This window comes from Mesorhizobium sp. M6A.T.Ce.TU.016.01.1.1 (genome assembly GCF_003997065.1).
Taxonomy (GTDB): Bacteria; Pseudomonadota; Alphaproteobacteria; order Rhizobiales; family Rhizobiaceae; genus Mesorhizobium; species Mesorhizobium mediterraneum.
Genome location: NZ_RZTJ01000023.1, coordinates 1 through 55009, shown reverse-complemented (window position 1 = coordinate 55009; position 55009 = coordinate 1). Strand labels below are relative to the sequence as shown.

General features: G+C 62.5%; 59 protein-coding genes (1 of these 59 cut by a window edge). 39 read left to right on the top strand and 20 right to left on the bottom strand.

The window, feature by feature from the left end:
* Window positions 1–42: the 3' portion of an extensin family protein gene (locus EOC94_RS28225; RefSeq protein WP_126105310.1), read on the top strand. 759 nt of this gene lie to the left of the window's left edge; only the last 42 of its 801 coding nucleotides appear in the window; its start codon lies off the left edge, out of view; it ends in the stop codon at window positions 40–42.
* A 149-nt stretch (window positions 43–191) separates the two neighbouring features.
* Window positions 192–899 (top strand): LssY C-terminal domain-containing protein, encoded by a 708-nt coding sequence (locus tag EOC94_RS28220; RefSeq protein WP_095488887.1) that lies wholly within the window; start codon window positions 192–194, stop codon window positions 897–899.
* A gap of 31 nt (window positions 900–930) precedes the next feature.
* Here the strand turns inward: EOC94_RS28220 and EOC94_RS28215 are convergent, their stop codons facing one another.
* Window positions 931–2043, bottom strand: a complete 1113-nt coding sequence (locus tag EOC94_RS28215) for a Gfo/Idh/MocA family oxidoreductase (RefSeq protein WP_127294727.1) — start codon at window positions 2041–2043, stop codon at window positions 931–933.
* 281 nt (window positions 2044–2324) lie between these two features.
* Between EOC94_RS28215 and EOC94_RS28210 the strand changes: the two genes are divergently transcribed.
* Window positions 2325–3239, top strand: a complete 915-nt coding sequence (locus tag EOC94_RS28210) for a LysR family transcriptional regulator (protein WP_127294725.1) — start codon at window positions 2325–2327, stop codon at window positions 3237–3239.
* Window positions 3240–3314: 75 nt separating this feature from the next.
* Window positions 3315–4625, top strand: coding sequence for a hemolysin family protein (locus EOC94_RS28205; RefSeq protein WP_127294723.1), 1311 nt, complete (start codon window positions 3315–3317; stop codon window positions 4623–4625).
* A 289-nt stretch (window positions 4626–4914) separates the two neighbouring features.
* On the opposite strand, the gene EOC94_RS28200 is transcribed toward EOC94_RS28205, so the two are convergent.
* Window positions 4915–6036: an aldo/keto reductase gene (locus EOC94_RS28200; RefSeq protein WP_245465669.1), complete on the bottom strand. Its 1122-nt coding sequence runs from the start codon at window positions 6034–6036 to the stop codon at window positions 4915–4917.
* Between EOC94_RS28200 and EOC94_RS28195 the strand changes: the two genes are divergently transcribed.
* The gene (locus EOC94_RS28195; RefSeq protein ID WP_127294721.1) at window positions 6035–6934 is read left to right on the top strand and encodes an AraC family transcriptional regulator; all 900 of its coding nucleotides are present in this window, start codon (window positions 6035–6037) and stop codon (window positions 6932–6934) included. The genes EOC94_RS28200 and EOC94_RS28195 overlap by 2 nt on opposite strands.
* A 79-nt stretch (window positions 6935–7013) precedes the next feature.
* On the opposite strand, the gene EOC94_RS28190 is transcribed toward EOC94_RS28195, so the two are convergent.
* Window positions 7014–7994: a zinc-binding dehydrogenase gene (locus EOC94_RS28190; RefSeq protein ID WP_127294719.1), complete on the bottom strand. Its 981-nt coding sequence runs from the start codon at window positions 7992–7994 to the stop codon at window positions 7014–7016.
* A 97-nt stretch (window positions 7995–8091) separates the two neighbouring features.
* Between EOC94_RS28190 and EOC94_RS28185 the strand changes: the two genes are divergently transcribed.
* A complete protein-coding gene (locus tag EOC94_RS28185) occupies window positions 8092–8475 on the top strand; it encodes a helix-turn-helix domain-containing protein (protein ID WP_127294717.1) in 384 nt (127 codons plus the stop codon).
* 86 nt (window positions 8476–8561) lie between these two features.
* Here the strand turns inward: EOC94_RS28185 and EOC94_RS28180 are convergent, their stop codons facing one another.
* Entirely contained in the window at window positions 8562–9167 is a 606-nt protein-coding gene (locus tag EOC94_RS28180; protein WP_127294715.1) for an NADPH-dependent FMN reductase, read from the bottom strand.
* A 92-nt stretch (window positions 9168–9259) separates the two neighbouring features.
* On the opposite strand from EOC94_RS28180, the gene EOC94_RS28175 reads away from it, so the two are divergent.
* Complete coding sequence (locus EOC94_RS28175; protein WP_029350030.1) at window positions 9260–9628, top strand: helix-turn-helix domain-containing protein; 369 nt, start codon at window positions 9260–9262, stop codon at window positions 9626–9628.
* A 485-nt stretch (window positions 9629–10113) separates the two neighbouring features.
* On the opposite strand, the gene EOC94_RS28165 is transcribed toward EOC94_RS28175, so the two are convergent.
* The gene (locus tag EOC94_RS28165; RefSeq protein ID WP_127294713.1) at window positions 10114–10509 is read right to left on the bottom strand and encodes an acyl-CoA thioesterase; all 396 of its coding nucleotides are present in this window, start codon (window positions 10507–10509) and stop codon (window positions 10114–10116) included.
* Between EOC94_RS28165 and EOC94_RS28160 the strand changes: the two genes are divergently transcribed.
* The 4 genes from EOC94_RS28160 (at window position 10508) to EOC94_RS28145 (ending at window position 14946) form a co-directional block, all read left to right on the top strand.
* Window positions 10508–11269 (top strand): nuclear transport factor 2 family protein, encoded by a 762-nt coding sequence (locus EOC94_RS28160; protein WP_127294711.1) that lies wholly within the window; start codon window positions 10508–10510, stop codon window positions 11267–11269. The two genes, EOC94_RS28165 and EOC94_RS28160, sit on opposite strands and share 2 nt — an antisense overlap.
* A 205-nt stretch (window positions 11270–11474) precedes the next feature.
* Window positions 11475–11945: a GNAT family N-acetyltransferase gene (locus EOC94_RS28155; RefSeq protein ID WP_127294780.1), complete on the top strand. Its 471-nt coding sequence runs from the start codon at window positions 11475–11477 to the stop codon at window positions 11943–11945.
* Between the two features lie 176 nt (window positions 11946–12121).
* A complete protein-coding gene (locus tag EOC94_RS28150) occupies window positions 12122–13738 on the top strand; it encodes a GMC family oxidoreductase N-terminal domain-containing protein (RefSeq protein ID WP_127294778.1) in 1617 nt (538 codons plus the stop codon).
* Window positions 13735–14946, top strand: a complete 1212-nt coding sequence (locus EOC94_RS28145) for a mandelate racemase/muconate lactonizing enzyme family protein (protein ID WP_127294709.1) — start codon at window positions 13735–13737, stop codon at window positions 14944–14946. The genes EOC94_RS28150 and EOC94_RS28145 overlap by 4 nt, the downstream gene beginning before the upstream one ends.
* A 149-nt stretch (window positions 14947–15095) precedes the next feature.
* Here the strand turns inward: EOC94_RS28145 and EOC94_RS28140 are convergent, their stop codons facing one another.
* Window positions 15096–16034 carry a diacylglycerol kinase family protein gene (locus EOC94_RS28140; protein WP_095488871.1) on the bottom strand — a complete coding sequence of 313 codons (939 nt, stop codon included), beginning with the start codon at window positions 16032–16034 and terminating at the stop codon, window positions 15096–15098.
* 890 nt (window positions 16035–16924) lie between these two features.
* Here EOC94_RS28140 and EOC94_RS28135 point away from each other — a divergent pair.
* On the top strand, window positions 16925–17434 hold the full coding sequence (locus tag EOC94_RS28135) for a hypothetical protein (RefSeq protein ID WP_127294707.1): 510 nt from the start codon (window positions 16925–16927) through the stop codon (window positions 17432–17434).
* On the opposite strand, the gene EOC94_RS28130 is transcribed toward EOC94_RS28135, so the two are convergent.
* Entirely contained in the window at window positions 17431–18402 is a 972-nt protein-coding gene (locus tag EOC94_RS28130) for a DUF3137 domain-containing protein (RefSeq protein ID WP_127294705.1), read from the bottom strand. The genes EOC94_RS28135 and EOC94_RS28130 overlap by 4 nt on opposite strands.
* Before the next feature lie 126 nt (window positions 18403–18528).
* Window positions 18529–19569: a CapA family protein gene (locus tag EOC94_RS28125; protein ID WP_127294703.1), complete on the bottom strand. Its 1041-nt coding sequence runs from the start codon at window positions 19567–19569 to the stop codon at window positions 18529–18531.
* A gap of 150 nt (window positions 19570–19719) precedes the next feature.
* On the opposite strand from EOC94_RS28125, the gene EOC94_RS28120 reads away from it, so the two are divergent.
* From EOC94_RS28120 to EOC94_RS28100, 6 genes are all read left to right on the top strand, one after another.
* Window positions 19720–20973 carry a hypothetical protein gene (locus EOC94_RS28120; RefSeq protein WP_127294701.1) on the top strand — a complete coding sequence of 418 codons (1254 nt, stop codon included), beginning with the start codon at window positions 19720–19722 and terminating at the stop codon, window positions 20971–20973.
* Between the two features lie 112 nt (window positions 20974–21085).
* On the top strand, window positions 21086–24334 hold the full coding sequence (gene uvrB / locus EOC94_RS28115) for an excinuclease ABC subunit UvrB (RefSeq protein ID WP_127294699.1): 3249 nt from the start codon (window positions 21086–21088) through the stop codon (window positions 24332–24334).
* A 464-nt stretch (window positions 24335–24798) separates the two neighbouring features.
* The gene (locus EOC94_RS28110; RefSeq protein WP_127294697.1) at window positions 24799–26328 is read left to right on the top strand and encodes an ABC-F family ATP-binding cassette domain-containing protein; all 1530 of its coding nucleotides are present in this window, start codon (window positions 24799–24801) and stop codon (window positions 26326–26328) included.
* A gap of 104 nt (window positions 26329–26432) precedes the next feature.
* Window positions 26433–26606: a hypothetical protein gene (locus tag EOC94_RS34210; protein ID WP_164547136.1), complete on the top strand. Its 174-nt coding sequence runs from the start codon at window positions 26433–26435 to the stop codon at window positions 26604–26606.
* A gap of 143 nt (window positions 26607–26749) precedes the next feature.
* A complete protein-coding gene (locus tag EOC94_RS28105; protein WP_095488864.1) occupies window positions 26750–27178 on the top strand; it encodes a glyoxalase/bleomycin resistance/extradiol dioxygenase family protein in 429 nt (142 codons plus the stop codon).
* 64 nt (window positions 27179–27242) lie between these two features.
* Complete coding sequence (locus tag EOC94_RS28100) at window positions 27243–27596, top strand: DUF1428 family protein (RefSeq protein WP_095488863.1); 354 nt, start codon at window positions 27243–27245, stop codon at window positions 27594–27596.
* A 12-nt stretch (window positions 27597–27608) separates the two neighbouring features.
* Here EOC94_RS28100 and EOC94_RS28095 read toward each other — a convergent pair whose 3' ends face one another.
* From EOC94_RS28095 to EOC94_RS28085, 3 genes are all read right to left on the bottom strand, one after another.
* Window positions 27609–29192: a sulfotransferase gene (locus tag EOC94_RS28095; protein ID WP_245465668.1), complete on the bottom strand. Its 1584-nt coding sequence runs from the start codon at window positions 29190–29192 to the stop codon at window positions 27609–27611.
* A gap of 212 nt (window positions 29193–29404) precedes the next feature.
* Window positions 29405–29668 carry a DUF1488 domain-containing protein gene (locus EOC94_RS28090; RefSeq protein WP_095488861.1) on the bottom strand — a complete coding sequence of 88 codons (264 nt, stop codon included), beginning with the start codon at window positions 29666–29668 and terminating at the stop codon, window positions 29405–29407.
* 36 nt (window positions 29669–29704) lie between these two features.
* Window positions 29705–29887: a hypothetical protein gene (locus EOC94_RS28085; RefSeq protein WP_095488860.1), complete on the bottom strand. Its 183-nt coding sequence runs from the start codon at window positions 29885–29887 to the stop codon at window positions 29705–29707.
* Between the two features lie 377 nt (window positions 29888–30264).
* Here EOC94_RS28085 and EOC94_RS28080 point away from each other — a divergent pair, with 377 nt between their 5' ends.
* From EOC94_RS28080 to EOC94_RS28065, 5 genes are all read left to right on the top strand, one after another.
* Complete coding sequence (locus tag EOC94_RS28080) at window positions 30265–30531, top strand: hypothetical protein (protein WP_126105286.1); 267 nt, start codon at window positions 30265–30267, stop codon at window positions 30529–30531.
* Window positions 30528–30776 (top strand): hypothetical protein, encoded by a 249-nt coding sequence (locus EOC94_RS28075; protein WP_095488858.1) that lies wholly within the window; start codon window positions 30528–30530, stop codon window positions 30774–30776. Before EOC94_RS28080 ends, EOC94_RS28075 begins: the two co-directional genes overlap by 4 nt.
* 49 nt (window positions 30777–30825) lie before the next feature.
* Window positions 30826–30963: a hypothetical protein gene (locus EOC94_RS34205; protein ID WP_164547135.1), complete on the top strand. Its 138-nt coding sequence runs from the start codon at window positions 30826–30828 to the stop codon at window positions 30961–30963.
* Between the two features lie 94 nt (window positions 30964–31057).
* The gene (locus tag EOC94_RS28070; RefSeq protein WP_126105285.1) at window positions 31058–31282 is read left to right on the top strand and encodes a hypothetical protein; all 225 of its coding nucleotides are present in this window, start codon (window positions 31058–31060) and stop codon (window positions 31280–31282) included.
* A gap of 282 nt (window positions 31283–31564) precedes the next feature.
* A complete protein-coding gene (locus tag EOC94_RS28065; RefSeq protein WP_127294693.1) occupies window positions 31565–33118 on the top strand; it encodes an EAL domain-containing protein in 1554 nt (517 codons plus the stop codon).
* 89 nt (window positions 33119–33207) lie between these two features.
* Here the strand turns inward: EOC94_RS28065 and EOC94_RS28060 are convergent, their stop codons facing one another.
* Entirely contained in the window at window positions 33208–33612 is a 405-nt protein-coding gene (locus tag EOC94_RS28060) for a Kazal-type serine protease inhibitor (RefSeq protein ID WP_126105283.1), read from the bottom strand.
* A gap of 515 nt (window positions 33613–34127) precedes the next feature.
* Between EOC94_RS28060 and EOC94_RS28055 the strand changes: the two genes are divergently transcribed.
* The 3 genes from EOC94_RS28055 (at window position 34128) to EOC94_RS28045 (ending at window position 35448) form a co-directional block, all read left to right on the top strand.
* Window positions 34128–34340, top strand: a complete 213-nt coding sequence (locus EOC94_RS28055) for a cold-shock protein (RefSeq protein ID WP_023799871.1) — start codon at window positions 34128–34130, stop codon at window positions 34338–34340.
* A gap of 255 nt (window positions 34341–34595) precedes the next feature.
* The gene (locus tag EOC94_RS28050; RefSeq protein ID WP_006202521.1) at window positions 34596–34808 is read left to right on the top strand and encodes a cold-shock protein; all 213 of its coding nucleotides are present in this window, start codon (window positions 34596–34598) and stop codon (window positions 34806–34808) included.
* A gap of 217 nt (window positions 34809–35025) precedes the next feature.
* Window positions 35026–35448, top strand: coding sequence for a BA14K family protein (locus EOC94_RS28045; protein ID WP_095488854.1), 423 nt, complete (start codon window positions 35026–35028; stop codon window positions 35446–35448).
* 204 nt (window positions 35449–35652) lie between these two features.
* Here EOC94_RS28045 and EOC94_RS28040 read toward each other — a convergent pair whose 3' ends face one another.
* From EOC94_RS28040 to EOC94_RS28030, 3 genes are all read right to left on the bottom strand, one after another.
* Window positions 35653–36294: an MBL fold metallo-hydrolase gene (locus EOC94_RS28040; protein WP_095488853.1), complete on the bottom strand. Its 642-nt coding sequence runs from the start codon at window positions 36292–36294 to the stop codon at window positions 35653–35655.
* A gap of 123 nt (window positions 36295–36417) precedes the next feature.
* Window positions 36418–36735 (bottom strand): hypothetical protein, encoded by a 318-nt coding sequence (locus EOC94_RS28035; protein WP_095488852.1) that lies wholly within the window; start codon window positions 36733–36735, stop codon window positions 36418–36420.
* A gap of 145 nt (window positions 36736–36880) precedes the next feature.
* Window positions 36881–37774, bottom strand: coding sequence for a branched-chain amino acid aminotransferase (locus tag EOC94_RS28030; RefSeq protein ID WP_127294691.1), 894 nt, complete (start codon window positions 37772–37774; stop codon window positions 36881–36883).
* Window positions 37775–38022: 248 nt separating this feature from the next.
* Here EOC94_RS28030 and EOC94_RS28025 point away from each other — a divergent pair, with 248 nt between their 5' ends.
* The 4 genes from EOC94_RS28025 to EOC94_RS28010 all read left to right on the top strand — a co-directional run bounded on the left by EOC94_RS28025 (window position 38023) and on the right by EOC94_RS28010 (window position 42173).
* Entirely contained in the window at window positions 38023–38556 is a 534-nt protein-coding gene (locus EOC94_RS28025; protein ID WP_164547134.1) for a MarR family transcriptional regulator, read from the top strand.
* Entirely contained in the window at window positions 38543–39262 is a 720-nt protein-coding gene (locus EOC94_RS28020) for a response regulator transcription factor (protein ID WP_036261013.1), read from the top strand. Before EOC94_RS28025 ends, EOC94_RS28020 begins: the two co-directional genes overlap by 14 nt.
* 131 nt (window positions 39263–39393) lie before the next feature.
* A complete protein-coding gene (locus EOC94_RS28015) occupies window positions 39394–40806 on the top strand; it encodes an ATP-binding protein (protein ID WP_127294689.1) in 1413 nt (470 codons plus the stop codon).
* Between the two features lie 281 nt (window positions 40807–41087).
* Window positions 41088–42173 carry a glycosyltransferase family 1 protein gene (locus EOC94_RS28010; RefSeq protein WP_245465667.1) on the top strand — a complete coding sequence of 362 codons (1086 nt, stop codon included), beginning with the start codon at window positions 41088–41090 and terminating at the stop codon, window positions 42171–42173.
* Window positions 42174–42341: 168 nt separating this feature from the next.
* On the opposite strand, the gene EOC94_RS28005 is transcribed toward EOC94_RS28010, so the two are convergent.
* The 3 genes from EOC94_RS28005 to EOC94_RS27995 all read right to left on the bottom strand — a co-directional run bounded on the left by EOC94_RS28005 (window position 42342) and on the right by EOC94_RS27995 (window position 43941).
* Window positions 42342–42701: a tRNA-binding protein gene (locus tag EOC94_RS28005; RefSeq protein WP_095488848.1), complete on the bottom strand. Its 360-nt coding sequence runs from the start codon at window positions 42699–42701 to the stop codon at window positions 42342–42344.
* Between the two features lie 18 nt (window positions 42702–42719).
* A complete protein-coding gene (locus EOC94_RS28000; RefSeq protein ID WP_095488847.1) occupies window positions 42720–43220 on the bottom strand; it encodes a YbjN domain-containing protein in 501 nt (166 codons plus the stop codon).
* Between the two features lie 418 nt (window positions 43221–43638).
* On the bottom strand, window positions 43639–43941 hold the full coding sequence (locus tag EOC94_RS27995; protein WP_095488846.1) for an accessory factor UbiK family protein: 303 nt from the start codon (window positions 43939–43941) through the stop codon (window positions 43639–43641).
* A 132-nt stretch (window positions 43942–44073) separates the two neighbouring features.
* Between EOC94_RS27995 and lgt the strand changes: the two genes are divergently transcribed.
* The 6 genes from lgt to EOC94_RS27965 all read left to right on the top strand — a co-directional run bounded on the left by lgt (window position 44074) and on the right by EOC94_RS27965 (window position 49823).
* A complete protein-coding gene (gene lgt, locus EOC94_RS27990) occupies window positions 44074–44928 on the top strand; it encodes a prolipoprotein diacylglyceryl transferase (protein WP_127294687.1) in 855 nt (284 codons plus the stop codon).
* Entirely contained in the window at window positions 44925–46013 is a 1089-nt protein-coding gene (locus EOC94_RS27985) for a class I SAM-dependent methyltransferase (protein WP_126105279.1), read from the top strand. The genes lgt and EOC94_RS27985 overlap by 4 nt, the downstream gene beginning before the upstream one ends.
* 116 nt (window positions 46014–46129) lie before the next feature.
* The gene (gene pgeF, locus EOC94_RS27980; RefSeq protein WP_127294685.1) at window positions 46130–46924 is read left to right on the top strand and encodes a peptidoglycan editing factor PgeF; all 795 of its coding nucleotides are present in this window, start codon (window positions 46130–46132) and stop codon (window positions 46922–46924) included.
* A complete protein-coding gene (locus EOC94_RS27975; protein WP_095488843.1) occupies window positions 46924–48075 on the top strand; it encodes a Xaa-Pro peptidase family protein in 1152 nt (383 codons plus the stop codon). Before pgeF ends, EOC94_RS27975 begins: the two co-directional genes overlap by 1 nt.
* Window positions 48076–48129: 54 nt before the next feature.
* On the top strand, window positions 48130–48732 hold the full coding sequence (locus EOC94_RS27970) for a hypothetical protein (protein WP_095488842.1): 603 nt from the start codon (window positions 48130–48132) through the stop codon (window positions 48730–48732).
* A 155-nt stretch (window positions 48733–48887) separates the two neighbouring features.
* Complete coding sequence (locus EOC94_RS27965) at window positions 48888–49823, top strand: ribose-phosphate pyrophosphokinase (protein ID WP_127294683.1); 936 nt, start codon at window positions 48888–48890, stop codon at window positions 49821–49823.
* A gap of 187 nt (window positions 49824–50010) precedes the next feature.
* On the opposite strand, the gene EOC94_RS27960 is transcribed toward EOC94_RS27965, so the two are convergent.
* Window positions 50011–50883, bottom strand: coding sequence for a helix-turn-helix transcriptional regulator (locus EOC94_RS27960; protein WP_127294681.1), 873 nt, complete (start codon window positions 50881–50883; stop codon window positions 50011–50013).
* A gap of 123 nt (window positions 50884–51006) precedes the next feature.
* On the opposite strand from EOC94_RS27960, the gene EOC94_RS27955 reads away from it, so the two are divergent.
* Together EOC94_RS27955 and EOC94_RS27950 are read left to right on the top strand one after the other, a co-directional pair.
* Window positions 51007–52257: an MFS transporter gene (locus EOC94_RS27955; RefSeq protein ID WP_167391104.1), complete on the top strand. Its 1251-nt coding sequence runs from the start codon at window positions 51007–51009 to the stop codon at window positions 52255–52257.
* Window positions 52258–52398: 141 nt separating this feature from the next.
* Window positions 52399–53574: an FAD-dependent monooxygenase gene (locus tag EOC94_RS27950; protein WP_348627408.1), complete on the top strand. Its 1176-nt coding sequence runs from the start codon at window positions 52399–52401 to the stop codon at window positions 53572–53574.
* 82 nt (window positions 53575–53656) lie between these two features.
* Here EOC94_RS27950 and EOC94_RS27945 read toward each other — a convergent pair whose 3' ends face one another.
* Window positions 53657–54256, bottom strand: coding sequence for a TetR/AcrR family transcriptional regulator (locus EOC94_RS27945; protein WP_095488838.1), 600 nt, complete (start codon window positions 54254–54256; stop codon window positions 53657–53659).
* Between the two features lie 50 nt (window positions 54257–54306).
* Between EOC94_RS27945 and EOC94_RS27940 the strand changes: the two genes are divergently transcribed.
* Window positions 54307–54867 carry an anthrone oxygenase family protein gene (locus EOC94_RS27940; protein ID WP_348627407.1) on the top strand — a complete coding sequence of 187 codons (561 nt, stop codon included), beginning with the start codon at window positions 54307–54309 and terminating at the stop codon, window positions 54865–54867.
* Window positions 54868–55009: the final 142 nt, after the last annotated feature.

Sequence of the window (55009 nt, the reverse complement as noted above, 5' to 3'; positions counted from 1 at the left end):
GACATCAAAAACCGCAAGAACGGCTACCGCGCCTGCCGCTAGAGCATCGGACCCAAAAGTGGATACCGGTTTTGGGATAACCCGATGCTCCAAACAACATGACAGCGAGCGCATGCCCACTGCCCAAGGTCTGCGCCGCCGCGTAGAATGACGCCACATAAAGTGATGCCTTATCACCGGGGTGGTACCTCGTGAGCCGACGAAGCCTTCGACGACGCGCAACGACCTGGCTGGTGGCGTTCTGTGCCGGCTATCTCGTGCTCGCCTATTTCGCCGCGCCGGAATTCTGGACCCTGCGGGACCGCAACTTCCGCACACAGCGCTTCGAGATGGTGACGCACACGCCGCAAGGCATTGCGGGCGATCCGATCAATGTCGGCCTCGTCGGTACCAAAAAAGAGCTGGTCCATGCCTTCGCGGTCGCCGGATGGGACACGGCCGACGCCATCACGCTGAAGACCGCGATCGAGATCGGCGAAAGCGTGCTGTTCGATCGGCCCTATCCCGACGCGCCGGTCAGCCGGTTGTTATTCGAAGGCCGTGCACAGGATCTGGCCTTCGAGAAGCCGGTCGGCGACAGTGCCGACCGCCGTCATCACGTCCGCTTCTGGCAGACCGACGCGACCGGAGACGATGGCCGGCCGCTCTGGCTGGGTTCGGCAAGCTTCGATCGCGGCGTTGGGCTCAGCCACGACACCGGCGCGATCACTCACCATATCGGTCCCGACATCGACGCCGAGCGCGATTTCCTGATCCGCGACCTGTCTGCCGCAGGCATGCTGATCTCGACCAGCGAGATACCAGGCATCGGTGCGACAAAGGCTGGGCGCAATGGCGGTGGCGACCCTTACTTCACCGACGGCAAGGCGGTGGTGGGCGTGCTCAGGCAGCTGCCGTAGGCGCGTCGCTGGCGATCCTTGGCCGGCCCGATCACGTCAGCGCGGTGCGGCTTCCGCTTTCGGCTGCTCTCTCGATCGCGGCGATGATGCGATGCACTGCGACCGCATCCTCGAAGCTCGGCGCCGAGCGGGTACCCTCGCGCAGATCCTGGGCCATCCTGGCATAAACGCGGGCGACGTTCCCCGGCTCCACATCCTCCGGCCAGCCGGAACGGTATGAGGCGGGGACCTCCAGCGGCCGGAACACCTTCTCCCCGTTCCGCGCGCCTTTGAGGGAAAGCTGCACCATCTGCGTGTGGCCGGAAGGACCCGATATCAGGATATCGCCTTCCGTGCCGTTGATCTCCCAGACCAGGCCGTCGTCATATCGAGCTGCCCCGCCTCGATAATGGATGGACAGGGGCGCGCCGCTGGCGAGGACCCCGCTGACCAGCACCTGGTCAGGGGCGGACACGGGCAGCATTTCCCCGGTATCGACGGCGAGCGCCGTGGGCCGCCGCGTGGCCAGCACCGCGGATACCTCCGCGACTTCGCCGAGCACATCCCTGAGCGCCGCCAGCGTGTGCCCCACCGGGATCGTCAGCATGGTGGCGCCGTTGGCGCGATCCAGCAGATAGGCGTAGATCTTCTTTTCGGAGATGGAGCCTCCCCAGCCGCCGCCCCGCGCTACCAAGGTGGTCGACAGCACCTCGCCGACGAACCCGTCGGCGATCAGATGTCGCAGATACTCAATTTCGGGAGCAACGCGCGCTTGGGTTCCGACCACGCCCAGGACGCCCTTGGCCCGGGCAAGCGCGGCGAGTTCCTCAGCCTCGGCCAACCCGTTGCCAAGCGGCCATTCGCAGTAGACGTGTTTGCCCGCGCCGATCGCCGCTTTCACGATCTCCAGGTGAGGAGGCACCTTCACCGTAACAGTGACGATGTCGATCTCCGGCGCCGCGATCAACTCGGCAACGCTGGCGAAGGCCCGCGGCAGTCCGGTCGCGCCGGCCGCCTTCTCGGTGCTGGCCAAGTTGGTGTTGGCGACGCCGACGATCTCGAAGCTCTCCGATAGTGCATTGAGCGCAGGAATATGGGCCCGTGCCGCCCAACTCCTGCCCGGTTGCAATCCGACGATACCGACCCTGAAGCGTTGTCCTGGCATGGTGTTCTCCTTCACGCAGCTTTGGCTTTGCCGTTAGGATCGCGAGACCGGCCGTTCCGGAATCCTGCCCCGGACAGGCTTCGACCTGGACAGTCCGAATTCGCCCGTCTGCCAGGATCTGTTGATGCCGGACCTGCTGATATCGAGGCTCATCTCGTTCCGTGCTCCGCGTTTGGTGACTACGCCGGATATTTATGCGGTTTCTCTATGGAATAAAACTCTCCGGTAGTGCATATTTGGAAACAGATTGACGAGAAAAAATATACAAACGGAGAGCGGCGTTGGAACCAGCCAGCCTGCAAGGCATTCTCGCATTCGTTCAGGTGGTCGAGGCCGGCAGCTTCACCGATGCCGGCAGACGGCTGCATGTGACGAAATCGGCGGTCGGAAAATCGATCGCGCAATTGGAACAGCGACTGGGTGTTCGCCTGCTCAACCGCACGACCCGCAGCCTGAGCCCGACCAGTGAAGGCTTGGGCTATTACGAAGCCTGCGTCAGGGCACTGTCCGAAATCGAAGCCGCCCAGTCATTGCTAGCCGCACGTCGGCTGGTGCCTTCCGGCCGGCTTCGTGTTGACGTTCCCTTGGCCTTCGGCCGTAGATGCGTGGCACCCGTGCTCTTCGAAATCTCCAGGCAATTTCCGGATCTGACGATCGAAATCTCGTTCAACGACCGGCGCGTCGATCTGATCGAGGAAGGCATCGATCTGGCGGTCCGCATGGGCGATCTCGATGACAGCCTGTCGCTCGCCGCACGCCGCATCTACGCCCAGCGCTCGGCCATCTGCGCGGCCCCCTCCTATCTCGAAAAACACGGCAGACCGCGATCGGTTGAGGATCTCGCCAACCACAGCGTCATCGGCTACGGCCGCGACGGCGTTGTCCGGCCCTGGACTGTAAAGCATGCCGACGGCCATGTTGGAAAATTCGTACCAAGGGCGCGGCTTGTCCTGGGGCACGGCGAACCGATGCTGGATGCAGCCCTTGCCGGCTGCGGCATCGTCTTTCTGCCGACCTGGCTGGCGGCCGACAGCCTCAGGAGCGGCGAACTCGAGACGGTTCTGTCGGACTGTCTCGTCGAAGACATCGTCGTGCATGCCGTCTGGCCGGTGACGCGCAGCCTGACGCCAAAGGTCCGTGTCGTCGTCGACGCCCTGATCGAGCATTTTTCGTCGCCGCCATGGGACGCCGCATGAGATGGTGCCTCCGCCGCCATGAAAAATGACGTCCACCTATTTTCGAAGACCTCGCCGCAATGCTATTGACCCCTCATGCTTTACGCTGAAATCGCTATCGTGGTCGTCCTCATCTGCGTGAACGGCCTTCTGGCAATGTCCGAGCTTGCCATCGTCTCGTCACGGCCTGCCCGCCTCAAGGCAATGATCGACCGCAACGTCACGGGTGCCGGACGCGCTTTGGCGCTCGGCTCCAATCCAGGCAAATTCCTGTCGTCGGTGCAGATCGGCATCACCCTGGTCGGTGTTTTATCAGGCGCCTTTTCCGGCGCCACGCTCGGCGAGCGGCTGTCGGTGTTCCTGGCATCGACCGGCGTCCGCGAAAGCCTTGCCGACCCGATCGGCGTTGGCATCGTCGTCGCCCTCATCACCTACTTCTCGCTGATCATCGGCGAACTGGTGCCCAAGCAGATCGCGCTGCGCGATCCGGAACGCGTCGCCGCCAGGGTTGCTCCGGCCATGACCATCGTTGCCACCGTTTCGGCGCCGCTGGTGTTCCTGCTCGACATCTCCGGCCGCGCCATGCTGTGGCTGCTTGGCCAGCGCGGTGAAAGCGAGGAGAAGGTCACCGACGAGGAGATCAAGATGCTGGTTGCAGAGGCCGAGCATCACGGCACCATCGAATCGGACGAACGGCGCATGATCGCCGGCGTCATGCGGCTCGGCGACCGCGCCGTCCGCGCGGTGATGACGCCGCGCACCGAGGTCGACTGGATCAACCTGCAGGCCGATGACGCGGCGACCCGCAAGCTCCTGATGGAAACCCAGCATTCGCGCCTGCCGGCCGGCGATGGCAGCGTCGACGCCATGATCGGCGTCGTCCAGACCCGCGACGTGCTGGCCGCGATGCTTGGCGGTCGCGCGCTCGACCCGCGCCGGCACGTGCGCGCCGCTCCCATCGTCCATGACCAGGCCGACGCGCTGGATGTCCTTTCGACACTCAAGGAATCCAACGTGCCGATGGCCCTGGTCCATGACGAATATGGCCATTTCGAAGGCATCGTCACCCCGGCGGACATACTGGAAGCCATCACCGGCGTCTTCCGGGCCGATCTCGATGTCGGCGATGAGGAAAACGCCGTCAAGCGCGAGGACGGCTCATGGCTGCTCGCCGGCTACATGCAGGCCGACGAGATGGCGGACGTTCTCGGCATCGACCTGCCGGAGAACCGCGACTACGAGACCGTTGCCGGCTATGTGCTGTCGCACATGCACCATCTGCCGGCGACCGGCGAATGCGTGGATGCGCAGGGCTGGCGCTTCGAGGTCGTCGACCTCGACGGCCGCCGCATCGACAAGCTCATCGCCACGCGCCTGCCCGGCGGTCACCGGGAGATCGTGCGGTGACAATCAACACGGTGTGTAGACCGGTTCGGATGCCAGTTCTTGACCGAAGGCGACTCCCGGCATTCGATTTGCAACGACCGCTTCGCGCCGCTTTCGGGTCGTTGGGCAGGCGGCAGGCCGATCCCGAAAGCGGTCATCGGCGTCAGCGCGACTAGGCGCCTACACGTTCTGGAGCACTTGCACAATCAGGTGGAGGCAACCGGCAAGCTGCTCGGTCACAGGCGATCATCCCGCAGAACGAGATGATCGCCTGCCGTATAGCTCGGAGCGGCGGTCCGAGGACTTAGACTTACATCTCTTGTTCCCAGAAGCCGCGGGTGTTCACGTTAGCGGCGTCGGCAAGAGCTTCCAATTCCGCGATGTCGTCGCTGGCGAGCGTGATGCTGCTGGCTCGGACCAGACCATCGATGTAATGGGGCTTGGTGACGCCGATGATCGGCGTCGTGCCCTTGGCGATGGCCCACGCAGTCGCGACGTCGGGCGCAGCTGCACCATGGCTCTGGCCGATCGAGGCGAGCTTGTCGGTCAGCGCCTTCAGCTGAGGCAGCATGCCGTTGTAGATCTTCGCCCGGCTGCTGCCTTCCGGCAGCGGGTTCTCCGGGCTGTACTTGCCGGTCAAGGCGCCCTGTTCGAGCACCATATAGGCGAAGAACGCGATGCCTTGGTTGCGGCAATAGTCCAGGATGCCAGCGTGCTCAGAGCTGCGGTAGAGGAGGCTATAGTGGTTCTGGATGGCTTCGACCCGGAACCCGGCTTCGCCCAGGATCTGGTCGGCGAGCTTGATTTCGCTCAGGTTGTGATTCGAGACGCCGACATGTTTGACCTTCCCGCTCTTCAGCAGCGGTATCAGTTGCGGAGTCCACCGCGCCACATCGGCTGGATTGTGAATCCAGTAGAGGTCGATGTAGTCGGTGCCGAGGTTGGCCAGGCTCTGCTCCAGCATGTCCGCCACCGGATCGTCGCTGGTTCCCGCGATCCGCGGGTTGAACTTTGTGGAAAGCTGGTAGTCGCTGCGGGCGTAGCGCTTCAGTACCTCCCCGAGTACGGTCTCTGAACGGCCCATGCCGTACACAATGGCGGTATCCCAGAGAGTAAACCCGGCCGCATGTGCCTTGTCCGCGACCTCTTCCAGGCCAGCCCGAGTCAGGTGGCTGCCGAAGTAGCCGTCGCCAGTCTCGCCGCTGTCGCCCCAAGCCCAGGTGCCCAGTGCGACCGTGGGGGTCTTCAGATTATCGATTGTCATGTTTGCTCCATACTTGTTCTGCGGCCAGGTTTGCTGTGGCGCCGCTGACACTGTGGTGCGCGGCGACGTCGAACCGTTAGCCTGATGCGCCGGAATTACTGCCCAATCCTCCAGAAGCCGCGGGTTCGCATTGCCGCCCTTCCGCGCGCGTGCGATGGTCAGATTCATGGAAGCACTGACCGAAATCGCGGCCGTGATTGCCCGGCACGTCTCGAAGGATGGCTTCCACGCCACCCCCATCGAACGCGTGACGCTTGTTCGATCCTCCACGATGACGATGCCGATGCCGAATGTTTACCGGCCGCAGCTGTGCCTCGTCGCGCAGGGGCACAAGGAGGTCACACTGGGCGACCGTGTGTTCAGATATGCACCGGGGCGCTATGGGGTCGTGACCTGCGACCTGCCGGTGATAGGCCATGTGGTCGAGGCGACGCCTGACAAACCTTATCTCTGCCTGTACCTCGATTTCGATCCGGTCATGCTGGGGGAGTTGGCGTTGCGCGTGCCGCCGCCGCCGAGAGCGCCCTCTCCGCCCATAGGCAAGACGGTGTCCGACGCCGGCGCCGCTCTGCTCGACGCTGCGCTACGCCTGCTGCGCCTGCTCGACGATCCGGCAGCGCTGCCCGTGCTCGGGCCGCTTGCCGAGCAGGAAATTCTCTATCGCCTGCTCGCCGGCCCGGACGGCGCCAGGATGCGCCACATCACCTCCAGCCAGGGTCGGGTGGCCCAAGTCGGCCGCGCCATCGCCTGGATCGGGAAGAACTTCCGGGAACGGTTCAGCATCGAGCGGCTTGCCGCGGAAGTAGGCATGAGTCCGTCGAGCCTGCACGAGCATTTTCGCGCCGTGACGGCGATGACGCCGCTGCAATTCCAGAAGCAACTCAGGCTGCAGGACGCGCGCAGCCTGATGCTGGTCCAGGACATCGACGCCACGACTGCCGCCTTCTGTGTGGGTTACGAAAGCCCGTCGCAGTTCAGTCGCGAATATCGCCGCCACTTTGGAGAACCGCCGGCGCGCGACATAGCCCGCTTGCGCGCTTCGCCGGCCTTGGCAGTGGTAGCTTGAGTTAAGCTTACCGACGTCGGCGCATTGAATCCAAAGGCAAGGATCTCCAGGCCTGTGCACAATTAATCGGCCACACCACTCAAGGCACCAGCACGACCTTGCCGGTAGAGCGGCGTTCCTCCAGCGAGCGATGCGCTTCGTTGGCCTTGTCGAGCGGGTAGCGCCCGCCTTGCGGCACGGCAAGCTGGCCGCTGGCGGCCAGGTGGAAAAGCTCCGACAGGTTGGCCCTGAGGCCATCGGCGGAGAGTAGCGGGAGCAGCGCGAAACCTCGCAATGACTGGTTCCGCGTGATCATCGCTTCCAGTTCCGACGCACCGATCGCGTATCTGCCCAGCGCGGCAAAGACCAGCTCTCCGCAAGGCGCGAGAGCTTGCAGCGACGCCGCCGTCATCGAGCCGCCGACAATGTCGTAGACGATATCGACGCCGGCGCCGCCTGCCGCTTCGCGGACACGCGCGGGCCAATCCGGCGTGCTGTAGTCGACCGCGGCATCGGCTCCAAGCGATAGGGCAAGGTCGAGCTTGGCTCTGCTGCCCGCGACGGCGATCACGGCGCTGGCGCCCTGGCGTTTGGCTAGCTGAACAAGCAGGGATCCGACACCGCCCGCAGCTGCGGTGACCAGCACCGACTTGCCGGCCGGCGGGCTTTGCCGCAGCAGATGGAAGGCCGTCAGTCCCTGCACCATCAAGGCCGTCGCGGCTTCGAATGAGAGCGTGTCCGGCAGAGGCACGGCCAGCTTTGCGTCGATCGTCACATAGTCGGCATAGCCGCCAAAGGGACGCGTTGAAGCGAACAGCGGCGCCGCGACGCGTCTCCCGGTCAGCGACGTGTCCACTCCTTGCCCGACCGCCTCCACGATCCCGGCAGCCTCGACGCCGAGGACCATCGGCAAGTCCGGTGTCACCGCGTAGCGATCCGCGCGCATCAGCACTTCGAAGAAATTCACGCCGGCTGCATGAACGCGGATCAGCACCTCGCCTGGTTGCGGCTCAGGCTTCGGCATTTCGACGACGTCGAGGACGTCGGGAGCGCCGAAACGATTCAGTTGAATGGCTCTCATGGCATGCACCCATCGCTATGGCATCGGCTGCTGTTTGCCACTATCTGCCTGATCGCGACTACACACTCATTTGTCCGCTGCTGACCAGAAGGTGACCATGGCCAAGCTGACCAAGAAGCTGCCAACCAAAAGACTGCCGATGCTGCCGGCGGAACGCGCCCTGAAAGTGATCTCGGGTCGATGGAAGGCTGTCATTCTCTACCATCTCTTCGACAGCCCCAGGCGACTGTCGGTGCTGAAGACGCTGGTGCCCAACATCACGCAGAAGGTGCTGATCCAGCAGCTTCGCGAAATGGAAGAACATGGACTTGTCAGACGCGAGATCTTTGCCGAGATTCCCTCACGCGTCGAATATTCGGCGACGAGCCTCGGCCTCAGTCTCGAGCCTATCCTTCTAGCGCTCTGTGAGTGGGGCCAGCACCATGCAGATGAGCTAAATGAGGTAGACCGCCTTGCCGACTGCATCATCAGGCCACGGTAGACACAGCAGCCGGCCATCGCCTGAATCAAAAGGGGCGACGCAAGCGCCGCCCCGGAATCCTTGGGAGGATTGTTCTGGTCTGCGGTTCAGGCCGCCTTGACTTCCTCGGCCACGGCATCGGCCTGGCGCGCCGCCTTCAGTACCTTGGCCCACCATGCGACGTCGTTGACCAGCGCGGTGGCCGCCTGATTCAGGTGCTCTAGTTCCTCGAGCTTCTTTTCACCTTGCCTGACGGCAAGGAAATCGCCCCACGCAATGTGGACGGCGGACTTGACCGGCGCCATCTGCAACTCCACGGCATACAATCTGAGCTGCTCGACTGCGCGCGAGCCACCGACGCTGCCATAACCGACGAAACCGGCAGGCTTCTTGTTCCATTCATTGGCAGCGTAGTCGATGGCGTTCTTCAGCACGGCAGTCGGGCCATGATTGTATTCGGCGGCGGTGAAGATGAAACCGTCGAATTCCGCAACCTTCTTCTGCCAGCGCTGCGCCACTTCATTCTGCGACGGCGCCCAGGCGGACGATGCGACCTCGTCGAAGAACGGCAGCGGGAAGTCGCGCAGGTCGACTACTTCCACGTCGATGTCGGCATGCGACTTGGCGATCTTGGCGATCCACTGGGTCGGAACGTCGGCAAATCGTGCGGCGCGGGTCGAACCGACGACAATGGCGATTTTGGGCTTGGACATAGAGGGGCTCTCCTTTAGGCAAATTTCTGGTATCGTTTAGATACCTGAGCTATATGAGTGACCGAGCTGATGACGCGCAAGGAGGCACCTTTTTGTTACCAAGGCACCCGCACCGCACCGAGGACTGCCGCGCCATCTCGGAAATCCTGCAGCGCGTAGGCGACAAATGGACCGTGCTGGTCGTCGGCAAGCTCGGTGACGGGCCGCTGCGCTTCAACGAGCTGCGCAGCGCCGTTGGCGGTATTTCGCAGAAGATGCTGACCACCACCTTGCGCGGGCTGGAGCGCGACGGCTTCGTCACCCGGACCGTGTTTCCGACCATTCCGCCGCGCGTCGATTATGAGCTGACCGATCTTGGCTACGAGCTTCTTGTGCCGGTCGGGGCGCTCGGCGAATGGGCGCGCAAGAACACCGAGCGCGTCAAGGCCGCGCGGGCGAGGTTCGATGGGATTCATGCCTGAAACTCTTGCGCTGCAAGGGTTTGCGCGCGGCGCGTAGCGCAGACGAATTCTTCGGCTGCATCTGCATTCCGGCCCGCAGACGGCTTTCGGTCGGTTTCGATTTCGGGGTCCGATTGATCACCCTAAATGGCGCAGGCCGCCTCTTTGCCGTCACCGCGCCGGTGTCCCACGTCGTTGCAACGCGGATTCCGCTCCTGATCACTTGCCGCTTGAGAATGTGGTTTTCGGAGGCGCCACTGGCTTCGGCCTCGTCTCGTTTGATCTCGGTTTAGGCGGTTGCGGCGAACAGGCCGAACAAGGCTGCAAGCGCCTGCCAATGCGCCGTTCAGCAATCGTTGACGCATTGTCTTTTCCCCCATGCCCTGCCGGACATGGTCACGGAAACGTGCGAACGCGAAGCATCACACAGCATCGCTATTCGCATCTCTTTGCGGGAGGCTGGCAGCGGCGGTGCCGTTGACTTCCAGCTGACTACATCCAGCCGATCAGCCTTCCGCCGGAACCGTCTTCGGCTTGCCTTCGCCGTCCAGCGCCACCATGACGAAATCGGCATGGGTGACCTTCTCCATCAGGTCGGAGAGGTAGCGCTGCGCCCATGCCTCGACCTTGAGCGTCATCGAGGTACGGCCGACGCGCTCGACATGCGTATAGATGCACAGCGTGTCGCCGATCTTCATCGCTTTGGCGAACGACATTTCCTTCACCGCTGCCGTCACCACGCGGCCCTTGGCGCGCTCGGCGGCGCGGATGCCGCAGGCAAGGTCCATCTGCGCCATCACCCAGCCGCCGAAGATATCGCCCGCCGCATTGGCGTCCGAAGGCATGGCCAACGTCCTGAGCGTCAGATCGCCGATCGGCCGTCCATCCGCATAATGCACCATGCGCCAAATTTCCCTCGATATCGATCTTCTCCCGATCCCGTATCGGGATGGCAACGGTGCGTCAACGCGCCGCCAGCCGGCAATGTCGCAGTTTGAAGCTCGGCTATTGGCGTCCGTTGCCAATGAGCGCGTAGCGGATGGAGCCGACCGCGGGAGGTCTCGGCGCTTGTGCCACCGGATTCGCGCGTCGCCCGCCAGGATGATTTCCGTGATTGTTTCAAGTGGTGAACGCTGGTTGTCGGGGAGCACCATCGGTGGTTACCTTGATGGCAATTTGGGAGGACAGCCTCATGCCCGGCAAGCGGGCGAAACGATGAGATTGGAGGAGACGATGCCAGGCGTTGAAACCGCGATTAGGGAACTGCTGGAGAGTCGATCGGCCGCCATGGGCGCCAAAGACATCGAGTGGCTTATGTCCCTTTACTCCAACGACATAGTCTACTTCGACCTCGTACCGCCGCTTCGCTATGTAGGATCCAACGCCCTTCGCGAGCGGTTCTTAGATTGGTTTCCCCGCTGGTCTGGTCCGATTGGCCAGGAGCTTGGCCAACTGGATGTTGCGGCCGGCGACGCGGTTGCCGCCGCATGGATGCTTATCCGAGCGCATGGCGCCCTGAAAACAGGCGCGAAAGTCGACTACTGGGTGCGCGTGAGCAATGCATTTCGTCGATCTGGAGACAGATGGACGATCACGCACGAGCACGTTTCCCTCCCCGTTGACATGCGGAGCAGGACAGCAGTCTTGGACTTGACCCCATAGTATCGCTGGGAAGCCCGGTGACGCCGGACGCATGCGCCGTCTAGGATAGAGCCTGAATTCCGAAGCCCGCCCGCGTCCATCATGCAGACCTGTGGTTTCATCGTGAAGCACCTGACATGAAGCTTACCTTTCACCCTCTGACGCCTGATCTATGGCCCGCGCTCGAGGACCTGTTCGGTGAGAGCGCCGTCTGCAGTCGCTGTTGGTGTATGTACGGCGTATCGGCAGTTCTTATCGAAAGCGACCAGGCGAGGAAAACAAGGCCGCGTTCCGGCAAGCCGTCAAGCATGGTCCCTCCCCGGGCATACTTGCTTTCGACGGTGATACTGCTGTCGGCTGGTGCCAGGTGACACCGCGAGATGCCGTGCCCTGGCTCGATCGGCTGTGGCAGCTGAAGCGTGTGGATGATGCGCCGGTCTGGTCCTTGTCCTGCCTCTACGTGCGAAAAAGATACCGCCGGCAGGGCGTCACGTCCCACCTGATCGCAGCGGCGCTGGAAGTTGTAAGGCGCACAAATGCCCCTGCGCTCGAAGCCTATCCTTTTGATGCCGATGTATCGCCCAGCGCCTCCGGCTGTGGATACGCCTCCACCTTCGCTCGCGCCGGGTTCAGGGTCGTCGCCCGCAGGGTGCCAGCCCGCCCGATCATGCGTTATGATCTCAAGCAAAATGCTTGATGATGGCGTGCGATGCTTGGACCGCTTGCCCACGAGGCAAAGGCCGCTTCGGCCAGGACCCCGAAGGCAAACGATGTGCCGGTCGCTTTTTTCACAAGCGATGCCGGAAGCTCCGGTGATCGCGGCGGCTTGCGGCGTCTAGGTTGAGCAAAAATTCGGAGCCGGCCGCATCCATCATGCAGACCTATGATTTCATCGTCGTTGGCTCCGGCTCGGCCGGCTCGGTTCTGGCCGAAAGACTATCGGCCTCGGGCCGCTTCTCGGTTCTGGTGCTCGAGGCCGGCGGCACCGACCGGCGCTTCTACGTGCAAATGCCGCTCGGCTACGGCAAGACCTTCTTCGACCCGGCCGTCAACTGGAACTACAAGGCCGAGCCGGACCCCGGTCTCAACAATAATGTCGATCACTGGCCGCGCGGCAGGCTGCTCGGCGGCTCGAGCTCGATCAACGCCATGGTCTGGATCCGGGGCGCGCGCGAGGATTTCGACGCTTGGGCAGCGGCCGGCAATCCCGGCTGGGGCTTCGACGACCTGCTGCCTGCCTTCAAGGCGCTCGAGGACAATCAGGCCGGCGCCAACCAGTGGCGGGGTGTCGGCGGTCCGTTGCACATCACCGATTGCTCTAAGGCTGTCCATCCGCTGACCAAGCGCTACCTCGCGGCTGCCAGCCAAGCCGGCCTGCCGTTCAACCCGGATTTCAACGGCGCGTCACAGGAAGGCGTCGGCATTTATCAGATCACCACCAAAAACGGCCGCCGCATGTCGGCCGCTCGTGCCTTCCTACGCCCGGCGATGAAGCGAAAAAATGTCCGCATCGAGATGAATGCGCTGGCGACCAAAATCCTGTTCGAGGGCAAGCGCGCCGTTGGTATCGAGTACCTGCAGAACGGTGAAACGAAGACCGCCCGCGCCGGCCGCGAGGTCATCCTGTCGGGTGGCTCGATCAACTCGCCTCAATTGCTGCAGCTTTCCGGGGTCGGCCCGTCGGCCCTGCTCGGTGCTGTCGGCATTCCCGTCGTCCATGCCAATGAGAATGTCGGGGCGAACCTGCAGGACCATGTCGGCATCAACTACACCTTCAAGGGCAGGCTGCCGACGCTCAACCAGATCCTGCGCCCTTGGTGGGGCAAGCTCATGGTCGGCATGCGATACATCCTCATGCGCTCCGGCCCGCTGTCGCTGTCGATGAACAATGCCGGCGGCTTCTTCCGCACCGACCCGGCGGCGGCACGGCCCAACATGCAGCTCTACTTCCAGGCGTTCTCGACCGTCATCCCGAAGAGCGGTGAGCGCCCTATCCTGACGCCCGACCCGTGGCCGGGCTTTTCCATCGGCCTGTCCAACTGCCGACCGTCGAGCCGTGGCGAGATCATGATCCGCTCCAGCAATCCGCGTGACTATCCGAAGATCGTCGCCAACGCCTATTCGACCGAGGCGGACGTGGCCGAAATGCTAGCGGCAGTGAAGTTCGTGAGGAAGATCGCCTCCATGCCGGCGATGGCCGACATCATCAAGGAAGAGGTGTTGCCGGGCCCGTCAATTACCTCCGACGCGGATTTGATCGAGGATTTCAGGAAGCGCTCCGGCACCGTCTACCACCCGGTCTCGACCTGCCGCATGGGGCCGGACGCTGCCCAAGCCGTCGTCGACCCGCGCCTGCGGGTTCACGGCCTCGCTGGCTTGCGCGTCGTCGACGCCTCGATCTTTCCCGATAACATCACCGGCAACACCAACGCCGCCTCGATCATGACCGGATGGAAGGGCGCCGAATTGGTTCTGGAGGATCAAAAATGAAAATCACCGACGTCAAAACCTGGGTCGTCGGCAATCCGCCGCCCGGCATCGGCGGCAAGTATTTCATCTTCGTCAAGCTCACCACCGACGGCGGCGTCGTCGGCTATGGCGAGGCCTACAACGCCACTTTCTCCGCGCATGTCACCGCCAGGATGGTCGAGGATATGGCCGAGCGCTATCTCGTCGGCCGCGATCCGCACGACATCGAGAACTTTTTCCGCCGTGCCTATTCCTCCGGCTTCACCCAGCGTCCGGACGTTTCCGGCATGGGCTGTTTCTCGGCGCTCGAAATGGCCTGCTGGGACATTATCGGCAAGGAAGCCGGCAAGCCGGTCTACAAGCTGCTCGGCGGGCAGGTGCACGAGACGCTGCGTTCCTACACCTATCTCTACCCGCACACCGGCAGCGTCCATTCGGAGGATGCGCGCGGCAAGAACGTCTACAACGATCCCGACCTGGCGGCCGAATGCGCGCTCGAATATGTCGAGCAGGGCTTCAATGCCGTCAAGCTCGACCCGGCTGGCCCCTACACCGCCTTTGACGGTCATCAGCCGCGCCTCGTCGACATCGATCTCTCCGCCCGCATGGTCAAAGCGATCCGTAAGGCGGTCGGCACAAGGGCCGACATCCTGTTTGGCACGCACGGCCAGTTCACCGCATCGGGCGCGCTGCGCATGGCCCGCGCCATCGAACCCTACGACCCCCTGTGGTTCGAGGAGCCGGTGCCGCCCGATATGCCGGAAGTGATGGCGCAGGTGGCGCGCGGCACGTCGATCCCGATCGCCACCGGCGAGCGGCTGACGACCAAGTTCGAATTTGCCCGTGTCATCGAGAACCGCGCCGCGAGCATTTTGCAGCCGGATCTCGGCCGCTCCGGCGGCATTCTCGAAACCAAGAAGATCGCCGCCATGGCCGAGGCCTATCACATCCAAATCGCGCCGCACTGCTATTGCGGGCCGATCGTCGGTGCAGCCAACATCCAGCTTGCCGTGACCTTGCCCAACTTCCTCATCTTGGAATCGCTGAAGCAGTGGGACGGTTTTCACGAAAAGCTGCTGAAGAAGAAGATCGAATGGCAGGACGGCAACGTCATTCCGTCGAAGGAGCCAGGCCTTGGCGTCGAGCTCGACGAGGCCGTCTGCGAGGCGCATCCCTGGACCGGCACGGACCTGCATTTGCAGATGATGCAGACGCCGTTGATGCCGTGATCGCGCGAGAGCTATGCCTTCATCGCACGCCGGGTTTCCGGCTAAGATCGAGTTCTGCCATCAGGTAATTGCCACGCAATTCCAGCATGTTGGCCGGGTCGCCGGAATCACGCCCGAAAGGACTTGAATCAGTCTCTCAACAGGTTGATTCAATATCTGAGCGTCAGCGTGCCGGGCAGGATCTCGAAGGTCGCTGGTATGCGCCCCGGCGATTCACCGTCTATGTCGACGAGCGCGGCGTTCTTTTGCACATCGCCGAGCGGTTCGACAACCACTTTCTTGCCGCGCAAAATGGTGATTGCCGGATGGTCGCGATGCCGTCCGCCATAGAGCAGCCGGATGTCCCAGATCAGTTTCAGCTTGCCCGCCGCGCGCAGGATGACGATGTCGAATAGTCCATCGTCCATTTCGGCATCCGGCGCGATCATCATGCCGCCGCCGAAGAATCTTCCGTTGGCCACCGCCACCAGCGCCACCCGCGCCTCGACCGGGACGCCGTCGTCGACGGTGATCACAACGTCCTGAAACCGGTAGCGCATGAATTCCCACACGGTGCGCCAGTAGAACAGCGCCTTGGCCGACACCCTGCCCTTGCGCTTGTCGGCGTTGACCGCGCGGTCGGTGGCGCCCGAAAGACCGAGGCTGGCGATGTTGATGAAATGGCGGCTGGCCAGCGCGCCATGATCGTCGACATAGGAGATGCGGCCGGCATCGACCTTGCGAGCTTTGGCCTGGGCGATACGCTTCAGCGTCAGGTCGACCTCAGCAGGCAGGCCGAGCCCGCGGGCGAAATCGATGCCGGCGCCGCAAGGCAGCAGGCCGAGCTCGGCCGTCCGGCCGCTTTCTGCGAACGCCTGCAACAGCCCGTCGGCCACTTCGCTGGCGGTGCCGTCGCCGCCCGCCGCGATCACCAGGTCGAAGCCGCTGGCGGCAAGGACGAGCGCCAGCCGTTCAGCGTCGCCGGTCGCCTGTGTTTCGCGCAGCTCGAAATCGCCGAAATGTCTCTTGAGCGAAGCATTGACCTCGGGCCAATGCCGTTTGAGCCAGCCGCCGCCGGCAATCGGATTGAGAATCACCCCGACCTTCAAGAACGTCCTCCCAAAGGCCAGCAACGACACTGCTGTCCTAAAAGCCCTTTGCCGGCATTGAAGCCCGCGCCGCTCTGTGGAGCAAGGGCCGAATGTCTGATCATGCTGCTCGCCGCAGATCAGGGCGTGTCCGGCCCCCCTGCATCTCGTCCAAAAAACGCTGCGCCGCCGGGCTCAGTCCCCGATAATCCCGCTATTCACAGGCTCGTCGCTGTTTCGCCGAACGCTTATCCCCCGTATATTAAACCCATCTCAGGCGGCTACCGATCGCCAAGTCGAAAGGCAAGGCGAAACGGCGGATTTCCTGAGGCCCGTACGGCCCCGAATGAAAGCAGGCTTGCCTGTTTTGAGGAGGGACGCCGAGACCTACGGGGCCGCGGAAAGCGTGCGAACGCCTACGGCGGACCGATGCTGCCATGAAGGACGGCAAAAACCTTCGATGGCGCGCTGGACGAAGCTCGCAAGGGTAGAGACTGGCGAGGTCCCGAACGGACGCTGCCCTCGGGCAGTGGCTGGCAGGACCGTCAACATCAAGGCCGGCATGGCGCGACGTCTTTACGGAAGTTGCTGCCGCGACCGTGTCCTGATCTGACAGGGAGGCGCTGGGAGAAATCCCGGCGCCGACTGTCTTTGGGCTCCTGTCGCTATCCGGCAGCCTGCTTCACTTGAAGCGCGCGTCAAGTTCGAACGCGCCTACAATTGGTGGGACCTTTCGGCCACAGTCGGCGACCGTGAAAAATTGCGTGGCGCCCGTCACGCTCATTCCACAATCGCGGCCAAATCTCGCCTTGATCCACAGCGATTGATGAGCTTTCAGCGTCGCGTGTCCTTTTCGGCCACGCGAACGATCCCAGTGATATTTGGCAGAGCAACTCAAAAGGCATAAAACCGTGATCAAGACCGCCCTTGTCGCGATGACCATCGTCGGTTGCGACTGCGACGCCAAGCTTTGCGAATATATCGGTGAGACGCCGGCCAAGTGGTCGACCATTGCCGATTGCGAAGCGGCCATGAAAAGCCAGATGCTGCACCGGCGTAATTTCAACTATCCGCTCGTCTCCGGCATCTGCCGCACGACGCAGACGCCGTCGTCACAGCTTGCCACGACGGCCTCCATGCCTGAGTTGACGACGGCAATGCAGACCGCCACCGACCTGCTCCCCAGGGAATTGAGCCGTCGGCCCAGCGTTGCGGTCGGGGCGCAGGCAACAGCGACGGAAACGGAGGCTGCCAGGCCGGTTGCCTATGAAGCGGCGGTCGACGGCGGTCGCGCCGTGCTCTATCGTACGAAGACCGGTTACGCCGTGGTCAAGACCGACCTCGGCCGCGCCGCATCCGCAACGATCGGCCTGGCGAAGCGGTCGGCTGACTGGCTGGCGGCCAAGATGCCCAGCGGCTAACTCGCCGCCTCGTCCCTTGCGCCGATCTTGCGCACCAGCGCCGCCGTCGCCAGCATCGTGCCCATGTCTGATATCATCGGCGCGACATGCTTGGCGTAGTCAAGCGGCACGGACATATCAGGCAGTTCGAAGAAGTTCTTCGTCTGCGGCAACAGCAGAAAACCGTCGCTGCCATTGAGCGCAACCCGCGCCGGATCATCAGGCCGTGTCTCGCTGAGCCATGTCAGTGCCTGCGCCAGCCGGCCGCTTACCAGTGGCTGCGCCGCCTCGACATTGTCGGTGCGGAAGTCGTAGGCGGCATCGAGCTCGGGCACGCCGCATGACAACTCCTGCATCTTGCTGGCGAACATGCCGCGGAAGAAGCCGACGGCCATGTTGGCCCGCCGCGCCGCCACCAATATGCCGGGAAACGGCACGACGGTCTCGAAGGCGACGACGACCCCCTTGAATGCTATCGTTCCGCTCTTGCCCGTGCCTTGCCGGAGATCCGCTTCGTAAAGCTCGAACGGAAATCCCTCGTAGCGGCCGGATATGACGTCGTCGAAGCGCTTGCTGTTGAACGTGCCGATCGTCTCGCGCGGCAGCCGATCGAACGAATTCGGTGTCACGTCATGCTCGTAGCGCATATCCCTGATGAAACCGAAGATGATCGGCAGCAGTGTCTTGCGGAACGATTGCTGCAACGTGCTCGTCGGCTTGACCGCCTGGAAATAGAGCAGGATCGCCGCCACGAATCCGACGACATAGAGCAGCACATGCGGCGTCGAGAACCACCGCTCGTAGGGATCGGCGACCATATTGAAGAGCCAGGCCATAAGCGCCACGAACACCAGCACCAGGCCGACGAACAGCGGCACCCGCCAGCGGACTTGCCGGTAGGCAGAAGCCCGCCTGGCCTCATAGGCCTCGAGATTCCTTTTGATGCCGGCGATGTCAGTTTCATCAGGCATGAAATCCGCTGCTTCCATCGCCATCCCCGTCGAAAGACCGATCACCCAGCTCGGACAATAGCTGATTTTGCCGAAAGTCGCGCGACTACAGCGGTGGGATGGTGAGCCCGCACGATTTGTCTGAGCCACCAGTCAACACAGCCATCAATTCCCGTTACCAAAAACCGTATCCAGACGCGCCAAAACCTTTTGCCTTAATGCACCCTCCAGCGCCTCGACTGGAACCAGCCGCTCGTGGTCACCAGCCCGCAGCCGCATGAAGGTATGCAGCCGGTAGGCGACAATGGCGCCACGCGTGCCAGCATCAGCGCTGATATCCACGGTCAGGATGCCCCCGATGCGGCCGGGCCAGGGCTGGCGCGCAAAGGCGGTGCCAAGAAAATCGCCGAGCCCATAGGCGACGAGCGCCTTGCCGATCCGCTCCACCGGCTGCAAGACGTGGGCATGGTGGCCGGCTATCAGCCCGACGCCTTGCGCGGCCAAATGCTGTGCCAGTGCCCGTGTTGCGGCCTGGGGAAAGTGCCGGAACTCCCAATCCCAATGTGGCACCGCGCAGGCGAGGTCAACATCGCTGCCGCGTGGCCATTGTGCCGGGTCGCCTTGCATCGACACACGGCCCGCGAACGCAGCCGCGCCGGCATTGCGCCACAGCGTGAAAGCGGCAAAGCCTATTGTCAGCGGCCCGACCGCAAGGCGCTCGACCGGACCGGCGACGGCGGTGCCGATGCTGCGGATGCCGAGACGGTTCAGCGCCGCCACGGTCTTGTCGAAACCCTCGACGCCCTGGTCGAGCACATGATTGTTGGCGAGCGACAAAACCAGCTTCTCATGCGAGATGCCGGCGGCCGCCAGCGCCTCGGCGAGAAACCGCTCGGTCATGGCATGATGGGTGCCAAGCTTCGTGCCCATCGCCGCGCTCGGTCGCTCCACCACCGGGCTTTCGCAATTGCCGACCACAAGGTCAGCGGAGGCGAGCAGCGCCTTGATAGCCGGGTCGCATTGCGGCGCTGTTCGATTGGCCACCGCCGAGATATCACCGACAAAGGCGAGCCGCACCGTTCGCGCCGGTGGCGGCTCGATCATCGTTCCTGCCGCTGGCGCAAAACCATCGCCGTCGCCACTAAGCGTCGGCTTCAGGAAACGTGGCAGCCAAGACAATTTGTAGGAAAGCGGATAGTTCGACACGCGCAGCCTGCACCGGAATGAACGGCCACGGTAGACGATGAGCCCGATATAGCGAAGCGCTTCCGTTCGGATTCATATGGGCGAGGTGCCTGCGACAGGCGCGACACGCGAAATGCATGTATGGTCGGCATGAAGCCTTGGAGGACCAAGATGACGCGATTTTCGAGCCTGCTGGCATTCGCCCTTATTCTGCTGCTGCCGGTTGCTTCCGCTGATGCCGCATCCCCCGAACCGGCCGCCCTGTTCGAGGCAAAAACCGTAGTGGACCGCAACAGCACGCTTACCGCACTCGAAGCCGCCGCGCCCGGTGATCCCGCGTCGGCTTACGCCGCCGGCGCCGGCCAATTCTTCACCGCGCTGGAGATCCTGGCCGGCGGCCTGCATCGCCACGGTTTCGAGAGTCCGCAATCGTTCATGCTGCCGCTGATGCGGCTGCCGGTGCCCGACAATCCCAATCCCGAACCGCTGACTTACGATGACTTCCGCGCCATCCTGGTCGCCTTCCGCGACCGGCTGCAGAAATCCGCCGCCACACTTGGGTCCGTGCCTGCCGGTGCCGATATCGGCATGGAGGTCGACCTCACGCGTCTCGGCATCGATCTCAACGAGGACGGCCAGATCGCGCCGGACGAAAGTGCCGCCGCGATCATGGCGTCTCTGTCACGCGGCGGCGGTGCGCCAGACGCGGCCGCACCTGCCCTCACCTTCCGCTTCGACCGCGCCGACGGCTACTGGCTGCAGGGCTATGCCGAGTTCCTGATGGCGCAGGCGGACTTCTGGCTGGCGCATGACTTCAGGACCATGTTCGACGGCTCCTTCCACATGCTATTCCCACGCGCCAAGCTGCCGCTGCAGGACACGCTCGTTCCGCCGGACGGCGGCATGGGCGGAAGCATGTTATCGTCCGAATGGCGCTTGGCCGATTTCATCTCGCTGGTGCATCTGGTTAACTGGCCGGTGGTCGAGCCGGAGCGCCGGCAGGCGGCACGCCGCCATCTCATGGAGATGATCCGGCTGTCGCGCGAGGACTGGAAGGCGATCCGCGCCGAGACCGACAACGACCGTGAATGGCTGCCCGGCCCGCAACAGAAAGGTGCCAGCCCGCTCACCGGCCTCGAGGTCGGCGAGGAGCAGGTCCAAGCCTGGCACGCCGCGCTTGATATGGCCGAGGATCTGCTCGAAGGTCGCACCTTGCTGCCGCATTTCCGCATCGCCGACAAAGGCATCAACATGAAGCGCTTCTTCGACGAGCCGAAGCCCTTCGATCTGGTGCTGTCGATCACCGGCCCGGCGATCGCACCCTATCTCGAAAGCGGGAAGATCCTCACCAGCGAGGAATTTGACCAGATCCAGCGCCAGTTCGGCGGCGCCGGGTTTTTGACGTTTGCGCTGTGGTTTAACTGAGGGCGTGTTTCAACATCGCTCCTGACACCCTTGTGTCAGCAGCTTAAGTTCGTCCCGCGCCCCTCGTCACTCCGCTCTTTCCAATTCGGCCGATACCTCCCATATTCGGGGCATGGCCAAACTTCCTGACAAAAAGACGCCGCCGCCGGCGCGTGATGATCGCGCTTCGCCGCCCAAGCGGCGCAGCCCGCTGACCGATTTCCTCGATGCATCGGAGCCGTTGCACAAGGGCGGCTTCGCCGAGGCGCCGCAGGCCGAATTCTCAGGCACGCCGCTGACCGGCTCGATCGCCGATTGGGCCGAGCAGATAGAGCAGGAAGCCGAGCGCCAAATCTCCCCCCTTGAGGGGGAGATGTCGCCGAAGGCGACAGAGGGGGTCGGCAAAGGAAGTGCTCAGCATAAGGAACCGTCGAGCCCGGCCGCACCGACCCCACCCGACGGCTCCGCCGCCACCCTCCCCTCAAGGGGGAGGGAAGGCGCCAAGGCGAAAAAAATCCCCGAGCGCTCCTCCTCCCCCGGCCGCACGGCGCGAGGCACCTCGATGGGCGGCGCGGCTTCGGCCAGGGAGCGCACCGCGGCCGGCCTCAATCCGGTCGCCGGCCTCGATGTTTCGCTGGAGGAAGCCGAGACGATGGCCTCCGGCGGTGTCACCGCCACTGTCGCCGCGCTGTCGGCGCTGATCGAATCCGGCAACCCGCTGCACAAGGACGGCGTGCTGTGGACACCGCACCGCCCGGCCCGGCCCGAAAAATCCGAAGGCGGCATCGCCATCAAGATGGTGTCGGATTTCGAGCCGGCAGGCGACCAGCCGACGGCGATCAAGGATCTTGTCGAAGGCGTCAACGACAATGACCGCACCCAGGTGCTGCTCGGCGTCACCGGCTCGGGAAAAACCTTCACCATGGCCAAGGTGATCGAGGAGACGCAGCGTCCTGCTCTGATCCTCGCCCCCAACAAGACGCTGGCCGCACAGCTCTATTCCGAGTTCAAGAAATTCTTCCCGGAAAACGCCGTCGAGTATTTCGTCTCCTACTACGACTACTACCAGCCGGAAGCCTATGTGCCTCGGACGGATACCTTCATCGAGAAGGAATCGTCGATCAACGAACAGATCGACCGCATGCGCCACTCGGCGACGCGCTCGCTGCTGGAGCGCGACGACGTCATCATCGTCGCCTCGGTGTCCTGCATCTACGGTATCGGCTCGGTCGAGACCTACACGGCGATGACCTTCCAGATGCAGATCGGCGACCGGCTCGACCAACGCGCGCTGCTCGCCGACCTCGTCGCCCAGCAATACAAGCGCCAGGACATCAACTTCGTCCGCGGCTCGTTCCGCGTGCGCGGTGACACGATCGAGATTTTTCCGGCTCACCTTGAGGATCGCGCATGGCGCATTTCGCTGTTCGGCGACGAGATCGAGGCGATCACTGAGTTCGACCCGCTGACCGGCCAGAAGACCGGCGAGTTGAAGAGCGTCAAGATCTACGCCAATTCGCACTATGTCACGCCGCGCCCGACCCTCAATCAGGCCATCAAGTCGATCAAGGAAGAGCTCAAGCACCGGCTGGTCGAACTCGAACGGTCCGGTCGCTTGCTCGAGGCGCAGCGGCTGGAGCAGCGCTGCCGCTTCGATCTGGAGATGCTGGAAGCGACCGGCTCCTGCGCCGGCATCGAGAACTATTCGCGCTATCTCACCGGCCGCCAGCCGGGCGATCCGCCGCCGACCCTGTTCGAATACATTCCTGACAATGCGCTGGTCTTCATCGACGAAAGCCATGTCACCGTGCCGCAGATCGGCGGCATGTATCGCGGCGACTTTCGCCGCAAGGCGACGCTGGCCGAATACGGCTTCCGTCTGCCGTCCTGCATGGACAACCGGCCGCTGCGCTTTGAGGAGTGGGATGCCATGCGCCCGCTTTCCGTCGCGGTTTCGGCGACGCCCGGCGGCTGGGAGATGGAACAGTCCGGCGGCGTCTTTGCCGAGCAGGTCATCCGACCGACCGGCCTGATCGACCCGCCGGTCGAGGTGCGTCCGGCCAAGACCCAGGTCGACGATGTCGTCGGCGAAATCCGCGACACGACCAAGGCCGGCTATCGCACGCTGGTCACCGTGCTGACCAAGCGCATGGCCGAGGACCTGACCGAGTATTTGCACGAGCAAGGCATTCGCGTCCGCTACATGCACTCCGACATCGACACGCTGGAGCGCATCGAGATCCTGCGCGACCTGCGCCTCGGCGCCTTCGACGTGCTGGTCGGCATCAACCTTTTGCGCGAAGGCCTCGACATCCCGGAATGTGGTTTCGTCGCCATTCTCGATGCCGACAAGGAGGGCTTCCTGCGCTCGGAAACCTCGCTGATCCAGACCATCGGCCGCGCCGCCAGAAACGTCGACGGCAAGGTCATCCTCTACGCCGACCAGGTCACCGGCTCGATGGAGCGGGCGATGGCGGAAACCAACCGCCGTCGCGAAAAGCAGATGGAGTGGAACGCGGCCAACGGCATCACCCCGGAATCGGTCAAGTCGCGCATCTCCGACATCCTGGACTCGGTCTACGAGAAGGATCATGTCCGCGCCGACATCTCGCAGTTCACCGACAGCGCCGGCGCGATGATGGGCAACAACCTGAAAGCCCATCTCGACGCGATGGACAAGCAGATGCGCGATGCCGCCGCCAATCTCGACTTCGAGAAGGCGGCCCGCATCCGGGACGAGATCAAGCGGCTGCGCGAGATGGAGCTGTCCATTTCCGACGATCCGCTGGCCAAATATGCCGACATGGAAAGCCCGGTTTCGGGCCGCGAAAAGGGCAAGCACAACAAGGGCGTGGCCAAACATCGTACATCAGAGGAACAAGAGCGTTTCCGCAAACTGGACGCGGCACGTGCCGCCGAAGAGGCGGCCAAGGCTGCCCAGCCCAACCTCTTCCGCAAGCCGGAGCTCGACGAAATGGGCGCTGACGGCGCTGTGCCGGTGAAGAAGCCGTTGTTCGCCAAGCCGTCGCTGGACGATATGGGGCCTGGCACCGACATGCCGAAGCCGTCAGGCGCGGTGTCGCGTTCGCTGTTCAAGAAGCAGTCGGCGCAGGAGGCGCACGGCTCGGATTTCGGTATACCGGGTGAACCGACCAAGCCGCTGTTCAAGAAGAACTCGCTGGACGAGATGACAGTGCGCCGCACCGAAAAGCCGGTCGAGGGAAAAGTGCCGGCCAAGCCACAACCGATCTCCCCCCAAGTGGGGGGCGATTCCGCCAAGCCGATCGTTCGCCAGCGCGCTGGCATCGGTTCCTACGAAGACCCCGCCGACGCCCGCCGCGAAAAACGCCGGCCGGGCAAGACAGGGCGGCCGGGAAAGTAGCGCCTTCCCTTCTCCCCCTGTGGGAGAAGGTGGATCGGCGCGCAGCGCCGAGACGGTTGAGGGGTGTTCCAGCGGAGTGAGACGTTTGCGTTCCCTGGAACACCCCTCATCCGACCTCGCTTTGCGAGGCCACCCTCTCCCACAAGGGGAGAAGGGCAGGACTCCACTGTCATCGCTTGAAGCAGTCCGCTTGCCACCAGCCCCGCCTTTGGTGTAATCGCTCCGCACACTCGAACGTCTTGAAAGGAGGGCTGCGTGTCTTTCGACCACCACCGTCAGCGCGGCCCTGTCCCTGCCCTGCGAGCTTGCTTGCAGGGCTGACCAGGGACGGTCCGGGTTTTCTCCCGCTTCGATTTTTTGGTCCGCCCTTCGTGGTGCCGCAACGCCTGTTCTGATGGCCTGCCTGCGCACCGTCAAAGTGCATCGAACCGGAGCTTTCCTCCGGACAGACCAGAGAAACCAACATGGCCCTGATCAGCCTCAAATCCCTCGGCGTCACGATGAGTGCGCCGCTCTTCTCCAACCTCGACCTCACCATCGGCACCGGCGACCGGCTCGGCATCGTGGCCGCTAACGGCCGCGGCAAGTCCACCCTGCTCAGATGCCTGACCGGCGAAATGGAGCCGACATCAGGCGACATCACCCGCACCCGCGGCCTCCGGGTCGGCTATGTCGAGCAAGCCGTTCCCGCAGCGCTGGCCGAGCGCGGCTTTCAGCAGGTGGTGGCCGACGCCTTGCTGGCCGAGCAGGCCGAAAGCGAGCAATGGCGCGTCGACGTGGTTCTCGACTCGCTCGACGTGCCTGAGCCGATGCGCGAGCGGCCGATGCGGGCGCTGAGCGGCGGCTGGCAAAGGCTGGCGCTGATCGCCCGAGTCTGGGTCACCGATCCCGATGTCCTGCTTCTCGACGAGCCGACCAACCATCTCGATCTCGCCAAGATCAGCCAGCTCGAAACCTGGCTGAACGCGCTGCCGCGTGAGGTGCCGGTGGTGATTGCCAGCCACGACCGCGCCTTCCTCGACGCCACGACCAACCGCACGCTGTTCCTGCGCCCTGAGCAGTCGCCGGTGTTTGCGCTGTCCTATTCCAGGGCGCGCGACGCTTTGAGCGAAGTCGACGCCTCGACGGAGCGCAAGTTCCAGCGCGACATGAAGGTGGCGCAGCAATTGCGCCGGCAGGCGGCCAAGCTCAACAACATCGGCATCAACTCTGGCAGCGACCTGCTGACGGTCAAGACCAAGCAGCTCAACCAGCGCGCCCAGCGCCTCGAGGGGGTCGCGGCACCGGCGCACCGCGAAAGATCGGCGGGCGCGATAAAGCTCGCCAATCGCGGCACCCATGCCAAGGTGCTGATCACGCTGGACGACGTGGTGGTCGAGACGCCTGACGGCACGCTGCTGTTCAGGACCGGCAAGCGCCATATCTGCCAGGGCGACCGCATCGTCCTGCTTGGCCGCAACGGCGTCGGCAAGTCGCGGCTGATCAGCCTGATCAGGAATGCCATCGTCGAGCCGGAGATGGCAGCGCAAGGCGTGAAGGTGACGCCGTCGACGGTGCTCGGCTACAGCGACCAAGCGCTGTCGGACATCAGCGGCGATGACACGCCGCTGGCGATGCTCTCGCGCAGATTCGATGTCGGCGAGCAGCGCGCCCGCTCGCTGCTGGCGGGCGCAGGCGTCAGCATCGACATGCAGGAGCGCAGGATCGGCGTGCTGTCGGGCGGACAGAGGGCGCGGCTGATGATGCTGGCGCTGAGGCTCGCCAATCCCAACTTCTACCTGCTCGACGAGCCGACCAACCATCTCGACATCGACGGCCAGGAGGCGCTGGAAACGGAGCTGCTCACTCATGAAGCAAGCTGCGTGCTGGCCTCGCACGACCGCTCCTTCATCAGGGCGATCGGCAACCGCTTCTGGCTGATCGAGAAGCGGCGGCTGACCGAGGTCGACAGCCCGGAGGATTTCTTCCGGGAGGTCGCCGAGACGGGCGGTTGAAGCCTTGCGGCAAAAAACTCCGGCGGTCTGTCGGATCATCGCCGCGCGCCCCGTCCTTGGGATGCCGACACGGTGATGTCGGCGCCAATCGAGGAGAGAGCATCATGTCCATTCTGTCATCCGTAGGTCGCATAGCGACCCGTTATTCGGCGGCGCGCGCCCGCTACCGCAGCGAGCGTGCCATCCTTTCGTTGCCGATCGAACTGCGCAAGGACATCGGCTGGCCGGAAATCGTCATCGACGCACAGAACAGCCCGCGGATTGGCCTGGCGCCTTGACAAGGGGGCTCCTTGACAAGGGGGCTCCTTGACAAGAGCCGGCCGTCGCACGGTCGGCACCAAAAAAGCGCGTCGGCCATGTAGGATCGCCGCTGCCGCATTCGTCCTGTGGTTCGCAACGCCTAACCAAAGAGGAGCAAGACATGAACGATCAGCCCCAGACCCAGCCTGCCGCGAAAGTCCTCGGTGGATTGACGCCCTACCTTCAGCTGGACGGCGCCTTCAAGGCTTCAGAATTCTATCAGAAGGCCTTCGGCGCCGAGCAGGTCTTCTTCTACCCGCCGGACGAGAAGGGCCGGACGATGCATATCCATCTCCACATCAACGGCTCGACGCTGATGATTTCCGATTTCTATCCCGAGCATGGAATGGCGGCGGTGAAGCCGCAGGGCTTCACAATGCAGCTGCATCTCGGCAGCGACGACATCGACGCCTGGTGGCAGCGCGCCGTCGACGCCGGCTGCACGGTCGGTACGCCGCTGCAGGTGATGTTCTGGGGCGACCGCTGGGGTCAGCTGACTGATCCTTTCGGCGTCGAGTGGGCGATGAACGCGCCGGTGAAGGCAGCGTAGCGCATTCCTTCCTTCTCCCCTTGCTTGTGGGAGAAGGAAAATCCCACAATCAAGGAGAACCACAATGTCCTATGTCGATGGCTTCGTACTCGCCGTGCCGAAGGCAAATCTCGATGCCTACAAGAAGATGGCGCAGCTCGGCGGCACCGTCTGGAAGGAGCATGGCGCGCTCGCCTATGTCGAATGCATAGGCGACGACGTGCCCTATGGCGAGGTCACCTCGTTTCCGCGCGCCGTGCAGGCCAAGGACGACGAGGTCGTCGTCTTCTCATGGGTCGTCTATGAATCGCGGCAGAACCGCGATGCAGTGATGGCCAAGGTAATGGCCGACCCACGCCTGAACGGAGAGCTATCGGCGATGCCCTTCGACAGCAAGCGCATGATCTTTGGCGGCTTTCAGCCCTTCATTGAGCTGTAGGCCCGCAACGCATTACGCTAGCCGGTCAAGCAGCGGCTTGAGCCGATCGCCGTAGCGCTTCCACAGATCGACCGAGCCCTGGTACATCGGCTGGCGCACTTGCGCCGCCGAGGCTGTACGCACGGGACGGTCGGTCTCGTGGAACGACAGCACTCTATCGTCCCACGGCAGGCCGAGATGAGCGATCAGCGCCCGCGTCTGCCCTTCCTGGTCGGCGACGAAATCCTCATAGCGCACATCGTGCACGACACCGGGCAGCACGGCGTGCCAATGCGCCATGATGTCGGTGTAGAGATTGTGGAAGTCGGCGAGCTCGCCGAGATCGTAGCCATAACGGTGAGTGTCGCCGCGGAAATGCACCTTGTAGATCGACAGGCAGGTGGCCGCCGCATCGCGCACGCAATGGATGATCCTGGCCTTCGGCAGCATCAGACGGATAAAGCCGATAAACAGAAAGTTGCCTGGCATTTTGTCGGTGACATGGCGGACATGCGGATAGCGGGCATGCAGCATATCGAGGTAGGCCTGCCCGGCATCGGCAAAATCCGTGTCGGGTACATCGGATACGCCCCAGGGAAAGCCACCTGGCATGGTTGACGGAAACTGCTTGCCGACCACCGTCTTCAAAATACTGAGCTCGCCGGCGCCATAGACCTGGGGATGGCTGGCGATGATCTGTTCGACCAGCGTCGTGCCCGAACGCGGCATGCCGACGATGAAGATCGGCGCATCGTCGGCGGTTGCGCTTGGCTTATGCTTTTCGAAGAAGCTGGCATCGAACACCGATTTCATCGCCTCGAATTCGGCCCGCGTCCTCACCGGATCATAATCGATGCCCTTGCGGCGGATGGCATTGCCTTCGGCGAAATAATCAAAGGCGCGCGGGTAATCTTTCAGGTCGTCATTGGCCTTGCCGAGGCCGAAGGCAAGCTGCATGCGCGCCAGGCTGTCTTGCGGCGCCTTGGCATGCTGCGCCTCCATGCCGGCAAGCTCGGCGTCGCGCTCCTTCTGGCGCTTGACCTGCGTCAGCATCAGCCAGGCCCGCGCCAGGCCGGGATTGACGGTCAGCGCCTGGCGGAACAAGTCAGTCGCTTCGTCGAGCTTGCCCTTTTCCATCAGCCCGACGCCCAGCCCGTGCAGCAGGTCGGCGTCCTTAGGCCGGATCGTCAGCGCTTCCCGAAAGACGGCAAGCGCCTCATCGAGCCGCCCGGCCTCCTGCAGCGTTTCGGCAAGCCCGATGCGGGCGCGAACATGGAACGGGTTGCGACCGAGGGTGCCGCGATAGATCTCCTCTGCGCCCTCGAACTGTCCCATCTGCTTTAGCGACGAGCCGAGATTGTCGCGCGCCGCAAGCTGGTCCGGGCGCAGCGCCACCGCGCCACGGAAGAAATCCACGGCTGCACTGACTCGGCCGAGGTCGCGCATCACCGTGCCGAGGTTGTTGAGGAAATCCGGATTCTTGGGTTGCAGGCGCACCGACTGTTCGAGGAGATCCAGTCCTTCGGCGCTGCGACCGGTCTGGTGCAGCAGAAGCCCTAGAAAATGCGCTGCCGCCGCGTGGTTGGCCTTTTGCGCCAGCACCTGCCGGTAGAGCATCTCGGCTTCCTGCCGGCGCCCCGCCTGATGCAATTGCAGCGCCTGCTGCACACGCTGGTCGAGCCCCAGCGGCGGCTGTCCGCCTGAGCCGAAATTGGCGCCCGCGCCTGCCGGTCTTCTCGGATCTCTGTTGATGGGAAACCTGCCGTGTTTTGTCCGCCTGCCGCGATCTAGGCCATCGGCGCGACAGGTTCAAGGGGTCGCAGGCCAGCTTACCGGAAATCGGCCCGGGTCAATACATACATGTTCCTGCGGCCGTGCGAATAGGCTTCGCGCGCGACATCCTGGATCGACGAGCGCTCCGCATCGAACGCGCTGAGATACTCGGCTTCGGCTCCGCTCGTGGCCGTTGCCGCCGAAAGCGCTGCAATCTCCACAAAGAACGGCACTTCGAACATGCCGTCATGGCCGACGAAACGAATGCGCTTGGCCGCCGCGTCGTAGGAGCGGCTGCGGTTGGGAAAATTGAGCGTCACACTCAAGCTCCTTGATTAGTGGCAAAGCCGGCCATGTCAGATCAGGCGGTGGGTTTCGGCGAGCTGACGCGCCCGCCGCACCGTGCCGTCGGTGTCGGCAATCCTGCGCCTTGCTGCCTCGTCACTTCTTATCGTCAGCCGCGCGGATATGACTTTTGTGGGCTTGATGATCGGCTTGATTGTTACGGTCGAGCCATCAGGCGTTTTCACGGAAACCATGGATTTTCCTTTCAGACATAAATAAAAATTAATACCGGGATGAAATTTTCCAGCACAATTTCAGACAATTCTTGTGAAGAGTTTGGACCGTATCATCATTCTACAAATATCACTAGAAAAGTAATTTCGCCGCAAGATCGGCACCGGGCATGAATCTTCTTGAATAAACCGCAATTTCGGATTAATGAATTGAGATCGTTTTTTGGGCCAAGCTTGGCATCTCGCGGCGTCAGAGGTTCTCGACCCGCCAAACTCATTCCAGATCGCCGATACCCAAATTGCCGATACAGGGACGCACGATACTTTAAGTCCCGATGCCGCAAAGCGGGCACTACTTTATCGGAATCACGCCGGGAACGAGACTTCGAGGCACGAGAATGTCTGGCCGAACTACCCATTCCATCGCGCATTTCGAGGCGCCCTTCATGCTTGGCGGCCTGGAGGGAAAGTTGCCGGCCGGCGACTACGACATCGACCACGATGAGGAGCTTATCGATGGCATGTCATGGCTTGCCTGGCGCCGTGTCGCCACCTTCATCCATCTGCCGGCGAGAACGGTGAAAAGCCAGACCAGCCAATTGGTCGCCATCGACCTCGCCGACCTCGAAACCGCGCTGAGGCGCGACCAGGAGAATGCCGCATGATCCGCTTCCAGCAGAACGCGCGCCCGCGCACCGATACGCCCGCGCATCTTTTCGCAATCGGCCAGACCGTTCGCATGAAGAGCCGCACCGGCCTTGTCCAGAAGACCGCGGAGCTGTTCCAGATCAAGAGCAAGCTGCCGGTCAAGGACGGCTCGCCGCAATACCGCATCCGCAGCGACGAGGAGACCCATGAGCGGGTCACCACGGAAGACAATCTCGAAGTGGCCGACAATCCGAGCGCCTAGGCCCTCGTCGACCGCCACCACCACGTTCATCAATCACGAGGACCAAGAAATGGCCAAGGGTCAACAGCGCAGCAACCGCGAGACACGCAAGCCCAAGAAAGACAAGGCGGCGGCAAAGCCGGCCTCGCCCTTCGGCTCGGCCGTCAAGCAGGCGGAAGCCGGTTTGAAGCCGAAGTCCAAGGGCTAGCGCTCCGAAGCGCCGCGCGCGCCTCACCATGCTTGTGCACCTGAGCGGCTTTGGTGCACCCGCAGGACTGCGTCGCCGCAACACGGAGGCGTGCTTGAACTTCGTTGTCGAGTTCTATCGATCGCGCGACGCCGACGAAGCGATCCTCGACAGGGTATCACTCGAGGCGCCGAACCTGCGCGCCGCCCTGCAGGGCGCCACCGAGCTGTTCCGCTCGCTGGCGATGCCGCAGATCCCGGACCGCCTGCGCATTTCCGACGAAGACGGCAGCGAGCTCTATGCCGGCCCGGCCGATGGAGCGTATCCAGCGCACGGATGAGCAACACTGCATTCATTCAGCCACTAGCGGTTCTGCTTTTGATAGAATCGCCGAACCGCTCTAAGTATCTGTTCTTACGCAATTCCCCAGGGAAAGCGCTACGCGCTTTTCCCGGGAAAACCGCCACGCACCTTTTCCTGGAATTGCTCTAGCGGATCCAATTAAAGATCACGTAACGTCAAAAGCCATATAAGGTCCGCTGGAACCGGGCCCGATCACGGTTGGCTGCCCGGCAGGCCGCGCACGAAATCGTCGCTCGCAGCCGAAGGCAGGGAGGCGCACATGGACAGGCCGCGCATCATCGTGACTGCGGTGGTGTTGGCCTTGCTCGGCGCCATCGTGCCTATCGCGGCGATGTTCCACTTTTCATGGGTTCTGGCGGTTCAAGAAGAACATCAACGGCTGGATCTGTTCGCCAACCGCGCGATCGCCAGGGCCAGCATATCGCTCAAGGATGCAACCGACGCATTGCGTGAGATCGACCGGTTCACCGGCGACCGCTGTTCGGTGGGCCACATTGCCCGCATGCGGCAGCTCACCATCAACACCCGCTCGATCGAAGAGATGGGCTATTTCGAAACCGGACTGCTCAAATGCACATCCTGGGGCTCGACCGAAGGACGCGTTGCGCAAGCCGCACCGGATTTCACCACCGCAGACGGCGTTGCCGTCACTGCCCGGATACAGCCCCTGGCCGACCAGGCCCATCCGCTGATGGCCCTGCACTACAAGCACCATAATGTCCTTGTCGATCCTCTGCGCTTTGTCGACATTGTCGTCGATCCCGACATTCAGCTTGCCCTCGCGACCGACACCGGCGTCCTGCTCAGCGCGTTGAACGGGCCTGATCCCGCCCGCATCGCCAAGATCATCGCCACCCCGGGCAAAGGCCTGGATGACGGTCATCTGTTTGCCACGGCGCGCGGGACGGACTGGATCGCCGTCGCCACCGAACCGGAAAGCCAGATCGTGGACAGCGTACGCAGCCGGCAATTGCTGTTGCTTCCTCTCGGCGTTTTCATTGCCGCCTTCATCATCGGCATGGTTGCCTGGTTGTCGCGGCGGCGGCTGTCGCCGCTGGGAGAATTGCAGATTGCCGTTCGCAAGCACGAATTCATCGTCCACTATCAGCCGATCGTCGAGCTCAGGACCGGCAATTGCGTGGGGGCCGAAGCGCTGGTTCGCTGGAGACGGCCCGACGGCTCGCTGGTCCGGGCCGATCTTTTCATCCCGCTGGCAGAAGAGAGCGGCCTGATCGCGGCAATCACCGATCAGGTCATAGCCCTTGTCGTTTTGGACCTGAAAAAGCTTCTTGTCGCCAATCCTTCCCTCCACATCGCGATCAATCTCAGCCCGGCCGACGTCAGAACGGCAAGGGTCCTTCCGGTCATCGAAAAGGCCTTGCAGCACACCGGAATTCAGCCTCGGCAGATCTGGCTGGAGGCGACGGAGCGCGGTTTCGTCGACGTCGATTCAGCGCGCTCGACCGTCATTCGCGCCCGCGAGCTTGGCCACGCGGTCGCAATCGACGACTTCGGCACAGGCTATTCCAGCCTGTCCCACCTCGAAGGCCTGCCGCTCGATGCGCTGAAGATCGACAAATCGTTCATCGACACGATCGCCACGGATTCCGCCACCAGTTCCGTAACGCCGCATATCATCGACATGGCCAAGACGCTGAAGCTGAAGATCATTGCCGAGGGCGTGGAGACGCAGGCACAGGCCGACTATCTGATGGAACGCGACGTCGACTATGGTCAGGGCTGGCTGTTTGCCAAACCCATGCCCGCAGCCGAGTTCATCGCCTATTGCCGCAAGGCGAGGCTGTCGGCGTAGAGGCAAGTGGCGCCAGCTGCCCTTCGCCCGCCTATGTCCAGTTGATAGATGGGCCCCTCCCCGTCGCCGGACGGGGAGGAAACCAGCCCTTAGCAGGGGCCGTCTTCGACGATGCGATAATCGGCGGCGCGGGCCTCGCATGCGTTGGGGAAGGTGCGCAGGTCGCCACGGCGGCGTGCGCAGACAGGGGCATACTCGCGGGTGCAGAATGTCTGCTCCTCATCACCACCGCCACCGCCGTCACGGCACTGGCCGTCGCGGATGATGCGATACCCGGCTCGCTCGGCAAGGCAGGCATTGGCGAAGGTCTGGCGGTCGCCGCCACGCCGGGCGCAGACCGGATCATATTGCTTGGTGCAGAATTGCGGCCCGGGCCTTGGCGGACGGTACCCCGGTCCTTCGTCCACCACCACCGCGGTGCAGGCCGCAAGAACTGCCGACAGCAACAGGATGGCAAAACCCTGCCGCGAGAAGATTGCCGCAAGAAATTTCATGACTATACCTCCCTCAAGCCCCGCTCCAATGCATGTCGCCCAAAGCATGCCCACGGGCCTGATCCGAGGGTGCGCAGCGGTTTTGGGATAACGACATGCACAAGAAAATGCAAAACGCGCTCTACTCCAAGCCGATCCTCGCCATTCCACCGCCAAATGCAACCCCTGTTTGCAAGCTCTCAGCCCGCTGGACCATGCGTGGGCGGGGACCGGACGAGCACCCCAGCCTATCGGTGCCATGCGTCGGAATGCGCCCGTCGGGAGGCCCGCGGGCGCTACCTTGCAACGATCACCTTTCCGTGCGATAAATTTCGTGTTCGGGCATTTGCGACCCGGAGAGCGGAACGTTTTGGACGACCTTTCCCCGATACTGTGAATCTCTGACGGCCCCGTTTTTCGGCGGGGGGTTTTGACCATGCGCCAATGCATGACTGCCGAAGCAACCACCGGGACTTGCCCACGGCGTCAGGCGGCGGGCAAACCACAAGACTGACACGGGTGAAGGAGTTTCCCCAATGGCCCAGACCGGCACCGTTAAGTTCTTCAACGCAACCAAAGGCTTCGGCTTCATCACGCCAGATGACGGCGCCAAGGACGTGTTCGTCCACATCTCCGCGATCGAGGCTTCGGGCCTGCGCACGCTCGTTGATGGCCAGAAGGTCACCTTCGATGTCGAGCCGGACCGGATGGGCAAGGGGCCGAAGGCGGTCAATCTCCGCGCCGACTGAACCGTCGCGCGCACGTCCGCTCGGACGTGCTCAGGGACTGTGCCTGAGGTCTCCACAGGCCTTGTGCCGGCTTTCAGCGCCGGATCCGAGTTTTCGAAGGCGCGGCGGTTTTCGTCGCGCCTTTTTTCGTGCCCGGGTGGGCAAGCCAATGCGCGCAAAACTTTCTCTTGCCGATGACGCTAAAATAAACGACAAATTTCCACTCGGGCATTTGCCGGCCCGAGACTGGACTTGATGGGATCAAAGGAGCTTCCCATGCCGCAGACCGGCACCGTCAAATTCTTCAATCATGCCAAAGGCTTCGGCTTCATCACGCCGGATGATGGCGCGAAGGATGTCTTCGTCCACATTTCGGCCGTGCAGGCGTCGGGTCTTCCCGGTCTTGAGGATGGGCAGAAGGTAACATTCGACACCGAGCCGGACAAGCGCGGCAAGGGTCCGAAAGCCGTCAACCTGTCGATCGGCTGAGCCGGGATCGAGACAGCATCGGACGGATTCCGCAGGGCAAGTCCGCTCCTTGTTGAGCGTGCGATATTTGTGGCTCGCGCCAAGCCTGATCGATGAATGTCGACTGGTCCCAGCCCGCCAATTTCGTTCAGCCCCCGTTCAGCCACGGTCGCCTACTAGTCTTCGATAAGCCGGACCGCATCCCCAAATTATCCGGGCCGGCACGAAGGAGACCGACATGAACCGAATTTTCAAGACCACCATCCTGTCCGCCGCGATTGTCGCGACCACGCTCGCGACCTTGCCCGCGGCCAGCGCCGGCGACTGGCGCCACCGGCACCACCATCGTGGCAATGGCAATGGCGACGCGATCGCGGCAGGCGTCCTTGGCCTCGCGGCCGGCGCCCTGATCGTTGGTGCGCTCAACAACCCGCAGCCCAGCTATTACGATCCCGGCTATGATGATTATGGGCGTTATCCACGGCCAGCCCCGGTGCGCCGCTACTACGCGGAACCGCGGGTCGCCTATAATGATGGTTACGCCGAGCCATGGACCCGTGGCTGGTATGAATATTGTTCGGATCGCTATCGCTCGTTCAACTCCCGGACCGGCACGTTCACCGGCTATGACGGCGAACAGCATTTCTGCACCGCCAACTAATACATGTCGCCCAAAAGCATGCGCACGGGCCTGACCCCAGGGTGCATAGCGGTTTTGGGATAAAGGCCTTAAAGCGCAAAGCGCTTTAAGGCCTCCCCAGCCCTAAAAAAGCGCTGTCCGCATGGCCAGCGCTTTTTTGTTGTCGGCATGCGCAAGACAAGGGCCTGACGCGCATCGCATGAGGCGCCTCAGATGCGACGCGCTTTAAATCAGGAATGGATTGCTCCGGCGCTCCTCACCGAAGCGACCGCCGGGACCATGGCCGCAGATGAAGCCGACGTCGTCGCCGAGTGGCAAAAGCTTGTCCTTGATCGACGCGATCAGCGCGGCGTGGTCGCCGCCCGGCAGGTCGGTGCGCCCGACAGACCCACGGAACAGCACGTCGCCAACATGGGCGAACTTCGCAGCGCGATTGTAGTAGACGACATGGCCGGGCGCGTGGCCCGGGCAATGAAAGACCTCGAACGCGTGCTGGCCGAACGAGACGGTATCGCCTTCGCTGAGAAAGCGGTCGGGCATGCAATTGCGCACCGGATCGGTGATGCCGTAGAGTTTTGCCTGGTTCTCGAGGTTGGCAAGCAATGGACGGTCGGCCTCATGCGGGCCGATGATCTGGACGCCGAGCGCCTCCTTCAGCTCCATGGCGCCGCCGGCATGGTCGATATGACCATGCGTGATCCAGATCGCGCCGGCGTTGATCGCGTTATCCTTTAGCACCGCCAGCACCTTGTCGATGTCGCCGCCCGGATCGACGACGACGCCTTGTCTGTCGTCCATGTCGAAGAGGATGGTGCAGTTTTGCTGGAAGGCCGTGACCGGCACGATACTGGCATTGAGCTGACCCATGATCGTCCTTTCGCTGCGTCGCCCCTGATGTAGAGACACATGCAAACGGCGTCCACCGTTGGCACGGACACAAAAGAAATGGGCGGCCGAAGCCGCCCATGCGAAAGCCCGAAACCGCCAAGCTTACTTCTTCATCGCATTCATGACCGCGCCGATGATGGCCGTCAGAATGGCGCCACCACCGGCACCGCCGACGATGTTTTGCAGATTCAGCGCGCTGCCCAATCCGCTAGTTGCCGCTGCGGCTGCAGCCGGATCGATCGTACCGCCGCCGAGCAGGCTGCCGAGGATCGCCGCGCCGCCGACGCCGCCAACGGCGCCGCCCAGAATTTTGGGAAGCTGACCCATTGCCGCTGTCTTGATCGCCGCGCCAACCGCCTGACCACCGATGATACCCGTAATCACCTGAATAATGATCGGAAGAAGCGTGTTCATGTCCATGTTACCAGTCCCTCCATAGCTGCCAGCCTCCCGGGCCGACACCATCATGAGACGCCGAATTGGACGAAAGTCAAATGCAGAAGTGCTTAAATAAAAGGGGCAGCCCGAAAACTGCCCCTACTTGTTAAAAAAGCTGTGACTTTCGTTATTCTGCGGCGATCGCATGCTTGGGTTGAACGGCCGCAGAATAGTCGTTCATCAGAGTCTTGGCGATTTCACCCACCTCGAATCGGTATTGACCGATCTCTGAAACGGGCGTCACCTCGGCCGCGGTCCCGGTGAGGAAGCACTGCTGGAAGCCTTCGAGCTCTTCCGGCATAATGGTGCGCTCGATCACCTTAAAGCCGCGATCCTTGGCAAGACCAATGACTGTACGGCGGGTGATGCCGTCGAGGAAGCAGTCGGGGGTGGGTGTGTGGATCTTGCCGTCCTTGACGAAGAAGATATTGGCGCCGGTCGCTTCCGCAACCTGGCCGCGCCAGTCGAGCATCATGGCGTCGGCATAGCCCTTGGCTTCGGCGGCATGCTTGGACATGGTGCAGATCATGTAGAGGCCGGCAGCCTTCGATTTCGACGGCGCAGTGCGCGGATCGGGGCGGCGCCATTCGGCCAGATCGAGACGGATGCCCTTCAGCTTCTGTGCCGGATCGAAATAGCTCGGCCACTGCCAGATGGCGATGGCGCAGTTGATCCGGCTGTTTTGCGCCGAAACGCCCATTTGTTCGCTGCCGCGCCAGGCGATCGGCCGGACATAGGCATCCTGAAAGCCCTGCTTCTTCAACAGCGTGCGGCAGGCGTCGTCGATCTCGGCAACCGAATAGGGAATCTTGAAGCCGAGCAGGCGTGCCGATTCATGCAGGCGCTCGCTGTGGTCGGTCAGTTTGAAAATCTCGCCGCCATAGGCGCGCTCGCCCTCGAACACCGCGCTGGCGTAGTGCAGGCCATGGGTCAACACGTGGATCTTGGCGTCGGCCCATTTGACGAACTCGCCGTTCATCCAGATAAAGCCGTCCATTTGGTCAAAGGGAACGGATGCCATGGTAACCTCCCGCGGGCGGCCGCCCGCACATCGTTGTGTCGTTGCGCGTTTCTTATCAGCCGCACCGGGCGGCCGGTATCTCGAAGCGTAGGCGGATATATAAGGTCTGGCAAACACAGGAAGTTCCGGAAAAACGGCTTTCCCTTGCCTTTTCGTTCGCAATCCGCCGAAAAGCTTGTCAAAAATTACCATTGCCGGGAAATTACGTCAATAGTACTGACATAATTTCCCTTTCGCACGGAGAAAAGATGACGGATCGCAGCCACCCAGCCGGAAAACCGATCAGGACGGCGGTCACCGACGAGGACGGCATCGACTTTGCCATCATCGAATTGTTCTTCTTCGCCTATCGCGATTTTACCTCCGATCCGGACCAGATCCTGTCCGATTATGGCTTCGGCCGCGCCCATCACCGGGTTCTGCATTTCGTCAATCGCAGGCCGGGCCTGACGGTCGCCGAACTCCTCGACGTGCTGAAGATCACCAAGCAGAGCCTGGCACGCGTGCTCAAGCAACTGATCGACACCGATCATGTCGTCCAGTTGCAGGGCCCGCGCGACCGCCGCCAGCGCGAACTCTATCCGACGGCCAAGGGCCGCGCCTTGGCGCTGGCGCTGGCACGGCCACAGTCGCGCCGCATCCATGCTGCATTGGAAGATTTCGGAGCCACCGAACGCGCCTTGATCGAACGCTTCCTGGAAGCGATGGTCAATCCGGAACTAAGGGCGCAGATCGACATTGTGCCCGCAAAAATGTCAGGGAAAAGCCATGGAGACCATTGAAAGGGTTGATCAACCGGCAGCACCGGATGATGATGCGCCGCATCTGCTGGTGATCGATGACGATACCCGTATCCGCAATCTTCTCAAACAATATCTGACCGAAAACGGCTTTCGCGTCACCGTTGCCGGAAATTCCGGCGAAGCGCGGCGCAAGCTCGCCGGCCTCGATTTCGACCTGCTCGTGCTCGATATCATGATGCCGGGCGAAACCGGCGTCGACCTCGCCAAGGCGCTGCGGGCGACCAAGAACGTGCCGATCCTGATGCTTACCGCGCTTTCCGAGACCGACAGCCGGATCACCGGGCTCGAGGCCGGCGCCGACGACTATCTGCCGAAGCCTTTCGATCCCCGCGAATTGATCCTGCGCATCAACAACATCCTGCGCCGCGGCGGTCCGGCAACGACGCCCAAGGTCGAGCAACTGGTCTTCGGCCCTTACACCTTCCAGATCGCCAGGCGGGAGCTCAAGCGCGGCGGCGAGGCTCTGAAGCTGACGGACCGCGAGCAGGAGATCCTGGCGATCTTCGCGGCGCGGGCCGGCGAAACGATACCGCGCCATGAACTTGTCGGCGACGAGTCCGAAGTCGGCGAGCGCACCATCGACGTCCAGATCAACAGGCTGCGCCGCAAGATCGAACGCGATCCGTCCAACCCGGTCTGGCTGCAGACCGTGCGTGGTATTGGGTATCGGCTCAGCGTGGAATAGACTGCCGCAATGCATGTCGCCGAAAAGTGCGAAGCGGTTTTGGGACGACGACATGCATAAAGTCGAAAATTGCAAGCGCAGCACTGCGCTTGCGGGTCCCTTGTTGAGCTGCAGATGGGCAAAAAGGGCGAATGGCGACCACGCAACTGGAACGGCCGGAAGATAGCGGCTTGAGCGCTCGCGCCAGGCGGGCGCTGAAGGCGGTGCCGCTTGCCTGGAAACGGTTCTGGCGCCTCGTTTCGCTTTACATGCCGAAGCGGCTCTATGCCCGCTCGCTGATCATCGTCATCGCACCGATGATCCTGCTGCAATCGGTCCTCGCCTTTGTCTTCATGGAACGCCACTGGCAGACTGTGACGCAGCGCCTGTCGCAGGCCACGGTCCGCGACATTGCCGCGATCGTCGACCTGGTTGAAACCTATCCGAACGACGCCGACTACGCCAATATCATCCGCATCGCGCAGGATCGCATGCAGCTGAAGATCGACTTGCTTCCGCCCGATCCGCTGCCAGCGCCCGGTCCAAAGCCGTTCTTCTCGATCCTCGACGAAATTCTCTCGTCCGAGATCACCCATCAGATCAACCGGCCGTTCTGGATCGACACGGTCGGCAATTCCAATATCATCGAGGTCCGCGTCCAGCTCGAGGGCAAGGTGCTGCGCGCCTTCGTGCGCCGCAGCCAGGCCTATGCCTCGAACACGCACATTTTCCTGATCTGGATGGTCGGCACCTCGCTGGTGCTGCTGATGATCGCCATCCCTTTCCTGCGCAACCAGATCCGGCCGATCCTGACGCTGGCCGAGGCCGCCGAAAGTTTCGGCAAGGGCCGGCCGATGCCGCGCGATTTCCGTCCGCGCGGCGCCGAGGAGGTCCGCCGCGCCGGCTTTGCCTTCATCCAGATGCGCGAACGCATCGAACGCCAGCTCGAACAGCGCACCGCTATGCTGACCGGCGTCAGCCACGATTTGAGAACCATCCTCACTCGCTTCAAGCTGCAGCTTGCGCTGACCGGGACCAAGGCCGACACCGAGGCGCTCGGCCAGGACATCGATGACATGCAGTCTATGCTGGAAGGCTATCTCGCCTTTGCCCGCGGCGAGGCAGCGGAAGACGCCGGCCGTTTCAATCTTGAAGCGTATTTCGAAAAGCTGGGCGAGGAGGCCACGCTGCGCAAGCGCAAACTGTCGACCGCGCTCGCCGGCGATCCAAATGTGCATGTGCGGCCCCACGCCTTTGCCCGGCTGTTGTCCAATATCGTCGGCAACGCCTTCCGTTACGCCAAGACGGTTGAAATCAACGCCAATCATGGCCGCGGCTCGCTGCTCGTCACCATCGACGACGACGGTCCGGGCATTCCGCCCGAAAAGCGCGAGGACGTGTTCAAGCCTTTCGTGCGGCTTGACGAGGCCCGCAACCTCGACGCCAGCGGCACCGGCCTTGGCCTTGCCATCGCACGCGACATAGCCCGCAGCCATGGCGGCGATATCATGCTGGACAAGAGCCCGCTCGGCGGCTTGCGCGCCGTCATCAAGGTTCCGGCCTGATTAGAGCGACGTGCGTCCAGTTGGACGCACAAAGTACGCTCTAACACTTTGAACCTACGCACCGTGCTTTCCGAACCGAAGGTCAGCGCAGCAAAAATCGAATTCGATTTTCGGGACGACGCGCTGCTTTTCTGGCAGCTGCGGACGACCGCCGGTTTGCGCCTTCATCGGCCCGTCATGAAACCATGCTGAAGAGCGCGCATGAAGCGTGCGATCCTGATTGATTCGGCCTTGCGGCCTCGCATCAAGGAAACCGACGACATTTCAAGCAAAGGGCTGCTATGCGCATCCTGATGGTCACCGACGCCTGGCGCCCGCAAGTCAACGGCGTCGTCCACACGCTGGAGCGGCTTTCGGAAACCCTGAAATCCTTCGACGTCGAGACGGACTTCCTGACCCCGAACATCTTTCGCACCTTGCCCCTGCCTACCTATCCGGACATCCGGCTGGCGCTGACGACGCCGGGCCATGTCGCGCGCCTGATCGAAGCGCGCAATGCCGATCATATCCATATCGTCACCGAAGGCCCGCTCGGCATCATGGCGCGGCGCTATTGTCGCAAGGCAGGCCGGCCGTTCACGACGAGCTATCACACGCGCTTCCCGGAATATCTTAGCGCGCGGCTGCCTATACCGGAGGCCTGGGCCTACCGCTGGCTTCGCGATTTCCACAATTCCGGACAGGGCACGCTGGTCGCCACCCAGTCGCTGGCGGACGATCTATCGGCACGCGGCTTCACCAAGCTGAGGCCATGGACGCGCGGCGTCGACACCGACCATTTCCGGCCGGACAAGAGGAAGGAACTGGGGCTCAAGGGACCGATCTTCCTCTGCGTCGGCCGCGTCGCGATCGAAAAGAACCTAGCCGCCTTCCTCGATCTCGACCTGCCCGGCAGCAAGGTGATCGTCGGCGAGGGGCCGGAGTTGGCCAGGCTCAAGGCCAGATACCCCGCTGCCCATTTCCTTGGCCACCGCCCGAATGACGAACTGGCCGAGATCTACGCCTCGGCCGATGTCTTCGTCTTCCCCAGCCGCACCGACACATTCGGCAATGTCATCATCGAGGCGCTGGCCAGCGGCACGCCGGTCGCAGCCTATCCGGTGACGGGGCCAATCGACATTGTCGGCGACGGGGTTGGCGGAGCGGTGTCGAATGATTTGCGTGAGGCAGCGCTCGCCGCGCTCCACGTCGACCGCGCTGAGGCGCGCGAACGGGCAATGCGCTATAGCTGGAAAGCCTGCGCGGAAATGTTTCTGGAGGCGGTTGAAGAGGCGCTGGGCACCACGCGCAAACTGACACCACCTTTCGTCATCCACGGGCGAAGCGGCGGCGAAGCCGACGCGCAGACCCGAGGATCCATGCCGTGACCTGCGAGCGACCCCTTCGGTGAAGAACTTGTTGGGTTGAGGCGACGAGCCGCACTTGCCCCACAGGAGCGGCCAGAACAACGCGATTCTGGACCGTCCTACTCTTCGACCACTGCTACGGCATGGATTCTCGGGGTTGCGCGTCCGCTTCGCCCGTGGATGACGAAGCTAAAATAATCGGCCGCCATCCGGCACCTTGCGTTCGATCGCGCCAAGCACGACGGCGCCCTCCTCGTCGGGAAAGCCAAGCGTCAGCACTTCCGACATGAAGGGGCCGATCTGCCGCGGCGCAAAATTGACCACCGCGAAGACCTGTCGGCCGACCAGCGTCTCGGGCGCATAATATTTGGTGATCTGCGCCGACGATTTCTTCACACCGATGTCAGCGCCGAAATCGATCTTCAGCTTGATCGCCGGCTTTCGCGCCTCGGGAAACGGCTCGGCTTCGATAATCGTGCCGGCGCGGATATCGACACGGTCGAAATCGGCGAAGCTGATCTCGGGCTTGCGCTGGCTGCTCGAGCTCATTGATGGTCAGGACCTGGCTCAGGCGTTTCCATAGGTCTCGAACAGGACGCCGGCCAGCGCCTCCTTGGCCGAGGTTCCCGACCAGACGACGAACTGGAACGCCTGGAAATAGCATTCGCAGGCTTCCAGCGCCGACGACAACAGCACCTCGACCTGCTGGCTCGACGGCTCGACCCCACCGGCAAGCAGCAGCGACTGGCGGAACATGATCGCGCCTTCCTGTTCCCAGAGGTCGAAATGGCCGAACAGCATCTGCTCGTTGATCAGCGAAAGCAGCCGCATCACTTCGAGCGCGCGCGCCTCCGGCACCTTGATGTCGAAAGCGCAGGCCAGATGCAGCGCCTCGAAATCCTCCATCCAGGAAAATGAGACGTGGTAGTCGGTCCAGCTTCCGGCAACCGAAATCGAAATCTCGTCGTCGCCGGCCCGTTCGAAGGACCAGTCGTTGTTGTGGGCCACCTGCTCGATAACATCCACCGGATGAATTTCGCGAGAGAGGTCGAGTTCGAGAAGTTCCATGGAATGCTTCCTGTCGTTCCTTCGCAACGGCCCGAAAATCGGTTCGATTTTCGGAAAGCACGATGCGAACGTTCAAAGTTCTAGAGCGTACTTTGTGCGTCCAAGTGGACGCACGTCGCTCTAGTGAGCGCCACACGCTCCGCTGGCACACACAACGAACAATCTTGTCTAGAACTCGGACGGCCGGGACTTCGTCAACGCAAAGACCCCAGACCGGACCCCACCGCCCGGCGCATGACCCTGCTTCGAATCATGCAACAAATTCAGTCTATTGATCGGGAGTCGCGTGACCAGCCCAATTTTTCGCACTGCGTCATTCGCATGTGGAAAGCCTCTGTCACGAAGATTCACGCAATGCCGGTAAGCGATTCACGACAAAGCGCTTTTTGCGATTGTGCTTTGTGGAAAAGTTTAACGATTATTTTTTTGATCTGGGCTTTGCCGCAGCCGCAGGCGCGGCCTGCCCGGTCAATTCGGTGAGCTTTGCCTCAAGCGCTTCGAGGCGCGCAGCAAGGCGGGTGTTTTCTTCCCTGGCCTTCGCCGCCATATCGCGTGCGGCCTCGAATTCTTCGCGCTGCACCAGGTCCATCGAGTTGAGAACGCGCTCGGCCTGCCCCTTGAAAGCGGTTTCCACTTCGCGCCGCACCCCTTGCGCGGCACCCGCGGCGTCGGTCATCAGCTTGGCGAATTCATCGAGAATGCGGTTCGGTCCGGTCGACATGGCAAATCCTCGCTTGGTCGATTTGACGTAGTGGCGCGCGACCCGGAATGCAAGCATCCACGTCGCCTTGACCCCGCCAAAACCCTGCCGCATGGTCCGCGCCCGAACGTGATCCGCAACCGGGAGATCCTGTTGAGCGAGTATCTTATGCTGCCGCTGGCGGCCCTGCCCTTCCCCAACATTGACCCGGTCATCGTCCGGATCGGACCGCTGGCGGTGCACTGGTATGGCGTCGGCTACATCGTCGGCATTCTCTTCGCCTGGTGGTATGCCAAGCGGCTCGTCACCAATGCTAGGCTCTGGCCCGACGGCACCGTGCCTATGAAGCCCGAGGATCTCGACGACTTCATCGTCTGGGCGGCCATCGGCGTGGTGCTTGGCGGACGCAGTGGCTACGTACTGTTCTACGACCTGCCGCGCTACATTGCCCACCCGCTCGACATTCTTGCCGTCTGGCAGGGCGGCATGTCGTTCCATGGCGGCCTGCTCGGCGTCATTCTCGCCATGACGCTGTTTTCCTGGTCGCGCGGCATCCGCACATGGTCGCTGTTCGACGTGGTTGCAGCCGGCGTGCCGGTCGGCCTTGGTCTCGTCCGCGTGGCGAATTTCATCAACTCCGAGCTCTGGGGCAGGCCGACCGATGTTCCATGGGCGGTCGAATTTCCCAATGGCGGCCCATTTGCGCGCCATCCCAGCCAGCTCTACGAGGCGCTGCTCGAAGGCCTGGTGCTGTTCCTGGTCCTGCGCTTCCTCACCCATTCCAGGCTCAAGCTGAAGACCCCGCGCTTCGTCGGCGGCGCCTTTATCGCCGGCTACGGTCTCTCGCGCATCTTCGTCGAATTCTTCCGCGAGCCCGATCAGCAGCTCGGCTACCTCCTCGGCACCGGCTGGCTGACCATGGGCATGGTGCTGTCGCTACCAATGGTGCTTGCCGGCGTCTGGGCGATGGCGACTGCAAAGCCGGTAACACAGCCCCAGCCGGTATGACCCGGCTGAAAACCCGCATCGTCGAGCTGATCGGTGCGGCGGGACCGATCCCGGTCAACCAATACATGGCGCTTTGCCTGTTCGATCCGCAGGACGGCTACTATACGACGCGCGAGCCGTTCGGGGCTGCCGGCGACTTCGTCACCGCGCCGGAGATCAGCCAGATGTTCGGCGAACTGGTCGCTGTCTGGCTCTACGAAGCCTGGCTGGCGACCGGCCGGCCGATGCCGGTCACCATCGCCGAGATCGGCCCTGGCCGCGGCACGCTGATGAAGGACATGCTGCGCACGCTTTCGCGGCTCGATCCGGCGCTGACCGCCGGCGCATCCTTCGCCATGGTCGAGACCAGCCCGCGGCTGATAGATGTCCAAAAGCAAACGCTTGCCGCCACGCCGGCCACGATCGGTTGGCACGAAAGCACGGGCACGCTGCCGCAGACCCCGCTTTTCATCGTCGGCAACGAATTGTTTGACGCTGTGCCCATCCGACAGTTCGTCCGCGCCGGAACAGGCTGGCGCGAACGGATGATCGGCCTCGACGGCGCGGACGAATTGCACTTCTTCGCCGGCGCCGGCTCGGTCGATCCGACGCTGTTGCCGAACGACGCCGAAAATGCGCCACAGGGCGCGATTGTCGAGGTCGCGCCGGCCCGAGCCGCGCTGATGGCGACCATCGCTGAGCGATTGGCCGGGCTCGGTGGCGCTGGCCTATTCCTCGACTATGGCTATCTCCGGCCAGGGATCGGCGACACGTTGCAGGCCTTGCGCAAGCACGATCACGAAGATGTGCTGGCCAATCCGGGCGAAGCCGATCTCACCGCCCATGTCGATTTCGCCGCCCTTGCCGCGATTGTGCGGGCGCACGGCCTCGATGCCCATCTCTCCACGCAAGGCGAATTCCTGGTGGAAATGGGCCTTCTCGAACGCGCCGGCCAACTCGGCGCCAATGCCGATGAGGCGGCTCGTGAAAAGATTGCAGGCGAGGTCGAGCGCCTCGCCGGCCCGCAAGCCATGGGTGACCTGTTCAAGGTGCTTGCCGTCCTGCCTGCCGAAATCGCCGTTCCGCCCTTTGCACCAGCGGATTGACTTTTCGCTGCCGCCTCTCCCACTCTCCCAACTTCCGACTGTCGCCCAACTTTGGACTTTCGCCCATCTTTGGACTGTAGCTTGACGAAATCGCCCACACGGACAACAACGCCGCCATGCTGAATCAGACCAAACCGGATCCCGTTCGGTCGCACTTGCTGGAGAAGGCGCGGGCGCAAGGCATTCGCCACGGCTATTTCACCCGCGTCGGCGGCGTCTCCAGCGGCATCTATCAGGGCCTCAATATCGGCACCGGCTCGAGCGACGACCAGACGCAGGTAGCCGAGAACCGCCGCCGCGTCGCCGACTGGATGGGCGTGCCTTCAACCCATCTCTTGACCGCCCACCAAATCCATTCGCCCGGCGTCGTCATCGCTAGGGAGCCTTTTCCCGGCGAGCGGCCAAGGGCCGACGCCATCGTCACCGACCGGCCGGGCATCGCCGTCGGCGCCTCGACCGCCGATTGCGGACCGGTCCTGTTCGCCGATGTGGAGGCGCGTATCATCGGTGCGGCCCATGCCGGCTGGAAGGGCGCCTTGTCAGGCGTGCTGGAAAATACCATTGCAGCGATGGAAGGCCTCGGCGCCCGGCGCGAGCGCATCGTCGCCGTTCTCGGTCCTTCCATCGGCCCAGAAAACTATGAGGTCGGGGCGGAATTCGTCGCCCGCTTCGTCGAGGCCGATGCCAACAACATCCGCTACTTCGCGCCGTCGGCGAAGTCGGGACATGCAATGTTCGACCTGAACCTCTATACGGTCGATCGGCTAAGCCGGGCTGGCGTGACCGCCGACGGGCTTAGCCGCTGCACCTACGCCGAGGAGGATCTGTTCTATTCCTACCGGCGCACCACGCATCGCAACGAGCCGGATTACGGGCGGCAGATTTCGGCAATCGTTTTGGAGACAGAATAATGGCGCTGCATTTCGAACGGTCGGAATTTGACGCGCGGCGCGATCGGCTGATGATCGAGATCGCCGAGAAGAAGCTCGATGCCGTCCTGCTGTTTGCGCAGGAGAGCATGTACTGGCTGACCGGCTACGATACGTTCGGCTTCTGCTTCTTCCAGTGCCTGGTGGTGAAGGCAGACGGTTCGATGATCCTGCTGACGCGCTCGGCCGATCTGCGCCAGGCGCGCCACACCTCGATCATCGACAATATCGTGCTGTGGACCGACCGCGACGGCGCCAATCCGGCGATTGACCTGCGCAATTTGCTCAACGACCTCGACCTGCTCGGCGCCCGCATCGGCGTCGAATACGACACCCACGGCCTGACCGCCTACAACGGCCGGCGCCTGGACGAACAATTGCAGACCTTTGGCCAGATCGCCGACGCTTCCGGCATCGTGAGCCGGCTGCGTCTGTTCAAGAGCCCGGCCGAGATCGCCAAGGCGGAAAAGGCCGCGAGCCTCGCTGACGACGCGCTGGACGCGGCCCTGCCACTGATCAAGCAGGGTGGCGACGAAGCCTTGATCCTTGCCGCCATGCAGGGCGCAATCTTTGCTGGTGGCGGCGACTATCCGGCCAATGAGTTCATCATCGGCTCGGGGGTGGACGCACTGCTTTGCCGCTACAAGGCCGGCCGCCGCAAGCTGACCAAGAACGACCAGCTGACGCTCGAATGGGCCGGCGTCTTCCACCACTATCATGCGGCGATGATGCGCACGGTGCTGACCGGCAAAGTGTCGAAACGTCACCAGGAACTGTTCGATGCGGCGCGCGCCGCGCTTCTGGCCGTCGAGAAGGCGATGACGCCCGGAAATACCTTCGGCGATGTGTTCGACGCGCATGCCCGCACGCTCGAGGCGCACAATTTGACCAAGCACCGTCTCAATGCCTGCGGTTATTCGCTCGGCGCCCGCTTCACTCCGTCATGGATGGACATGCCGATGTTTTATCAGGGCAATCCCGAGCCCATCGCGCCAAACATGACGCTGTTCGCCCACATGATCATCATGGACTCCGAAACCGAGACCGCGATGACGCTTGGCCGCACCTATCTGACGACCGAATCGCAGCCGAAGCCGCTGTCCCGCCATGATCTCGACTTGATCGTGCAGTGAATCCATAATGATAGGGATTCAAAGGGCGTTCATCGCCAAGGAGTTTTGAGGCAAATGAGGCGATCGCATGTGACGACCGTGTCATTGCTCGCGGCGCTGGCGTTGGCCGCCTGCACCAATGCGAAGGACGTTCTCGAACCCTCGGCCATAGCCCCGCAGTCGACACAGGCCGTGCCCGCAGCCGGCACGGCTGCAGCACCGCAGCCTTCCGCGACGGCACAACCTTCCGCCCCTGCACAGCCCGCAACCACGACCGTGCCGCCCGCAAAAAGCGCCGCCGTCATCGCACGAACCCGCCTGCAGGTGGCGCCGATCGTCGGCGCGTCGGTAGAAGCCGCCACACCGTTGACCGCGGAGCTTCAGACGCGAGCCAAGCAGCGCGGCATCATCTTGGCAGGCAGCGCCGGGCAGACCCCAACGCACGTGCTGAAAGGCTATTTCTCGACGATGTCGGAAGGTAAGGATACCACCGTCATCTATGTCTGGGACGTCTATGACCCGGCAGGCAACCGGCTGCATCGCATCAACGGCCAGCAGAAGGCGCCGTCGGTCAATGGTGGCGAAGGCTGGGCTGCTGTCGCGCCGGAGACCATGCAGGCGATCGCCGATCAGACGATCGACCAGTTTGCCACATGGCTTGGCGGTCAGGCGGGCTGACACGTTGCAGGCTGCCCTCGCCGTAAACGTTTATTGAGATTAGCCGGCGGATTCCCGATCACGACGCTTGCAATACCGGCACGGGCCGCTAAAAGCCCGACTTAAGAGGCTCAAGAGAGTCTGCCAGAGTCTCCATCCTTCACCAGGAACGGTGCATGAAGCTTTTCGCGGGCAATTCCAACAGAGTGCTGGCCGAAGCGGTCGCCCGCTATCTCAACATCCCGCTGGGCAAAGCCAGCGTCAGGCGCTTCGCCGATCAGGAGATCTTCGTCGAGATCCAGGAAAATGTGCGCGGCGAGGATGTCTTCGTCCTGCAGTCCACCTCGTTCCCGACCAACGATCACCTGATGGAATTGCTCATCATGATCGATGCCTTCATGCGTTCGTCGGCCAAGCGCATCACGGCGGTCATTCCCTATTTCGGCTATGCCAGGCAAGACCGCCGCGCCTCGGGCCGCACGCCGATCTCGGCCAAGCTGGTCGCCAACATGATCACGCGGGCGGGCGTCGATCGTGTCTTGACGCTGGATCTCCATGCCGGCCAGATTCAGGGCTTTTTCGACATCCCGACCGACAATCTCTTCTCAGTGCCGGTCATGGCCCGCGACGTGAAGGCGAAATACAAGCAGCTTGCCAATGTCATGGTCGTGTCGCCGGATGTCGGTGGCGTGGTCCGCGCCCGCGCGCTCGCCAAGCGCATCGATGCCCAGCTTGCCATCGTCGACAAGCGTCGCGAGCGCCCCGGTGAATCGGAAGTCATGAACGTCATCGGCGACGTGCGCGGCAAGGATTGCCTGCTGATCGACGACATCATCGATTCGGGCGGCACCTTGTGCAATGCCGCCGATGCGCTGCTTGCCGGCGGCGCCACCAGCGTCACCGCCTATACCACCCACGGCGTTTTGTCCGGCGGCGCCATCGCCCGCATCGGCGCCTCGAAGCTGCAGGAACTGGTCATCACAGATTCCATCCAGCCGACCCAGGCGGTGCTCGACGCCAGCAACATCCGCGTCATCTCCATCGCCGACCTAATGGGTGAGGCGATCTCGCGCACGGCGACCGAGGAATCGGTGTCGAGCCTGTTCGACTAGCGCACCGACCACGAAACGATTTTCAGCCCTCGATAGGGATGCTCTCGCACGTATCAAAGCCCACCATCGGGCGCGCCACTCCTAGAGCAATTCCAGGAAAAGTGTGAAACGGTTTTCCGTCCGGAATTGCGCAAAACAAAGAGATAGAGCGGTTCGGCGTTTCCGTGAAACGATGAAGCGCTCTAGGCTACAGGACCCGCGCCGGCACATTGGGCCGGCGAACGCCTTCGCCGGCATCCCGCGCGCCGCGCATATAGCCGCGCGGCGATGCTCCCAGCATGCGCTTGAACATAGTGATGAAGGCCGGCACGCTGTCATAGCCGAGATCGAGCGCCACTCTGGTGATCGGCTCGCCGTCCGCCAGCCGCGGCAAGGCCGCGAACAGGCAGGCCTGCTGGCGCCACGTCGATAGCGACAATCCGGTCTGGCGATGAAAGGAACGGGTGAAGGAACGCCGGCTCATGCCGACGATATCGGCCCATTCGTCGATCGTCGCATGCGGCGAGGGTGCTGCGACGAAGCGCCGGCACAGCGCCGCAAGCTTTGGATCTGAAGGAAAAGGCAGGCCGAGCGGCCGTTCCGGCAGGCTCGGGATTTCATGCAGCAGGAGGCTCATGATCAACCCACCGCGCCCCTCCAGTTCGGCGCCCTGTGGCAACTTTTCCGACTCCACAATCAGGCTGTGCATCAGATCGGTGATTCCGACGACGCGTAAGCCATGCGGCAGCCCCGCAATGGCGTCCGGCATCACATAAACCGAGCGCATGCTGACGTCGCCAAGCATCTCGACGGAATGCTCGGTGCCGGCGGGTATCCACATGGCATGATCGGGAGGCACCATCCAGCGCCCATGCCGCGTCGTCACCAGAACCACGCCGACAAGCGCATGCAGCAACTGGCTGCGGCTATGGCGGTGCCGCGGCACATGGTAGCCGTCGGGGTATTCGGTCGGCAGGGCCACCGCTGGCCCGACGGCCTGCTCCAGCCACTGCCAGCGGCGCTCATGCAACTGCCCGAGATCGCTGTCGCCAGCTTTGAAGATTTCATTGCCGTGCGGCATTGGGTAATGGCCCACTCGCGAAACTATTGGACCAAACCACGAAAGAAGTCGCCCGGCAAGTGACTTATAAGGCAACCGGCTACGCCTGCGGGAGCGCCCGCCAAAAAGTCCACGGAGCATGCCTTGACCGACACGACAGCCACCACCGTCGCCACCCCTGCGACGGCCAGCCACACTTCGGCGCAAGCGACGGCCTTCACCGTCATTCTTGCGGTGAGCTTCTGCCACTGTGTCAACGACATCATGCAGTCGCTGCTGTCGGCCATCTATCCGCTGCTGAAGGACAATTACGGCCTCGATTTCTGGCAGATCGGCCTTTTGACCTTCACCTTCCAGGTGACGGCCTCATTGCTGCAGCCGCTGATCGGCATGGTCACCGACAAGCGGCCGATGCCCTATTCGCTGCCTTACGGCATGGCGGCCTCGCTGATCGGCCTGATCGTGCTGGCCTATGCCGGACATTATTCGCTGCTACTGATCGGCGCGTCGCTGATCGGCATCGGTTCGGCGATCTTTCACCCGGAATCCTCGCGCATCGCCCGTTTCGCCTCGGGCGGCAGGTTCGGCCTGGCGCAATCGCTGTTCCAGGTCGGCGGCAATCTCGGCCAAGCCATAGGGCCGCTGCTGGCTGCCTTCATCGTCGTGCCCTTCGGCCAGACCAGCATAGCGTGGTTTGCCGTCGGCTCGCTGATCGGCATCATCGTGCTGTGGCGGGTCGGCGGCTGGTACAGCCGTCTTCGCGCCTCGCTCGCCAACCGCAAGGCGGCGAGTTTCGTCTCGCCCTTTCCGCGCCGCAAGGTGATGGGCGCGCTGGCGGTGCTGACCTTGCTGGTGCTGACCAAGAACGCCTACGTCGCCAGCCTCGCCAGCTACTACACCTTCTACGCCATCGATAAATTCGGCGTTTCGGTGCAGATGTCGCAGGTCATGCTGTTCCTGTTCCTCGGCGCCTCGGCGCTGGGTATCCTGCTCGGCGGCCCGTTCGGCGACCGCTACGGACAGAAGCCGATGATCTGGTTCTCGATCGTCGGTGTCCTGCCCTTCACGCTGGCCCTGCCCTACGCCAATTTCGAATGGACGATGGTGCTGACCGTGCTGATCGGCCTGATCCTGTCCTCGGCCTTCTCGAACATCGTCGTCTTCGCCCAGGAACTGGTGCCGGGTCGCGTCGGCATGATCGCCGGCATCTTCTTCGGCTTCGCCTTCGGCATGGGCGGCATCGCCGCCGCCGTGCTCGGCGTCGTCGCCGACATGAAAGGCATCGATTTCGTCTTTCAGGTCTGCTCGTATTTGCCGCTGCTCGGGCTGCTGACGGTTTTTCTTCCCAACATGAAGGAAGCGAGGAAGATCGAGGACGACGCCACGATAGGGTGAAGCTTGGGTTGGACCTCGGCTTTCTCCCAAGTCAGGCCGCGCGAAATGGCAACTCGATGGGAACTCGCGCTGTAAGGCGCTCGTTAAGAACGAGGCCAGGATTGGATACACCAATCACAGCGCTACTCAGAATTCTCAGGGATGGAGGTCATGCGGGCAGTCATCGTTGGCGCCGGGATTGCGGGACTTTCGCTTGCCAAGGGGCTTCGGCTCCTTGGCTGGGAGGTCGAGATTTTCGAGCAAGCGAGCGAATTGAAGCCTTTGGGCGCAGGTCTCAGCCTGAGCGCCAACGCGCTTCGGGCTCTGCGCACGCTCGGGCTTTACGATGCGGTTGTGGCCAATGCGCAGGCGATACACCGGCTCGACCTTCTTGACGACAAAGGCCAGGTTCTTCAATCGACGGATTTTCAGCGCTTTAGCCAGCGATACGGTCATCTCAGCATGGCTGTGCTGCACCGAGGCGACCTTCACAAGGCCCTTCTTTCGCAGCTACCCCACTCGATAATTCACACCGATATGGAGTGCGTCGATGCACGTGACTTGGGTGATCGCATCGTTCTACGCTTCGCGAATGAGGAGAGCGTGGGGAGCGATCTGGTGCTCGCCTGCGATGGCATTCACTCCGTGGTTCGCAAGGCGCTGTTTCCGCAATCGAGGGAGCGCTTCGCGCGTTATGTCTGCTGGCGCGCAATCGCGCCAGGCCTTCCACAAGGAATGGACCCCACCCGCCTGACCGAGAGCTGGGGGGCCGGCAAACGGATCGGCCTAGCGGCGATTCCCGGCGAAAGAGTCTACTGGTTTGCCTGCAGCGGCGCCGACCGCGTCGGCGATCCCAAACTGGCGCAGGCCGATCTTGCCGAGGTGCGCGCAATGTTTTCCGGTTTCCACGATCCGATTCCGGAAATCTTCGATCGGACACCTGCCGGCTCGATGATCTGGACGGACATTCTCGATCTCGACCCAATGCCTGCGTTCACCCGCGGCAGGGTGGTCCTGCTTGGCGATGCCGCCCATGCCGTCACCCCTGATCTGGGACAGGGAGCGGGACTCGCGATTGAAGACGCGGCGGTGCTTGCGGCTTTGTTCGGACGGCATCCGATCGGGCAGGCAATCCGCGAATATGACAAGCGTCGCCTCGAAAGGGCGCATCGCGTTGCATCCGAATCGCGTTTTTACGCCGGAGTTGCGCAATTGCGGAACCCGATTGTCGTCCCTCTCCGCAACTTGCTGGTGAAGAGCATCCCTGAGCGTTTCATGGACCGGCAGTTGGATTCGGTTCTCGACATAGACTTCGAGCCGGTCAGGATCGCCGCGTAGCGCCAAGCCTCCATGCATGGCCTTGGAAACCGACCTATTCCTGCTCGCCCTATGCATAACCACAGATCGAGCAATTTTGCCGTCATGTGCTGCAGAGCTTTCTAAATGCACTGATCGCGGCAACCACTCTCGAATGGACATCCTTGTCTGAAGGAACCGGCAGCGTGCTAATGACCCGCCGGATCTGCAGATCACCAATCAGCAGGTTCAAGAACCAATCGGCCGCGATGCGTGCAGATGGCGCGGCGAGCGCGCTGCTCTCCAAGCCGCGCTGGATCAGTTTCTCGATCAGCGGGAATACCGAATCGCGACCACCTGCGGCAATCGTCGCACCCAATTCGCCACTTTCGTCAGAAGCAGCCGCGCGGTTAAGGGAAATTGCCCGCTCGCCAAGCAGCATCGAAAGGAGGATCGGAGCAACATCCTCAAGGGTTACCAGAGGATCGGCTTCGTCCCTGATTGCCGCATCCAGTGCCGCTTTCGTCGTCCTTGCATTGTTCTCGACCATCGTCTTGAACAAGCCCTTCTTATCGCCATACCAGCGATAGAGAGTTTCGTTTGACGCCTTTGCCTCTTTGGCTATGCCAAGCATGGAAGTCCCGCCATAGCCTCTCTCCTTGAGAAGCTTGTAGGCTGCCCTCTCGATCTGTGCTCGACGCGCAGCCTTGGTGTCCTCGCGCATTCCAATCTCCGAAACTGCCAATCTGCGAAACTGCCAAGCTTGGAAACTGCTTGACCAAAACCGTACACGTTTGTACGTGTATGCAAAAGCGTACACGGCGATGCGGTTTGGTGGAAGCAGCGATGCCTGGGATAGTGGTAGGACTGTCGATCACATCGATCATCTTTTGCGGAGCGATTTTTGGATTTTTCTACGCTTGGGTCTGCTCCACAATGTGGGGCCTCGATCAGACTGATCCGCGCGTGGCAATCGAGGCAATGCAAGCGATGAATGCGTCGGTTCGCAACGCCGTGTTCTTTCCGGCATTCTTTCTGACGCCGGTCGTCCTGGGGCTCACGGCTGCCGCGATGCGTTTCGATGGCCGCAAGTCGCCTGCGTTTTGGTTCGCGGCGGCAGCGCTCGTCTATCTGACATCAGGCCTTTTCCTCACATTGACGGTGAACGTGCCAATGAACGAGGCATTGGCCGCAACTGCCATTCCCGACGATATCGAGACTGCGCGCCATATCTGGCAGGATTATTCACAACGATGGCAGTTCTGGAACCAGGCGCGAACCATCGCCTCAGGAATCGCCTTGGCTTTTGCCGGCCTCGGTCTGGTGAGGATGTGACCGGGATCACCTGAGCCGGACGACGCAGCGGCTGGGCGCTTATTCCTGTTCGTTTCGGTCGTATTGCTCCCGGTCACAGAGCCTGGGCCCCCGCACCGCCGAAAATTCAGGTGAGATACTGCCCACCCCCAACGGCTTGCAC

What these genes read in the sequence shown, in the direction of transcription:
- EOC94_RS28085 (WP_095488860.1), bottom strand. Translation starts at nt 29,887, where the DNA reads ATGGTTTCCGTGAAAACGCCTGATGGCTCGACCGTAACAATCAAGCCG.
- EOC94_RS28080 (WP_126105286.1), top strand. Translation starts at nt 30,265, where the DNA reads ATGTCTGGCCGAACTACCCATTCCATCGCGCATTTCGAGGCGCCCTTC.
- EOC94_RS28180 (WP_127294715.1), bottom strand. Translation starts at nt 9,167, where the DNA reads ATGTCCAAGCCCAAAATCGCCATTGTCGTCGGTTCGACCCGCGCCGCA.
- EOC94_RS28165 (WP_127294713.1), bottom strand. Translation starts at nt 10,509, where the DNA reads ATGGTGCATTATGCGGATGGACGGCCGATCGGCGATCTGACGCTCAGG.
- EOC94_RS28035 (WP_095488852.1), bottom strand. Translation starts at nt 36,735, where the DNA reads ATGGACATGAACACGCTTCTTCCGATCATTATTCAGGTGATTACGGGT.
- EOC94_RS28055 (WP_023799871.1), top strand. Translation starts at nt 34,128, where the DNA reads ATGGCCCAGACCGGCACCGTTAAGTTCTTCAACGCAACCAAAGGCTTC.
- EOC94_RS28025 (WP_164547134.1), top strand. Translation starts at nt 38,023, where the DNA reads ATGACGGATCGCAGCCACCCAGCCGGAAAACCGATCAGGACGGCGGTC.
- EOC94_RS28020 (WP_036261013.1), top strand. Translation starts at nt 38,543, where the DNA reads ATGGAGACCATTGAAAGGGTTGATCAACCGGCAGCACCGGATGATGAT.
- EOC94_RS34210 (WP_164547136.1), top strand. Translation starts at nt 26,433, where the DNA reads ATGTCCATTCTGTCATCCGTAGGTCGCATAGCGACCCGTTATTCGGCG.
- EOC94_RS27965 (WP_127294683.1), top strand. Translation starts at nt 48,888, where the DNA reads ATGAAGCTTTTCGCGGGCAATTCCAACAGAGTGCTGGCCGAAGCGGTC.
- EOC94_RS28160 (WP_127294711.1), top strand. Translation starts at nt 10,508, where the DNA reads ATGCGCCAAATTTCCCTCGATATCGATCTTCTCCCGATCCCGTATCGG.
- EOC94_RS27950 (WP_348627408.1), top strand. Translation starts at nt 52,399, where the DNA reads ATGGAGGTCATGCGGGCAGTCATCGTTGGCGCCGGGATTGCGGGACTT.
- EOC94_RS28185 (WP_127294717.1), top strand. Translation starts at nt 8,092, where the DNA reads ATGGCCAAGCTGACCAAGAAGCTGCCAACCAAAAGACTGCCGATGCTG.
- EOC94_RS28040 (WP_095488853.1), bottom strand. Translation starts at nt 36,294, where the DNA reads ATGGGTCAGCTCAATGCCAGTATCGTGCCGGTCACGGCCTTCCAGCAA.
- EOC94_RS28010 (WP_245465667.1), top strand. Translation starts at nt 41,088, where the DNA reads ATGCGCATCCTGATGGTCACCGACGCCTGGCGCCCGCAAGTCAACGGC.
- EOC94_RS28145 (WP_127294709.1), top strand. Translation starts at nt 13,735, where the DNA reads ATGAAAATCACCGACGTCAAAACCTGGGTCGTCGGCAATCCGCCGCCC.
- EOC94_RS28150 (WP_127294778.1), top strand. Translation starts at nt 12,122, where the DNA reads ATGCAGACCTATGATTTCATCGTCGTTGGCTCCGGCTCGGCCGGCTCG.
- EOC94_RS28105 (WP_095488864.1), top strand. Translation starts at nt 26,750, where the DNA reads ATGAACGATCAGCCCCAGACCCAGCCTGCCGCGAAAGTCCTCGGTGGA.
- EOC94_RS28195 (WP_127294721.1), top strand. Translation starts at nt 6,035, where the DNA reads ATGGAAGCACTGACCGAAATCGCGGCCGTGATTGCCCGGCACGTCTCG.
- EOC94_RS28060 (WP_126105283.1), bottom strand. Translation starts at nt 33,612, where the DNA reads ATGAAATTTCTTGCGGCAATCTTCTCGCGGCAGGGTTTTGCCATCCTG.
- EOC94_RS28030 (WP_127294691.1), bottom strand. Translation starts at nt 37,774, where the DNA reads ATGGCATCCGTTCCCTTTGACCAAATGGACGGCTTTATCTGGATGAAC.
- EOC94_RS34205 (WP_164547135.1), top strand. Translation starts at nt 30,826, where the DNA reads ATGGCCAAGGGTCAACAGCGCAGCAACCGCGAGACACGCAAGCCCAAG.
- EOC94_RS28120 (WP_127294701.1), top strand. Translation starts at nt 19,720, where the DNA reads ATGACGCGATTTTCGAGCCTGCTGGCATTCGCCCTTATTCTGCTGCTG.
- EOC94_RS28065 (WP_127294693.1), top strand. Translation starts at nt 31,565, where the DNA reads ATGGACAGGCCGCGCATCATCGTGACTGCGGTGGTGTTGGCCTTGCTC.
- EOC94_RS27945 (WP_095488838.1), bottom strand. Translation starts at nt 54,256, where the DNA reads ATGCGCGAGGACACCAAGGCTGCGCGTCGAGCACAGATCGAGAGGGCA.
- EOC94_RS27985 (WP_126105279.1), top strand. Translation starts at nt 44,925, where the DNA reads ATGACCCGGCTGAAAACCCGCATCGTCGAGCTGATCGGTGCGGCGGGA.
- EOC94_RS28075 (WP_095488858.1), top strand. Translation starts at nt 30,528, where the DNA reads ATGATCCGCTTCCAGCAGAACGCGCGCCCGCGCACCGATACGCCCGCG.
- EOC94_RS28045 (WP_095488854.1), top strand. Translation starts at nt 35,026, where the DNA reads ATGAACCGAATTTTCAAGACCACCATCCTGTCCGCCGCGATTGTCGCG.
- EOC94_RS28015 (WP_127294689.1), top strand. Translation starts at nt 39,394, where the DNA reads ATGGCGACCACGCAACTGGAACGGCCGGAAGATAGCGGCTTGAGCGCT.
- EOC94_RS28190 (WP_127294719.1), bottom strand. Translation starts at nt 7,994, where the DNA reads ATGAGAGCCATTCAACTGAATCGTTTCGGCGCTCCCGACGTCCTCGAC.
- EOC94_RS28110 (WP_127294697.1), top strand. Translation starts at nt 24,799, where the DNA reads ATGGCCCTGATCAGCCTCAAATCCCTCGGCGTCACGATGAGTGCGCCG.
- EOC94_RS28130 (WP_127294705.1), bottom strand. Translation starts at nt 18,402, where the DNA reads ATGGAAGCAGCGGATTTCATGCCTGATGAAACTGACATCGCCGGCATC.
- EOC94_RS28095 (WP_245465668.1), bottom strand. Translation starts at nt 29,192, where the DNA reads ATGCTCTACCGGCAGGTGCTGGCGCAAAAGGCCAACCACGCGGCGGCA.
- EOC94_RS27975 (WP_095488843.1), top strand. Translation starts at nt 46,924, where the DNA reads ATGGCGCTGCATTTCGAACGGTCGGAATTTGACGCGCGGCGCGATCGG.
- EOC94_RS27970 (WP_095488842.1), top strand. Translation starts at nt 48,130, where the DNA reads ATGAGGCGATCGCATGTGACGACCGTGTCATTGCTCGCGGCGCTGGCG.
- EOC94_RS28205 (WP_127294723.1), top strand. Translation starts at nt 3,315, where the DNA reads ATGCTTTACGCTGAAATCGCTATCGTGGTCGTCCTCATCTGCGTGAAC.
- EOC94_RS27995 (WP_095488846.1), bottom strand. Translation starts at nt 43,941, where the DNA reads ATGTCGACCGGACCGAACCGCATTCTCGATGAATTCGCCAAGCTGATG.
- uvrB (WP_127294699.1), top strand. Translation starts at nt 21,086, where the DNA reads ATGGCCAAACTTCCTGACAAAAAGACGCCGCCGCCGGCGCGTGATGAT.
- EOC94_RS28050 (WP_006202521.1), top strand. Translation starts at nt 34,596, where the DNA reads ATGCCGCAGACCGGCACCGTCAAATTCTTCAATCATGCCAAAGGCTTC.
- EOC94_RS28200 (WP_245465669.1), bottom strand. Translation starts at nt 6,036, where the DNA reads ATGAATCTGACCATCGCACGCGCGCGGAAGGGCGGCAATGCGAACCCG.
- EOC94_RS28005 (WP_095488848.1), bottom strand. Translation starts at nt 42,701, where the DNA reads ATGAGCTCGAGCAGCCAGCGCAAGCCCGAGATCAGCTTCGCCGATTTC.
- EOC94_RS28215 (WP_127294727.1), bottom strand. Translation starts at nt 2,043, where the DNA reads ATGCCAGGACAACGCTTCAGGGTCGGTATCGTCGGATTGCAACCGGGC.
- EOC94_RS28000 (WP_095488847.1), bottom strand. Translation starts at nt 43,220, where the DNA reads ATGGAACTTCTCGAACTCGACCTCTCTCGCGAAATTCATCCGGTGGAT.
- pgeF (WP_127294685.1), top strand. Translation starts at nt 46,130, where the DNA reads ATGCTGAATCAGACCAAACCGGATCCCGTTCGGTCGCACTTGCTGGAG.
- EOC94_RS28100 (WP_095488863.1), top strand. Translation starts at nt 27,243, where the DNA reads ATGTCCTATGTCGATGGCTTCGTACTCGCCGTGCCGAAGGCAAATCTC.
- EOC94_RS27960 (WP_127294681.1), bottom strand. Translation starts at nt 50,883, where the DNA reads ATGCCGCACGGCAATGAAATCTTCAAAGCTGGCGACAGCGATCTCGGG.